This window comes from Paenibacillus sp. FSL W8-0194 (assembly GCF_037969745.1).
Lineage (GTDB): Bacteria > Bacillota > Bacilli > Paenibacillales > Paenibacillaceae > Paenibacillus_AQ > Paenibacillus_AQ cookii.
In genome coordinates, this window is record NZ_CP150205.1 from 461,372 (window position 1) to 518,073 (window position 56,702).

Sequence of the window (56,702 nt, forward strand, 5' to 3'; positions counted from 1 at the left end):
GGAACGGGGAATACTTCCATGATATGGAGCGAATTTCTGGAGGTGGAGGCATTTTGAGCGAAAGCAGCATTACGATTCATTTTGTCGGCGGGGAGTCATTGAATATCATTTCGGGCGACGTTCCGGGAATCATTGCACGGCTGAAAAGCGAGGAATGGGTTGTCCTGAACGAACATCACGTCAAAACATCGAGCATTTCCTTTTTCAGCGTATACGAGCCGGGGTTCGAGAGAAAAAGCGACAAGACGATTCCGGGGAGCGGCTGATCCTTTTATAGGGTCGAAGAAGCGTTCTACGCACGGCTCAACCCGGGCAAAGCGCGGTTCACGAAAGTGGGCTCAGCGCTTTTTTTGTTGCTGTCGGTCCGAGCCTGCCTGGTGCGCTCAGAAAGCAATTTGTTGAACCTGACCATTGAGGCCATTCGTCTTGTATAATGAAGTTAAGGAGTGATTGGTATGATCGTGGTCAGTTCCTGCCTGGCAGGATTGAAAGTGAGATATAACGGAACGGACTGCTTGGATGAAACGATTGGGCGTCTGGTCGAGGAAAAAAAGGCGGTCACGGTTTGCCCGGAGCTGATGGGCGGATTCGCGACGCCGCGGGAGCCGGCCGAAATTCAAGGCGGAACCGGTGCCGACGTGCTGGACGGACAAGCCCGGGTCATCGAAAAATCGGGCAGGGACGTCAGCGAGATGTACGTCAAGGGCGCTTATGCGGCGCTGGATGTGATACGCGGGTTGGGTGCCCGCCTGGTCGTGTTAAAAGAATACAGTCCTTCCTGCGGCAGCTTGATGATCTACGACGGCAAGTTTGAAAACCGCAAAGTGGCCGGAAGCGGAGTGACGGCCGCGCTGCTGCAGCGGGAAGGCATCGAGGTCATCTCGGAAGAGCAGTTTCTTGAACGCTTGCGGCTTCGCGGCGAATGACGCGAATGCATTTACGGCGGCGGAGTCAGACTTTGCCGGGAGTTATTTCACATTGCCAAAAGGGAATGATTTGGGGTATAATAAGAACATGTGTTCTTATTTGATTAACGGGAGATGATGATAGATGAACAAACCGCATCCATCCGCTTTGATGACACCGGAGCCGGAACGCAAGGAGGCATCCCGCCCGGAGAAGGAGCATCAGGATTGGGCAAGCATCGAACGCGAGCTTACGCATTCGCTCGAAGCGCACGTCAAAATCGGCATGACGGTCGACACGCCGAACGGAAGCCGCCAGCTGCGCGGTTTTGTGACCGTCGTCAATACATATTTGAAGGAAATCAAACTGCGCGAGGAAGATGACTGGCAGTGGATCCGATTCGAGGATATCCGGGCCGTGCACGTCTAAACTTTCATATCCAGACGGCCAGGTCGGCTCCCCTCCCAGACCAAAGTCCAGGGAGCGACTAGTCTCAGGCTCGGCGCGAGTGGCGCCTCCGACCCGTATAATGAGTACCAGATATAACCAGAGGGGTATCGGAGGGAACTCATAATGAAGAGATCATATCAGTGGGCAGCGGCCGGGGCGATCCTTTCAGGGCTGCTTTTGACGGGCTGCGCTTCCGTTAACGAAGCCGCGCAATCCGTTAAGGAGGACCTGCAGCAGGTTACGGCCGCCGCGGGGGATTCGATCGGCAACGCCGCTTCCGGGATGGCGGACCGAATCAAGCGGAGCGGTAAACCGCTCGAGTTAACGGCTCAGCATGAATCCGGCTCAGAGACGGTGCTGCGCATCGAGCATAAGGTCGGAAACATTCGCCTCGTGCCGGTGGCGGGGGACGCGGTCCAGGTGAAGACGACGATTTGGTTTTTGAAAGACAGGTCTTACGAAAACGTGGCGGAACAAGCGGAGACTTCGTTCCTTCCAGAGGGCGGCAACCTGAGGCTCGCAACCAGCCCGAAAGACGACCCGGAGCGGAATTTATGGGATTGGGCCGAATCCAAATACGGCTATTCCGACTTCGTCATCGACTATGAAATCGAAGTTCCCGGATCGGTGACGGGCATCGATATCGCGAGCGACGTCGGGGAAGTGAACGTGGAAGGGTTTAAAGGGAACTACCGAATCCGCAATAATGTGGGGAATATCGTCGTGCTAGACGGCCACGCGTTGGGTGCGTCCGAGATAGAAGCCGATGCCGGAAGCCTGCAGCTCCGAATGAACGGGATCGAGGAAGGCGGCAGTCTGACGGCCCGGACCGATGTGGGAAGCATCCGCGCCTCCTTTGCCGATACGATGAAATATACGCTTCAGGCGGAAAGCGACCTTGGGGCGATCACCGGCGTGCCGGACGGAAAACGGGAGTTCAACGGGGGAGGAGCGGAGATTTTGCTTCAGACCTCCGCCGGAGAAATTACCGTCGAGTAAGGGAATCATTCGTTTCGTTGATGCGTATGTACAGCGGTTTTGCGGCCAAGCCAAATCCATGCACCTCGCGAGAGAGGCAGGCTTTTTGCCAAGTAAGGGGAGTGATGGGTGAAGCATGAGGTTGGCGGAAAACGAAAATGTTTATAACATCTTCGTTTCTAGTAATATATTCAAAAGGTTTGAGATGTTTCGTGATAGAAACAGCAGGTAAAAAGCTCATTTATTGCCGGGGAGATGGCAGATAAGAATAAGGAATCGGGACGATGGGAGAGCAAACGCCGTATTTAATCGCTTACATAGCATTTTGGGATCGATTCGATTTATGTTTATAATAATGATCAGTGAAAATCGGACCCGGCGAACCTGAGAGTGGGGAGCTATCATCTTGTTTATATGCTTTCTTTCGGATTATGTACGGACGCTTCGGCACAAAAAATAGGATAGGAGGAATTATTTCTTTGTTTTTGAATGGCTTGAAACAAGGTTTCTTTAGTAATGTCAGAAAAGATATTTTATCCGGCTTGACGGTGGCGTTTGCGCTCATTCCGGAGGCGATCGCCTTTTCCCTGATGGCCGGCGTGGATCCGATGGTCGGATTATACGCGTCCTTCCTGATCGCCTTCACGATTTCGTTTGTCGGCGGAAGGCCGGGCATGATTTCGGCGGCGACGGGCGCCATGGCCTCCCTGATGGGGCCGATCGTAGCTAAATACGGCATCGAATATTTATTCGCGACGACCATATTGACGGGGATATTGCAGTGGGTGATGGGCGCGCTGAAATTCGGTCGTTTGATTACCTTCGTGCCGCAGCCGGTGATTGTCGGTTTCGTTAATGCGCTGGCCATCGTCATTTTTATGGCGCAGCTTCCCAACTTCGTCGGCGCGACCTGGGTCATGTATCTGATGGTTGCGGGCACGCTGCTCATCATTTATTTGTTCCCGTTCCTGACGAAGGCCGTTCCTTCGGCTTTGGTGGCGATCATCGTGATGACGGTGATTTCGGTATGGACTCATGCGGACGTCAGAACGGTGGGCGACATGGGGACGATCACGCAGACGCTGCCGTCCTTTCATATTCCGTCGGTCGCTATATCGTTCCATCTGTTCATAACCGTATTGCCGTACGCCTTGGCGCTAGCGGTGGTCGGAATGACGGAATCGCTGCTGACGGCGAATCTGGTGGATGAGCTGACCGAGACGGGAAGCGACAAAAACCGCGAGATCAAAGGGCAGGGCATTGCCAATATCGTTTCCGGCTTTTTCGGAGGCATGGCGGGCTGCGCAATGATCGGACAAACGGTGATCAACGTAAAATCCGGCGGCCGTTCCCGGCTGTCGACGTTGGTGGCCGGCGTGTTCCTGCTGTTTCTCATTATCGTCCTTGGCAGCGTGGTCAAGGTGATTCCGATGGCTGCGCTGGTTGGCGTGATGATCATGGTGTCCGTCGGAACGTTCGATTGGCATTCTTTGCGGACGCTGCATAAGGTGCCGATCGGCGACACGATCGTGATGGTCGTGACCGTGGCGATCGTAGTGGCGACTTCGAATCTGGCCCTTGGCGTCGTGGCGGGCGTGATCTTGAGCGCGCTGCGGTTCGGCTGGAAAATGGCGCGGATCCATGCCTCCACGGAACGAACCGGGCAGGGAGCCAAAATATATCGTATCCATGGGCAGCTGTTTTTCGGAACCATGTCGCATTTTACCCAGCTGTTTGCCTATCACGAGGATCCCGAGCATGTCGTCATCGACTTTACGGGGTCGCATCTGTGGGACCAATCGGCAACCAGCGCCCTCACCAAAGTGATCGATAAATACGAGGCGCTCGGCAAACGGGTTACCGTACAAGGACTCAATGAAGAAAGCCGGGTCATTCTGGATAAAATCGGCCGTACGCTGGATTCATCCGCATAGCGGCGAAATCAACGAAGAGGCGTTCTCCTTGGCAGGAGACCGCCTCTTTTTGCGTCCTTGAACGGCTTATTCCGCGCGTTAATCTGCGGCCGGTACCCGCTTTTCATAGAGATTGAACGAAGCTCCCGGGGCCGGTCCGCGATACTCGAACCCGGCCCCGCTATATAGGCGGTTGAGGGCGGGCACGGAGGCGATGCAGTCCAAACGGATCCGATCCTTGCGAGGAAAACGGATGCCGTTTACCGCCCAGTCCAAAATGGCGCTGCCAAGCTGCTCGCCGGCAAAGTCCCGGTTGATGCAAAGCCGGTGCAGGTAAACGGAGGATTCATGCCCCTCCTCCCCCCATAGCGAACGGTCCCACGCGCTGGCGTGCTGCTGAAGAATGACCATGCCGGCGAGCGCCTCGCCTTTTTTGAATATAAATACGTCGCCGCGGCCGATCGCTTCGGGCACGCCGTGGCGGTCCTCTCCCGCAAGCAGCTCATGCCATTGCTTGGAACCTTTGCTTTGCAGCCAGGCCGCGGCTTGTACCATCAGGCCGTTCACCGCTGCTTTATCTTCCGCTCCCGCCTGAACGGCGCGGATTCCGGGCTTGACTTCGTCGCGAATGATGCGGTATTTCATATCGTTCATATTCATCTCTCCCCTCCGTAACAAATAAGATGCGTATATAGAGCATACACGTTCGCCATTGGCTTGCATGCTCGTTTTCAGGATGATTGCTTCTGTTATCTTAAAAAAGTTCGCGGCTTTAAGCAATACATGCGCCGTATGCCCATCCTTGCCGGAAGAGGCCTATGGCTTGAAGCAAGCCGGGAGGGCGTACATTTCATCCGTCATGAAAAGGGCTTGTATAAGGTTCGGGCAAGGTATGGCCGTACAGGCCGCCTGAAGCCGGTCGGCATTGAATGGTATGAGGGAGGGTTTCAAATGTCGTATTTGCTAGAACGAAGAGGGGGTGTTTTTAGTGAAACAGGAGGAGTTCATCGCCAAATTAGCTCCGCTTGCGGTTGCGGACCAGGCGAAGACAGGAGTCCCCGCTTCCCTTACGATTGCCCAGGCGGCGCTGGAATCGGCATGGGGGGCAAGCAGCCTTGCGGCGCAAGCGAATAATTTGTTCGGCATCAAAGGCGAAGGACCCGCCGGGAGCATCCGTATGCCGACCTCGGAATATGTAAGGGGCGCTTGGGTGGAGATGTTTGCTTATTTCCGCAAGTACCATAGCTGGGAGGAGTCCATCCAAGACCATTCCCGCCTGATCCTGAACGGGGTTGCCGGGGACCGGCGGTACAGCGGGGCGTTGCATGCGGACGGCAAAACGGCGGCAAAAGCGGTGGCGAAAGCCGGTTATGCGACGGATCCGAACTATGCGGAAAAGCTGATGCAACTCATGGACCGGTACGATTTGTATCGTTATGATCGCAAAAAGGAGGAGGGCGGGCCCATGACCCCAGAAGAAAAGGCGGCGTTCGAAGCGCTGCAGGCAACGGCCGCGCAGCAAGCCGCCTGGATCAAGCAGCAGGAAATCCTGCTCAATATGCCCTGCCCGGTTTGGGCGCAGGATGCTTACGACTTTTACAAGCCGTATATCTCGGATGGAAAAGGAAGTTATGATTTTTGGCGGCAGCTCGTCATTCAATACCGGCACGAAAAGGGAATTCGGGTCAACCCCGACGGCCCGGACGCGGACGGCCCCCGGCAATAAAGAACCTGCAGCGCAAAGCGTTTTTCACGGAAAAAGGAAGGAATATCGGTTTCATCCGCAGAATGGGTAGAGCGAAAATGGAAATGGGTGTAATTTGACTGCCCAATACCTGATGAAAGCGGAGGAAACCATCATGCCCAAAGGCGAATTGCAGTGGATCATCCCGGACGGTTACATTCCGCCGGACAGCAGCGGACGACTGGAAAGCCATGAATCGATATGCGTGCTGAATTTGAACCGGGAGGATGTCATGGTTACCGTCAACGCTTTTTTTGAGGACCGCGAGCCGTTGCTCGGCATGGAGGCGACCGTTCCGGGCCAACGAACGAAGCATATCCGAACCGCGTCGCTGCAAGCGGAAGGACGGTTTATCCCCAAGGGCGTGCCTTATGCTATGGAAGTCGTCAGCAGCGGTCCCGTGTATGTGCAGTACAGCAGGCTGGATTCCACGCAAGCCGAAAACGCGCTGATGAGCGTCATGGCGTATCCGGTCAAAGCCTAGCTTATCGGCTCTAAAAACAAATCCCTGCTTGAAACGGCAGTTTCTTGCAGGGATTTGTTTATTTGGGCGGCATGATTCGGGACTTTAAGCTAGGGCCGGATCGTCACGCGCGTGCCGACGGGCACGTAAGAGGAAAGTTCGAGCACATCCTCGTTGTGCATCCGGATGCATCCATGCGACACTTCATGGCCGATCGAAGCCGGATCGTTGGTTCCGTGTATGCCGTAGTGCGGTTTGGACAAGCCCATCCATAACGCTCCGAACGGCCCGCCCGGGTTTTCCTGTTTGTTGATGATCGTAAATTCGCCCGTCGGGGTGCTGGTTACCATTCTGCCGATGCCGACGGGATAGGTTTTCACGACCCGGTTTTCGTCCAGCAAATGCAGCTTGCGGTCCGAAAGGTCAACGATGATCCGATAGTTGGGCATTTGCATCACTCCTTGTTTTCAGAGTATGTTTATTATGCAGGGAAGGTATCACCGGACAAGCGCGAAAATCATCCAAAAATAAAGCTTTTGCCATTATCGGTAACAAAGGAGTTCAAGCAAGCCATGCACCGGAAAAAAATATTATCGTACGGCACTTTCGGCATTTTATTGTTGATCGCTGTGTTGTTTTTATGGAGAGAGGGCCCGTACGTTTACCATCCGGCGCGGACCCCGCTTAAGGGAGGAGCCGGAGCGGCCCGCGTTCACGGCTTTTTCTCGACCCGGCCGACGCCAAACGCCATTTATTATAAAAATAAGGTGATCGTCCTGATGTATCACGACGTGCAGCCCCACCCCACCGACATCAAGAGCTTGGATACGGCCGTATTCAGGCAGCAGCTCGATGCGATGAAGGCGAACGGCTTTCATTGGATCACGATGGAGCAATACGCCGACTTCATCACGAAACGCCGCCCCGTGCCGGACAACGCGGTGCTGCTGACGTTTGACGACGGCTATGAGACGTTTTACAAACATGTTTTTCCCATCCTGCAGGAGTACCGCGCGCCAGCAACCAATTTCCTGATCGTCGCGACCATCGGCAATAACAAACATCCGGGACTGCCGAAGCTCAATTGGCAGCAAGTGCAGGAGATGCACCGCAAGGGAATCGATTTTTACAGCCACACCTACGACTCCCATGCTTACGGTTATATTCGGATTTTGGGCAAAAACAAGGACCGGGCCGAGCCGATGCTGATGGGGCCGGAAGTCAATAAAACGCTGCACCATGTCGAGACGTGGGAAGAATATACGCAGAGAGTCACGCGGGACCTGGACTTATCCAATCAAATTTTACGAGCCAAAATCGGAAATAACCGCGACATTCTGGCGTTTCCCTACGGCGGTTATTCCAAACCCGTGATCGACATTTGCCGCAAGCTCGGCGTTCAGGTGACGTTCTCCGTCAAACCGGGCATCAACAGCCCGGGCCAGTATATCGGCTACCGGGTCAACGCGGGAGGCATGGACAACAATCCGATCACCCTCCTTGAATACATGAAGCGAGGCGCTCCGGTCAAAACGCCGATCAAAGGCTATCGCCTCTAAAATGGACGAACCCCCGAAGACTGCGAAGGGCAGCTTCCGGGGGTTCTGTGTATTTTGTCAGGCGCAGCATGACGCCGTCTATTTAACCCCTGACAGCCCGAAAATGGCAGACTGCAGCCGGTTCCTTAAGTATTCTTGTCGGTAAACAGAATAATGACCTTTCCAAAACAACAAAAGCCCTACCTCTCTTTTGTCCTTGCGGCTCCGATGACCGCGCCAGTGTGAATCAGAATGCGTCTTTCATAAACTCTTACTTCGTTAGGGTCATTCAAAATAGGAATTTAATGCTTCGTCGATCCGAATGAAGGTTTCATGGATCTGAAGGGTTATTCTTCTTGCGAGGAACGTAAAAGGGGTTAAATGAAATTGTACATTCTTATACTATATCACAAAAACCAGGATTATGCAAAAGTATTCTGAATTGTAGGGGACAATGGTTGGTTGGGTATGGCAACACTTTAACGTTTCGATTATTATCGAAGTATGAATGTGTTTGAGGGAGGAACGGACATGAGCGCAAATCCTAAGCTTGCGGAACTGGTATCTCTTCTAGGGGATCCGTCCCGGGCGGCGATCCTGACGAGTTTGATGGACGGCCGTTTCCATACGGCCAGCGAATTGGCGCTTGCGGCAGGCATAACCCCGCAAACCGCCAGCTTTCACTTGGGGAAAATGGCTTCCGGCATGCTGGTCGCAGCCGAGAAGCACGGCCGGCATCGTTATTACAAACTGGCGAACGAAGAAATCGCGCGGGCGCTCGAGACGCTGCTATCGATTTCCCGGCCCGCCGAAATCAGGTCGCTGCGCCAATCCGAACAAATGAAAGCCCTATGCAAGGCCAGAACCTGTTACGACCATCTGGCGGGGAAGCTGGGCGTCGGGTTGACCCGGGCCATGGTCGAACAGGGGTGGATCGAAGAAGGCGACGGCGAATTTGTCGTGACGACGGCCGGTGAGAATTTTTTTGCCGACTTTGGGTTGGATCTGCCTGCGCTGCGCAAGGAGCGTCGGTCGTTCGGCCGAATTTGCCTGGATTGGAGCGAGCGGCAGCATCATCTTGCGGGCAGCCTGGGCCAAGCGATCGTCACCCGTTTGTTCGACATGAACTGGATTGAACGGGCGGCTTCCGGCCGAGCCGTCATCGTGACGGAACAGGGCAAGGAGGGAATCAAGAGATTTTTCAACCTGGAATGGAAATGATTTGAAACGGATCTATGAATAAATTCATAAGTTCTTATGCGTGCCCCGCCTTGGCGGGGCTTTTTTTGCCGTTGTCACAAAATGTTTCCGAAAGCGGGATGTTTCTTGCGATTATTGTCACATATTCCGTTCTTTCGTCCGATAATGATAGTAGTATTGGACTGGCCATTTTACGAATAAGGAAGGCTTTGCTGTATGAATACCGATTCTTCTTGCTTGGAGACGCGGAAGGTATACCGGTCGTTTCTGGGCAAATTGATGCGCAATTATTTGATCGGGTTGCTGCTTACGGTTCTCGTCGTCGGCAGCGCGATCGTGCCGGCGACGCTGAACATCGCCACAGAGGAGTATAAACGCCTTGCACTCGTCTTGCTCGTTTCGCTCGTTTCCATGGGGGCCGCCGAATGGATTTTTTTTAACCGCCATATCCGCTCCCTCCGGGAGGGGCTTGCCCCGGGCGCAAGCCTGGACGTGCTTCGCAACGCGTTCATCCAAACGCAGCGGCTGCCGCTGCTGACCGTCTTTCGGATTTTGGTGCCGCATCAGCTGAGCTTCTCGATACCGGCACTGCTGTTGACGGCATGGATGCTGCACGAAGGCCTGCTGACTTTTCCCGGATCTTATATCCTGGTGGCGGCTTTGGGGGCGCTGCTGGTGGCCGGGATGCATGCGATGCTGGATTTTTTCCTGACGACGGCCGCCATCCGCCCGATGCTGATCGAATTCAAAATGCTTGCCGAAAAAAAGTTCCGGGTGGAGCTGGATGCCGATGACCATATGTTGTTGTCGATCCGTCCCAAATTTTTGGTCAGCGGCATACTGATCGGCACCCTGCCGCTGCTGCTGTTCAGCCTTTCCGCGCATATCCGGCTGGAGCAGCTCGACGGCGGCATGTTCCAAAACTACTGGGGCTGGGCCGGACTGATCCTGCTCATCGATTCGGCTTTTGTTTACATGGGGGCAAGGCTGATCACCCAAGACATCGAGCGCCCGATTTCGCAGCTGTACGATGCAATGAACGAAATTAAGGAAGGACGGCTGACCAAGGTCCAGAACGTGTATTCCGATGAATTTTCCAAGCTGGTTACCGGCTTCAACATGATGGTCAATGCTTTGGAAATGCGGGAAAAGGAGAGCCAGGTCATGCTGGACAGTTATTTCGTCACGCTTGCCGTAGCGCTGGATGCGCGCGATCCGTACACCGCGGGCCACTCGCTGCGCGTCGCCGAATATTCGGAAAAAATCGGCCGGCTGTGCGGCATGTCCCCGGAGGAGCTGGCGATCGTCCGGAAGTCGGCGCTGCTGCACGATATCGGCAAAATCGGCATTCGCGATACCGTCCTGCTGAAGGAGGGACGACTGACCGATGAAGAATTTGATCAGATCAAAGCGCATCCGGAGCTTGGCGAAAACATCCTGCTCCAGATCGAACCGAAGGAAGTGATGGCGCCGCTGCTTCCGGGCGTCCGTTCGCATCATGAGCGTTACGACGGCAAAGGATACCCCGATGGGCTCGCCGGGGAAGAGATTCCGGTGCTCGGAAGGATCATCGCCGTGGCCGACGCCTATGACGCGATGACCTCCGACCGCCCTTACCGCAGAGGCATGGCGCCGTCCATCGCTTTGTCCATTCTGGATGAAGGACGGGGAAGCCAGTGGGACCCGGTGTTCGCCAAGGTTTTTGTGGACCATATGCGAAAACAGCTGCCCTCGATTCCCAAATGGGGGGCCTGAAACCGGAAAACGTCTGCCGGAACGGCAGGCGTTTTGTTGTGGAAGGGCCGGCTTCTTTGATACAATGTCAACAAAGAGGCGGCGCCATGACGGATCGGGTGCCGTTTGACATCCATGTGCGAAAACAAAACGGGCTGGTTTGAAAAATGATCAAGGCGGAGGCGGGCGATATGGGGATCGGAAAAGCTGCGGCGTGGACGATTGAAGCACTGCGCAGCATCATGTTTTTGGCCGTGGGATTGTTTGCTTTGGGGGCCGTCGAAAGGCCGCTGACGGACGGGAAGGAGCTGGGGCCGATCCAGATGCTGCTGTTTCTCGCCGCGAATTTGACGGTTCTTTATGTGCTGCACCGCAATTTGTTTGGGCAGCGCCGGTTTTACCGTTCCGCGGAAAAACCGAAACTGTCCGGGGCAAAGACGGCGGCGCTCATCGGGTTTGCGTGTTTTGCCATCTTCATCGTAAGCGTATTTTGACTCAAAGATCATGATAGGGATCAAGCGAAAGGGCTGTCCTGCCGGCAAATCGGCGGGACAGCCCTTCATTGTTGCAAGCTTCTTGCTTCTTGGGGAAACCTCAATCCTACGCGGCCCGTTTTCTTGGAAAGTGCGCTAGCCGCTGTCTTTTATCGGGGGCCCCGTTCGGCGACGCTAGTTGGCCGCCGACCGGAGAAAACCCGGCAGTCTGAGCATGGCCACGGTAAGTCCGGCCAAACCGAACGTGAGAAGAATGAGGGCTGCGCCCCATACGTCCCCTAGATGTGCGCCATGGGCGATAATATCCTGCAGCGAATGCTGCGCCCAAAATTGCGGCAGGAAATGGCCGACCGTCTGCACCGCCTTCGGCAGGAGATAAGAAGGGACCCACAAACCGCCCAGCATGGCGCCCCCCATGGAAATGACCTGCGTGATGACCATGGCCGCGCCTTCGCCCGGCACGAGGAAGGAGAGAGCGAGGCCGATGCCCGTGCCGGCAATGCTGAGGGATACCACGATGACGGCGAGTGCGGCGACGTCGCCCAGCGCCAGGCCGTATACGAAATGGCCGAAGGCGAACAAAATGACGCACTGCGCGATGACCGTCAAAACGAACGGGAACCACATGCCGAGCAAATAATGCAGCGGTTTGATGCGCGTCGTCCGGATACGCGACAGCAGTCCGGTTTTCTTTTCCTCGAAAAAGCGGCGGGCCATCGTGATCATGATGAAAAAGACGAACATGACCGTCATGCCGGGCACGACTTGATCAATCATGCTGAACTTATCCGAGGAGGCCGTCACGTTTTCGATCCGGATCGGGGAGGCGAGAGCCGCTTCGGCCTGCGCTTCGGACTCGCCTTTGGAGATCAGCAGGTCGGTCAGCTTTTGCTCGCGGTATTGGGTGGAAATGCTGCCGAGAATGGCCTGGATGGGGGCGACTTCCATCTGGGCGGACGGGTCCTGATACAGCTTGACGTCAGCCGCTTTCCCCGACTTCATTGCCTGCCCGAAACCGCTCGGGATGACGAGCATGGCCGAGAATTGCCCCTGCTTGATTTTGTCGAGCTGCCCGCTTACGTCATCCGCGGGAAGCTGCTCCACGTCCATGATGCCCTTCATTTGGCCGATCAGCGCCTTGGACGCGGCGGTCTGGTCCTGATCGATCGTACGCAGCGTCACGGAGGCCCCGCCTTCGCCCTGATTGAAGACGGAACCGAACATGACGATAAAAATAATCGGCATCAAGAGGAGAAAAAAGAAGCTTTTTTTATCCTTGCCTATGAGCCGCAGCTCTTTGATAATCATCGATTTCATCGTTGGAATCTCCTTTGTTCAAAGTTTGGAACCGAATGTTCGCTAGTCGCGAAGCGCCGTTCCGGTGACCTTCAAAAACACGCTTTCGAGCGAAGGGCGGACGATTTCCAGCTGCTTGACGTCCCATGCCTGCTGCGAAGCCTGGCGCAAAAGATGCTGCATGAGGACCGAAGGCTGTTCCGTTTCCAGCAGCCAGCCGGACCCCTCCTTGCGGGAGGAGGCGATATATGAATCTTGAGGCGGTTCGGTCAAGCCGGGAACTTCCAGATAAATCGCCTTTTGGCCGTATTGCTCGAGCAGTTGGCCCAGCGGGCCCATCGCTTTGACCGTGCCCTGATCCATGATCGCGATTTCGTCGCAAAGGGCTTCGACCTCTTCCATGTAGTGCGTGGAGTAGATGATGGTCACGCCTTCGCGGTTCAGCTCGCGGATCATCTCGAAGATATGGTTGCGCGACTGCGGATCGATCCCCACCGTCGGTTCGTCGAGAATGAGGAGCTTGGGCCGATGGAGCAGGGCGGCGGCGATGTTGATCCTTCTTTTCATGCCGCCCGAGAAGGTGCTGACCGCCTCGTTTGCCCGCTCGAGAAGGCCGGTCTTGGCAAGCACCTCATGAATCCTTTGCTTTAGCTCCTTGCCTTTGACCCCATAGGCTTCCCCGAAAAATTCAAGGTTCTGGTAAGCGGTCAGCTTTTCGTACAGCGTAATGTCCTGCGGAACGTAGCCGATATATTTGGCGACGGCATCCGTTTCGCTGGCGGCATCTTTGCCGAACAGCTTCGCGGTGCCGCTGTCGGCCTTTACGATGCCCGTCAATATTTTCATCGTCGTCGATTTGCCGGCGCCGTTCGGGCCAAGAAAACCAAACGAGGTGCCGGGCTTCAGCGAAAAAGTGACGTTTTCGAGCGCCTGCTTTTTGGCGTACGCTTTTCGCAGTCCTTTGACCTCTAGCATATATTCGTTGTTAGATGCAGTATAATCAGCCGCCTTTGGCGGATGGATCGTTTGAACCATGTTTTTTTCCTCCTATAAATCCAGTTTCTTTTCAAGCAAAAACGCCGTGATCCGAAGCACTGCAAAGGCCAGGATCCAGTCCAGCGCGACGATGGCCGGAAGCTCCAGCGGATAGGAAGCCCAAAGGCTTTGCTCCGGTGAAAAGCTTGATTCGGGAATGACGATGTCCGTCAAGGAATACGTCAGGCCGAGGGCCGCCATGAAACCAACCCACAGGATCGGCGCCAAAGGACGGATGACGGTGTGTTGAAGAATGCCCATTAGGATGCCGACCGCGATGATCAGCGGGCTCAACGTGACGATCAGCGACAGCCACTGGATTCCGGTCGCCATAAACTCCCGGGTCATTTCGAACGAATAGTAGGGGATGGTGAAGGAAAGAATCATGACGTATACAGACGTGATGACAAACAGCATGAGGATCGCTGCCCATACCTTCAGCCAGCTGCCCAGCCATTTGGCGGCAATGAGCCGCATGCGGGATGCGGGAATCGTGAGCCACCAGCCGTAGGTTTCGTTGCCCCATTCGTTTTTGACGGACCCGAATCCAAGGAAAAATACGATGTATGGAAAACCCAGGGTAATGGTCCAAATGGCATTAACCTGAAGATCGTTCCGCAGGGCAAAATAGGTAGCGGTACCGATCATGGCGGCCAGGATGCATAAAAAGTAGGCCCACCACCAACCTCGGGGAATGCGGGTCCGGTTTTGCTTTTTCCAGTTTCCTTTGCTTCTGAACTCGTGCCGTACCAAATCACGGAAAACTGCGGAAAACATTAATCGTTCCACTCCTTCGCGTACAATTTGCGGAAAACGTTCCGCAGCGAGCCGTATTCCGCCCGCAAATCCTCGGAATTGCCGGACCAGATGGCACGGCCTTCCTTCATCATGACCGTGTAGTCGAACAGCCCCTCCACTTCCTGGATGTCATGGGTGCTGATCAGGATGGACTGCTCGCTTTCTTCCAGGTAATCGATCAGACTGGCGACGATCGCTTCCCTGGACATGACGTCAATCCCTGTAAACGGCTCGTCGAGCACGACAAGATCCACGTCCCGCGCAAGGCATAAAATGAGCATAATCCGCGCTTCCTGGCCTTTGCTCATGCCGCCGACGCGCATGTCGAGGTCGATCTCCATTTCGTCCGCCAGCTGAATCGCGCGTTCCATGGAGAAGCCGGCAAGGAAAGAGTTTCCCCATTCGAGCGCTTGCCGGGCCGTATGATTCGGATACCATCGGGCGCGGTCGGGAAGATAGGCGATGCTTTCGTTCGTCCGCCAGCCCGGCGTTTTTCCCAGCACCTCGATCCGTCCTTCGTCAGGTTTCACCATGCCCGTCAACGTACGGAAAAAAGTCGATTTGCCGCAGCCGTTCGGGCCCAGTATGCCGGTGATCCTTCCTGCGGGAATCGCAAGTTCAAGCCGATCCAGCGCGATTTTTTTGCCGTAACGCTTCGTTACCTGATGGCATTCCACAATGTTTGGGGTCATAATCCGTATCCTCCCGTCCCCGAATCTTTTTTCCCCCGGACGTATTTCTCGATGTCTTCCCATGAAAGTCCGAGGCTTTCCATCTGCTCCATGAAACTGTCGATATATTTGGCGGCCAGAGCCGTTCGAAAGGAGGCCACGTTTTCGGCGGAGGAGGTCACGAACGTGCCTTGACCCCGGCGTTTCTCCGTCAATCCGTCCCGTTCCAGCTCCTGATAGGCCCGCATCACGGTATTCGGATTAATCCGCAGTTCCTGGGCGAGCTCTCTGACCGATGGCATTTTGTCTCCCAAAGCAATCTCTCCTTTTGCTATTGCGCTTCTGGCTTGGTCCAGTATCTGTTCATATAAAGGTTGACTGAAATCGATCTGAAAATGCAGCGAGCCAACCTGCTGTTCTTCCATAGAGGTTCCTCCCACCGTACCGAAGTACGATTAGTGATTTAAGTGTATTATATCACTTAATACACCTAATACAATAGGCAAGACCAAATTTTTTGAAGTGGAGAGTTTATCCAACGCAAAAAACCTGTCCCTTCCCGGATGGGAAAAGACAGGCGGTGCGCGTGCTCGCGTGCAAGGCATGCAAGCCAGGGAAGACGTATTGTTCTCGAACAGCTTGGGTCAAATGCGGTCCGCTTTCTTTGAAGTCATGGTGATCGACGCGCTTTTTTTGCCGTTTTGCAAAAATTTGACGTACAGGAAGATCGAAAGGGCGACGACGCATTCGGACAACGGGATGGACAGCCATACGCCGCTTGTGCCCAGCAGGTGAGGCAGCACCAGCAGGAAGATGACCATCAGAATGATTTCCCGCGACAACGTGATCCATACGGCTGCCTTGACCTGCTCGGTTGCCTGAAAATAAGTCATCATGACGAAGTTGACGCCCATGAACATATAGCCGATGAAAAACAACCGGATGCCGTTGACCGCCAGCGACCGGACCTCTGCGGAGAAATCGCCGAACAGCGACACGATGCCTCCCGCGGACACGAGGCCAAAAAGAAATACGGCAATGCCGGAGACGATGGCCGTAACGACGGCGATCCGGACGGTTTGCACTTCGCGCAGGCGCAGCTTGGCGCCGCGATAGTAGCTGATCAGCGGCTGAACCGCCGAGCCCATGCCGAGGAACAGCATCAGCATGACGCTGTGGGCGTAATTGAGCACCGAAAAAGCGGCGACGCCTGCCGTCCCGGCCCAACGCACCATCGCCACGTTGTATCCGATCGTGAATACGGATAATCCGACTTCGGATATAAAGCTTGGAAAGCCGATCGTCAGCGTCCGGATGGCCAGCCGGAGGGAGAAATACGGCTTGACGAAAGAAAGCGTCCGTTCCTTGCGGAAAAAATGGACGAATAGGACCAGCGCGCCGACCAGCGTGGCGGCGACGGTCGCCAATGCCGAACCTTTGACGCCCATATCCAGCACGTACAGGAATACATAGTTTAAAACAATGTTCAACACCGCCGAAACGACCATCGAGACCATGGACAGATTCGGGTTGCCGTCATTGCGGACGAACAGGCTGAACGTATTTTGGATCGTAATGATAAAGCCGTACGTGAGCAGCACCGTCATATATTCAAGCGCATACGGGAGCGTATCCCGGTTGGCCCCGAGCGCATAAGCCAACGGAATTCGCAGCAGATAGGCCGTGAGCGCGACGAGCATCGTCAAAACGAAAATAAGGATAAGCGAATGCGTGAATATCCGCTGCGCCTGCTTCGCGTTTTTCGCGCCTTTCGATTGGGAGAACAGGGTTGCGCCGCCGATCCCGAGCCATAGCGACATGGCGAAAAATACGGAGAAAACCGGGGATGCGATGTTGATGCCGGCCAGCGCCAGCGCGCCCAGGCGGTGACCGACGAAAATGCCGTCGGCCACGACGTTGATCGACATCATCAGCATCCCGACAAGGGAAGGAATGAGATAACGTACGAATACTTTGCCTACGGGGTCGGTTTCCATTGCGGGCAAAAGCTTTTTTTCTTGACTCATGAGAGTTCCTCCATAACTTGATCAAGCTTGTTTAAGATTGTTAAAGTTTCATTCGGTCGGCTTCCGTCGCCGACGGAGCGGCCGGCGGTTCCGTCAGGCCGGTAATGCCGTATAGGAAAACATGCATCGCTTTAAGGTACAGCGCGCGCGCCTCCTCAAAAGACATTTTGTTCGAAGAGAACTCCATGCCAGCAAGCATGCCTTCAAGGATAATGCTGAGCATGCGCGCGTCGTCCGGTTTGAATTCGCCCGTCCGCATGCCCTCTTCCAGCAGCTCTTCATAATTGCGGAGATACCCGTGCATCATCGCTTCGATCCGGTCCTGATTCGGAGACGTAATCAGCTCGGTCGCGTAAAACTCGTTCATCGCCTTGGTGAGCGGATGCTGGAATCCGTCCATCAGAAAATGCTCGACCAGCGCGATCATCTGCTCCTTGACGGTATGGTATTTGGCCTTTTTCGCCTGGAACTGCTCGGCCCATTCCCGGTTCCATTCGTCAAGCAGGTGCAGCAGCAGCCCTTCCTTGTTTTTGAAATGGTAATAGATATTGCCTTTGCTGATTTGCGTGGCGGCGACGATATCCTCGATCGAGGTGGAGGCATATCCTTTTTGCCCGAACAAGGCGCGGGCGGCATCGGCGATTTTCTGTTTCGTCTGCTGGCTGGAAAGCTGTTTTTTGTTCATGAACCTCACCTCACCTTGGCTCCAATATTTATACTGAACGTTCATTCTAAAATAATTCTATTTCAGTATATCCGCACGACATTCGAATTTCAAATCTACGGAAAAACGATAAACGCAAAAGGGAGGGGGAAGCATGACGGGATGTGGGGATGCTTGGCCCCTGAGAACGCGGCTGCTAAGGAAGAAGAAGCGGATGGCTCCGGGGGGAAGGGGCCTGTTGAAACCGGATACGTGGAACAGGTAGAATGAGGAAAAAAGGATGACTTAGAAAGCGGGGTGGGGAAGATCGGATTGCAGGCATTGGTGCTTGGCGCCACGGGGCTTGTGGGCGGAGAGTTGGTTGCGGAACTGCTGCGCAGCGAAGCCTATGATGCCGTCGTCGTGCTGACGAGGCGTCCATTGGCGGTTCGCCATCCGAAGCTGCGGGAAACGATCATCGACTTAGAGGCGCTGGAGGATCATGCGGAAACGTTCCGGGGCGTCAGGGATGTGTTTTGCTGTCTTGGCACGACGATCCGAAAAGCGGGATCGCAGGCGAAATTCCGCAAGGTCGACCTTGAATATCCGCTGCGGGCGGCGAAAATAGCGAAACGTCAAGGCGCCGGGCAGTTTTTGGCCGTTACCGCGATGGGGGCCGATCCCAATTCCAAAATCTTCTACAACCGGGTCAAGGGCGAGGCCGAAAAAGCCATGGCTTCCGTGGGCATCCAAGGCGTGCATTTGTTTCGGCCGTCGCTGCTGCTCGGCGAGCGAAACGAATTCCGCTTCGGCGAGGCGGCAGGGGCCTGGGTCATGAAAAGCCTGGACCCCCTCATGCGGGGCAAAGCGGCCAAATACCGGGCCATGCCGGCTAGGACCCTTGCGCGAGCCATGGTGAACATCGCTTTAACGGGGACGGCCGGCGTCCATATATACCCGAACGACGTGATTCGCGTGCTTGGCACGGAGGCGGAAGATGGCTGCGTGAATGCTTGAAGCGTCTCGCGCTCTTTCGATGGCGATAGCATAAAAACAGACAAGCGTCCCGGGATCCGTCATGGATCCGAGGGACGCTTATTTTTTCGCCGATCAGCAAGCGGAACGCGGGGGAAGCCTCAGCGCACGGCCTGCTCCTTCCGGTACTCGTTAGGGGTTTGGCCTTCCTGCTTTTTGAAGACCTTGCTGAAATATTTTTCGTCCTGGTAGCCGACCATTTCGGCGACCTGCGCGATGCGCAGCTGCGGGTTCAGCAGCAGCAGCTTCGCTTTTTCGATGCGCACGCCCGCAAGGAAATCCGATATGTTCACGCCGAATTCCTGCTTGAAGCGGCGGGAGATGTATTCGCGGCTCAGGAAAAAGCGGGCGGCCATGTCCTGCAGCGAGATATCCTCGGCATAATGGTTCTCCAAATACGAAGCGATGTCGTAAATGATGTGGTTTTCCCGGGAATGCCGCTGCGTGAGAATCCGGCTGGCCGCCGTCAGCCGGCCTTCGTATTGGGCTTTCCAGAGCGGGAAGGAAAGCCTTCCCTGCGGGTCGAGCGGAAGCGACCGCGGGAGTTCGAGCAGCGCGTCCTTTTCGGGTCCGTCCTGGGACGGGCTATCGTTGTGGTCCATCCACTGCTTCAGCATCCAGTCCCATTCGGCATTCCACTGCTCGAGCTGCTCCGGCGTTACCGCGCCGAGCTCCCCGACCCGGCTCATCCAGGCGTCCACCGCGGCTCCGATTTTTTCCGCGCTGCCGCTGAGCGCGGCCAGCCGGAAGCTCTCTTCGTGCGAGCTTAGACGAAGCGGTTTCGGGGGCTGCGGCGCGTCGCCGTGAAGCCAGCCGGAACCGCTTAACGCGTTCCGCCGCCACAGGGCCAGGCGGGCCTCCTGATAGGAAGCGGCTATCCCTTGCGGAAAAGGCAGGCACGATCCGGCCCCGATATGCACCTGCCGGCGCAGCGTCAGGTCGATTCCCTGCCGGATGTTTTCAAGGACGGCCTGATGCGGCATCGTTTCGTCCCATAGCAGCATGACGATTTCCTCGGGGCGTCCCAAATGGTGAAAGGCGATGCCTTTTTGTCCGGACATCAGCACTTCATTGCAGATATTGATCAGCGTAAAGTACAGCAGCTCCGGCATCTGCCCGAATTTATCCAGCACCTCGTGATCGAGCTGGGCGGTGCTGATGACGGCGGCACGGCAGGAGGCTGCGGAATCCGGCAGGCCGAACTCGTCCCGGAGCTGCCGGGCCAGTTCCTCTTTGCCGCCGGGGCCGCCGATGAGGTCGGTCAGCAGCTTGTCCGCGTAATGCGGCCGCATCCGGTTCAGCTCCATGTTTTGGCGCGTGCTGAGCCGGTCCTGCAGCGCTTCTTTCCGTACGGCCTCCACGGCTTTTTCCAATGCTTCGTTCAGCGCATCCGGATCGACCGGCTTCAAAATATAATCGAGGCCGCCGCTCCGGATCGTGTGCCGCACCAGCTCGAAATCGTCGTATCCGCTGATGACGATCGTTTTGACATCGGGGCGGTTGTCCTTGATCCATTCGAGCAGTTTGGTGCCGTCCATCCTTGGCATGCGCATGTCGGTCATCACGATTTGCGGGGATTCCTCCGCGATGAGCTCCACGGCCGCTTGCCCGTCGGATGCTTCAAGAATGCCCGTCACTCCATGCCCGTCCCAATCGGCCAGCATTTTGATCGCATCCCTCACGTGCTTTTCGTCATCCGCTATCAAAACCTTCATCATTCGTTCGTCTCCTTCGTATATTTCGCTTTGGTGTGTATTCGGGCGGTGATCCGGACGCCTTGCGGCTCGATGTTTTCGATGTGCAGCGCCGATCCGTGCTCGTTGTACAGCTGAAGGCGCATCATGACGTTGTGCAGCCCGATTCCATACTCCCCGTTTCCGTCAGCCTGCGTCCCGCTTTGCTGGCGTTCGAGCCCGGCGGCGAGGCGGCTTAGCACGTCCGGCGGAATCGACTCCCCGTTATTTTCGATCGTAACCGTGAGGACGCCTTCCGGCTCCATCCGGCTTATGATGGCGAGTTTTCCTTTCCCGCCTTCCGGATTGTCCATCCCGTGCTTGAAAAAGTTCTCGACGAGCGGCTGCAAAATCATTTTCGGCACCTGCACCCCCAGCGTGTCCGGCTCCAGAAGGAGCGAAAATTCCAGCTGATCGCCAAACCTCTCCTTTTGCAAATCCAGATACAGCTTCACGTGTTCCGCTTCATCCTGAATCGTGACGAGCGCGTCGTTGTTGTTCATGCTGTAGCGCATGATTTTCGCGAGGGATGAGAGCAGGGCATAAATCCGGGGCGCGTTGTGATGAAGCGCCAGCGTGCCGATCGACTGCAGCGTGTTGTATAGGAAATGCGGATTGATCTGGGCCTGCAGCGCCTTGAGCTGATTGGTTTTGTTGGCCAATTCCAGCTTGTATTCGCGCAAAATGAGGTTGTTGATCGTATCCATCATCTGCCTGAACCTGGCGAACATGATGCCCGTTTCGTCGCGGCTGCTCCAATCGATATCGACGTTCAGCTGGCCGGATTGGATCCGGTTCATGTAGCTGGTCAAACGTTTGATCGGCTCGGTGATGCGCACCGAAATGAACAGCGTGCCGAAGATGATCACGAGCAGGGCGATGACGGCGATGACCGTATTGATTTTCGTGAGCTCGGTGGCCCGCTCATACAGCGTCGCGTTCGGGATTCGCTTGATAATCGTCCAGTCCGTATAAGGCGTTTGCATCTTTTCGTACACATGCATCGCGCCGTTCATTTCAAAATAGCCGGTGACGTTTTGGCCGATATGGTCAAGCACGGCTTGATCCTGCAGCTTTTGGCCGATTTGCTCGTCGTTGCCGGAATAAATGACGCTGCCGCCCTGGTCGACGATGACCAACTGCTCGTTCTTTTTATTAAACAGCTGTTCGCAAATGGCTGCAACCGAATCGAGCCTGACGTCGATGGCCAGCACCCCCAGCACCTTTTCCGAAGGGATGTTGGTGATCGTCCGGTGGAAGGTGAACACCTGGCGCTTCGTATACGAGGTCGGCGACGGGGGAAAACCATAATCATGGCTGTTATGGGTCGGCTCGACGGCGGTCGTGAATCTTTCGTACGGCACGGTGCTGACGTAAGGCACGGGACGGAACTCCCGTTTCGGAAAGGTGGCCGGCGTCACGAGCGTCGATTGGTTGGACTGCGAAGCATGCAGGTAGATCCGCTCGATGCCGCTCACCGTGTTTTGTATGTTTTGCAGCAGCGTAAACACCTCGGCCACGGCGCGGTAATCGTCGGGAATTTTGCGCAGGTTCCGCAAAAAATTGGCGTCGTTATACACGACGAGCGAAGCCTTGTTGATATTGTCCAAATAATTGCTCAGATTCGTTTTCCCCTGAAAAATCAAATGCCGGTTTTCCTCCAGCGCCTGCTCCTTAATCGTCTCCTTCGTATGGATATACGTGATGCTGATGGACAGCAGCAGCGGTATCGTCGTCGCCAGCAGCATGAACTGGATCAGCCGCGAGCGGATGCTGCGAAACTTCATCGGTTTGTCCCTTTCGTTCAAATAATGGCCTCTTTTCGGCATATCAATATTTTCCCCCTAACGGTTCACGATCCTCCGTTTTTTTTGTAAACGCATTCCTCCATACTTAACCTACAGACAGTCAGAGTATTTTTTGCAAAGGGGAGAATCGGGATGAATCGCAAAAAAACGTCCGGGCTGCTTCAGCAGCTGGTGTTCGTGGGGCCGTCCACGCTCTTTTTTACCGTCATTATTGTGATTCCGTTCCTGCTGGGCCTCTATTACTCCTTCACGAGCTGGAATGGAGTATCCGGCGAGGTCACCTGGGTCGGCATCGACAATTTCAAACAAATATTAACGAAAGATCCCGACTTTGGGAAGGCTTTCTGGTTTACGGTCCGCTTTACGGTGATCGGCATTATTTTAACCAATCTGCTCGGATTTTTCCTGGCGTATTTCCTGACGAAGCCGCTGAAGACGCGCAACGTGCTGCGCACCGTCTTTTTCATGCCGAACGTGATCGGCGGCCTGCTGCTGGGTTTCATCTGGCAGTTCATTTTCGTCAAAGGGTTCTCTGCGGTGGGCGATGCCACCGGCTGGCATTTCTTCAACCTGCCTTGGCTCGGCGACGCGACGACAGCGTTTTGGGGCATCGTGATCGTGTTCGTTTGGCAAACCGCGGGTTATTTGATGGTCATCTACATTTCGTCGATCAACAATATTCCGAAGGACATTATCGAAGCGGCGGAAATCGACGGGGCCAGCAGGCTGCAAATTTTGAAAACGGTCATTATGCCGCTGGTCATGCCGGCCGTTACCGTCTGCTTGTTCCTGGCGATCTCCTGGTCCTTCAAAATGTTCGACCTGAACCTGTCGCTGACGAAAGGCGGGCCGTTCCGCTCGACCGAATCCGTGGCGCTGAACATTTACAACGAGGCGTTCCAGAACAACCGTTACGGGCTGGGCACCGCCAAAGCGATCATATTCTTCGTCGTCGTGGCGGTCATTACGAGCCTGCAGGTGAAATTGACGAAATCGAAGGAGGTTGAATCCTGATGGAAGTATCCAAAAAATACCGCTTCGGAACGCTTGCGACCGAAATCGTCATGGTCGTCATCGCGCTGCTCTTCCTGATTCCGTTCTACTTCCTGTTCGTGAATTCGGTCAAAACGTTCGGCGATCTACTCACGAATGCCGCCAGCTGGCCGAAAAGCTTCGAATGGCACAACTACAGCAAGGCGTGGGACATGACGAATTTCCCGTCGGCCTTCAAAAACTCGCTGATCGTCACCGTATTCAGCAACGTGCTGCTCGCGTTGTTCAGCGCGATGGCGGCATACCGGATGGTGCGCCACAACAGCCGTTTCAACCGGTTTTTGTTCGCCATTTTCGTCGCGGCCATGGTCATTCCGTTCCAGTCGATCATGATTCCGCTCGTGAAAGTGATGAGCTCGCTTAGCTTGATGAACAGCATACCGGGATTGATCGTGAGCTACCTCGGTTTCGGCGTGCCGCTTAGCGTATTCCTGTTCCACGGGTTCGTCAAGTCGATTCCGCTGGAGATCGAGGAGGCCGCGCGGGTAGACGGCACCAACACCTACGGCACCTTCTTCCGGATCGTGCTGCCGCTTTTGAAACCGATGTTCGTTACGGTTATCATTTTAAATACGCTGTGGATCTGGAACGATTACCTGCTGCCGTCCCTGGTGCTGCAAAGCGCCGATCTGCGGACGATACCGATCGCGACGTTCGCGTTTTTCGGGCAGTTCACGAAGCAGTGGGACTTGGCGCTGCCGGCGCTTGTGCTCGGCATCTTGCCGGTCATCATATTTTTCCTGGCGATGCAGAGATATATCGTGGAGGGCATTACGCAGGGCGCGGTCAAGGGCTGATGAATGCATGAAACGGGGCGGGGCTTCACAGGTCAATCCGCTCCCCCTGTTTGATCAATATCGTAAGTGCTCATTGGCGACGCCGGTTTTTATAATGAAGAAGTAAACGATTACAAAGATAAAAAACATGGCAGGATTCGGTTCACACCGCAAAAAGGGAGGACTCATTCATGAAAAAACGTTCTAAAATCACGCTTGCTTCGATGCTCGCGCTTTCCGTTGTTCTGGCGGGCTGCGGCTCGAAAACGGACAAAACGGCCGACGGCGGAAGCGAAGGGCAAGGCGGCACCAAAACGATTCATATTTTCCAGTTCAAAGTCGAAATCGCGGAAGCGCTCAATAAACTAAAAGCCGATTACGAGGCAAGCCATCCCGGCATCAAGCTGGATATCCAAACGGTCGGCGGCGGTTCCGACTACGGCGCGGCCCTGAAAGCGAAATTCGCGTCCGGCGAAGAACCCGACATTTTCAACGTCGGCGGGTATACGGATCTGAACACCTGGGCGGACAAGCTTGAGGATCTGTCGGGCGAAAAATGGGTTAGCGACATGGTGGACGTGTCCAAAGACCAAATCACGAAAGACGGCAAAATTTACGGCATGCCGATGAACCTTGAGGGCTACGGCTTCGTCTACAACAAGGACCTGTTCAAAAAAGCGGGCATCACCGAAACGCCGAAAACGCTGACGGAGCTGGACGCAGCCGCCAAAAAGCTGCAGGATGCCGGCATCACGCCGTTCGTCAACGGCTACCAGGAGGGCTGGATTTTGGGACAACATACGCTGAACGTAGCGTTTTCCCATCAGAAGGACCCCGGCGCTTATATCGAAGGCCTGAACAAGGGTACGGAAAAATTCGCGGGCAACCCGCAGATGGACGGGCTGATGAAGCTGTTTGACCTGACGCTGAAATACGGCAACAAAAACCCGCTGACGACCGACTACAACACGGAAATGACCATGTTCGCAAACGGCCAGGCCGCGATGACGCAGCAGGGCAACTGGACGCAGGTGCAAATCGACGGCATTACGCCGAACATGAACATCGGACTCCTGCCGATGCCGATCAGCGATAACGCGGAAGAAAACGACAAGCTGCTCGTCGGCGTGCCGAACAACTGGGTCGTCAACAAAAACTCCAAAGTTAAAGACGACGCGAAGGAATTTTTGAACTGGCTCGTGACGTCCGATCAAGGCAAAAACTACATCACGAAGGAATTCAAGTTCATCCCGGCGTTCAAGAGCATCGACGCGACGGAACAGGATCTCGGCGCGCTGGGCGCGGAAATCCTGAAATACAGCAAAGAAAACAAAGTGCTCAGCTGGCAGTTCGCCCGATTCCCTGAAGGCGCTTGGAATGAATTCGGTTCGAGCATGCAAAGCTATATTGCAGGCAAATCGGACAAAGACCAGCTGCTGGCGGATTTCCAAAAAACATGGGATAACCTGAAAAAATAAAAAGAACGAAGCGGCATCGGCCGATAAGAGGAGGCTCCCTTTGAACATTCGAAAGGAGCCTCTTTCCATCCCGGACATCCGTACAAAGGCGTCACAACTACGGAAAACGCAAGGAATCGGCATCATGTGCACCAAGAAGAAGGAGCGAGAGACATGGAAGGAAGCGAAGCAATCCGCCCGGACAAATACACGGAGGCGGGTCACACGGAAACAGGAAGATACTTGGGTGCGTTCCAAAAGCTGGAGCGGCGCGGGGATGCGTTTGTTTTGCGGGCCGAACGCGGCGGAGCGGCGGTATTGTTCCCGGCGGACGGAATATTCCGGATCAAATTTTTTTGGCAGGGAGAACCGGACTTGTCGTCGACGGTGGCGATCGACCCGGCGTTCAGGCAAAAAAGCGAAAGCGAGATCGGGCTGGAGGAAACCGGCGACCGGGTGATCCTTCGTACTTCCCTGATCGCGCTTGAAATCGACAAAACCACGTTTGCGTTCACGGTCCGCGACAAGGAAGGGAAGGTTCTCTGCCGGCAGACCCGCCTTGTGTGCCAACCGCGGAGCGGCGTGCACGCGGTATATGACATGCCGCAGGACTCGCATTTTTACGGCCTCGGAGAGAAATCCAGCTTCCTCGACAAACGCGGCGAGCGTTACACGAACTGGAACACCGACGTTTATGCGCCCCATGTGCCGGAAATCGAGGCGCTGTACCAATCGATCCCGTTCGTGATCCACATGGCCGGGGGAACGAGCTGCGGCCTCTTCTTGGATAACCCGGGCCGGACCGAGGTGGATATGAGAACGCATGCCGAAGCGTTTACGATGGGCTGCAGCACCGGGGATTATGATCTCTACTTCATCGCGGGGCCGTCTGTGAAGGACGTGGTCACGCGCTATACGGCGCTGACCGGACGCATCGAGCTGCCGCCGAAATGGGCGCTCGGGTACCATCAATCCCGTTACAGCTACATGGATCAGGAGGAGGTATTGGAGCTCGCGCGCACCTTCCGCGAAAAAAACATACCGTGCGACGTCATTTATTTGGATATCCATTATATGGACGGGTACCGGGTGTTTACGTTCGATCCGCTGCGTTTCCCCGATCCGGAAGCGATGATCAAGGAGCTGCGCGGCATGGGCATCCGCATCGTGCCGATCGTCGATCCGGGCGTCAAAAAGGATCCGAAATACGACGTGTACAGGGAAGGCGTGCAGCAGGGGCATTTTTGCACCAAGCTCGAAGGCGACATTTATTTCGACGAGGTATGGCCCGGAACAAGCGCGTTCCCGGATTTCACCGATGACCGGACGTCGAAGTGGTGGGGGGATCTTCATTCCTTTTACACGGAGAACGGAATCGAAGGCATCTGGAACGACATGAACGAACCGGCCGTGTTCAATGAGAGCAAAACGATGGACCTGGACGTCATGCACCGGAACAACGGCCATTTGAAGACGCATGAGGAGCTGCATAACCTTTACGGGCTGCTGATGTCCAAGGCGACGGCGGAGGGGCTGAAGCGGCAGCTGGACAACCGCCGCCCGTTCGTGCTGACCCGCGCGGGGTATGCCGGCATTCAGCGTTACGCGGCGGTATGGACGGGAGACAACCGCAGCTTCTGGGAGCATATGGCGCTGGCGATGCCGATGGTGCTGAACATGGGCCTGTCGGGTTTGCCTTTCGCCGGTCCCGATATCGGCGGCTTTGCCCACCATACGTCGGGACAGCTGCTTGTGCGGTGGACGCAAATGGGCGCGTTTTTCCCGTATTTCCGCAACCATTCCGCAATCGATACGCTGCGACAGGAGCCTTGGGCGTTCGGCGCGGAGACGGAGGAGATCATCCGGAAGTACATCGGTCTTCGCTACCGCTGGCTGCCGCATATCTACAACCTCTTCCAGGAAGCGGCGGCCACAGGCCTGCCGGTGATCCGCCCGCTTGTGCTGGAATATCCGAATGACCCGAACGTGACCAACCTATGCGACCAATTCCTGCTCGGCGATGCCGTGCTGATCGCGCCGGTTTATCGCCCCGATACGGATCACCGCGCCGTTTATTTGCCGGAAGGCCGATGGTTCGATTATTGGACGGGCGAAAAGCTCGAAGGGGGACGGCATATTCTGGCCGCCTGCCCGCTGGATACGATGCCGATGTACGTCAAATCCGGGGCGATCGTGCCCGAGGGCGCGCTTGCGCAGCATGCGGACGACCAGACGAACGGGAACCTGACGTTCCATATCTACGGCGCGGAAGCCCAAAGCGGATTCCAGGCGGAGTACAGCCTTTACGAGGATGACGGCGCCACCTACGATTACCGCGATCAAACCTACTCCCGTTTGAATGTACGCCTTGAAGGCCAAGAGGGAGGCCTCAAGCTGTCGTATGCCTATGCGCATCGACAATACGAGGCGAACCGGAGCCTGCTGCGGTTTAAGCTTTGCCGTCCGGAATTCGCTCCGAGCGGGGTGCAGGGGCTGGATGCCATTACGGCCGAGCAGCTCGGCGAAGGAGCCGAAGGCTGGCATGTGGACGGAGAAGGCAGCCTGATCATCCAGGCGGCGGACCGGCCGTCCGGAGCAAGCTGGATGATCACAGCCGCAAATTAACGCATGAGCCAAGCCTGTTTTGAACCGGAATCCCGGGGAAAAACAGGCTTGTTTTTTTAGGCGAAACCGTTTCCCCCTTTGCGTTCGAAGCCGTTTGCAGAGGCAGAGTCCCGCGCGCCGCCGCTCCCGAACAAAACTTCGTCATGTGCCGAAAAATAACGATTGAGGTTTTTAAATTCGGCGGTTTTCGTATAAGATGAAGATATTATGTTTAATCACGGAAACGACAGGAGACAACCATGAATCAACCGCTATATGGCGTATGGCTAGGAGACGTGTTTTTTTGTTTTTCGGGAGAAATGTCCGAACCGAAGGTAGACGCGTGGAGCAAGGTCGTCAGATCGCTCCAGCTTCCGGACGGGTCGAAGCCGTTTAAGCAGGCGGTTCTCCGGCTGGCGGAGCTTCGGTACCCTTCGCCGTCCGCCGGCCAGCGAACGGCCCGGCGCGGCGAAAAGCGGCAGCTGATGGGCAGAACGCTGGAGGGGCTGGCCCTTTCGCCGGCCGATGCCTTTCACATGCTGCTCGCTTTGGATGAAGCCGCCTGCTCGCGCCTCGGCCTTCGGCCGGGAGCGGAGATGGGCTATTGGGCCAAGGCTGCGCGTTTTGCGCTGGAGCTGCTGATTCGCGGCCAAATCGCGCCGGGAACGGCCGAGGTATCCGCGGGAGGCACCCGGCGGCGCGCGGGCGTGCTTGCGCTGACGGGCAGCTGGAAGCCAAGGCTGCGCGAGCCGCATGACGTGGAGCGTTTCAGGCAGCTTGCCGGCGCCATGCCGCCGGTCGGGCTTGGCGTGCCCGCGCTTCTTGGAAGCGAGCCGATGACGAAACATGAGGCGGGGGCAGCGGTGCTGCATTCGTTTCTCAGCGCGATGATCCATGCCAGCGTGCAGGAGATCGTGCGGGCGCAGGAAGGCAAGCTGTCGCGGTATCAGGCCGACTACCGGCGCGGAACGTCGCCGCTGGCCGAGCTTTGGTGGAACAGCCTGCTGACGGCGAGCCGGACGATTTCCGTTCAGGGAACGACGGAAGAGATCACGGGTTTGGCCGAGGACGTGGCGGCCGCGGGGTTTACTTCGGTTCCCGAAGGCCCGCAGGACGAGGAGCGTTCCAGGTCCGGCCGGCTGCGGCTCGGATTTCGCCTTGCTCCGAACCATACGGAGGAGCAGGAGCGCTGGAAGGTAACCTTTTGGGCGGAATTTCAGGACGAATTCGGCGCCTGGCTGCCGGCCGCGGCGATCTGGGGATACAAGGAACGCGACATTGAGCGGCGCGGGAAAACCTATATGAACGTGCAGGAGCAAATGCTGACCCTGCTGGGGGAAGCGGCCGAACTCTCCCCTGAAATCGCCGCGGCGCTTACCGTGCCTGCGCCCCAGGGGTTGGAGCTGTCGAGCGAAGAAATGGTGGCGTTCGTAAGGCATTCGGTTCCGCGGCTGAACAAGGCGGGAATGGCCGTGCAGATGCCGTCCAAATGGAGCCGGAAGGGCCGGCGGCGGGTCGGGTTGTCTTTAAAAATGCAAACCGACGACCATAAACCGGGCCTCCCCGTGGTCGGCATGGAGCAGCTGGTCTCCTTCCGCGTGGAGGCGGCGCTTGACGGGCTAACGCTGTCGCGCGAGGAGCTGGCCGAGCTGGCCGAAGCTTCCTTGCCTTACGTCAAATTCCGCGGGGAATGGATCGAGCTGGATTTGAAGGAAATCCGCCAGGTTCTCCGCTATTTGAAAAAACATGACGAAGGCGAAATGGACCTTTCGGAATGGCTTCATTTATCGGCGGAAGAAGGCGGGGAGCGGTTCTGGAAAGGCATTCCGGTGCTCGGGCTTGAAACGGCCGGGTACCTTGAGTCGCTGCTGGGCGAAGACGGCCCGCGCAAAGTGCCGGTCAGACCGGTGCCGGCATCGCTGCACGGCGTGCTGCGCCCGTATCAGGAGCGGGGATTTCAATGGCTGTCCGCCATGAGGGACATGGGCTTCGGCGTCTGCCTGGCGGATGACATGGGTTTGGGCAAAACGATTCAGGTCATTACTTGCCTGCTGGAACAGCACCGGAAGGGCATGAATCCGGTCCTGATCGTATGCCCGACGTCGCTGCTCGGCAACTGGCAGCGCGAGCTGCAGCGGTTTGCCCCGGATTTGAACCTGTATATCCACCACGGCAACCGCCGGCTGCACGGCGAACAGTTTTTGCAGGAAGCCGGCAAACATGACCTGGTGTTGACCACGTACCACTTGGCGGGAAGGGACGGAGCAGACCTGGCCGCCATGGCCTGGACGTCCGTCGTGTTGGATGAAGCCCAATACATTAAAAACCACCGCACCAAACAGGCGCAGAGCGTGATGAAGCTGTCGGCCCCCCACCGCATCGCGATGACGGGAACGCCGGTGGAGAACCGCCTGGGCGAGCTTTGGTCGATTTTTCACTTTTTGAATCCGGGATACCTCGGCACCGCGACATCGTTCCGGCAGCGTTATACGGCCAGCGATGCAGGGACGGAAAAACTGCAGGAGCTTCATAAGCTGGTCGCTCCCTTTATGCTGCGGCGCCTCAAAAGCGACCCGGATATCCGCAAGGATTTGCCGGAGAAGCTGGAAATCAAGTCGTATTGCGCGCTCACGCCGGTTCAGGGTGCCATGTACCAGGCCGTCGTCGAGCAGGTGATGGAGCAAATCGGGAACGAAACCGGCATTGCCCGCAAAGGGCTCGTGTTGTCCTCGCTGACCAAGCTGAAGCAGATTTGCGATTCGCCGCAGCTGCTCGGCAGGGAAGAAAAAGGGTCCAAGGGCGAATCCTCCGGCAAAATGGAGCGGCTCTGCGAGCTGCTTGACCAGATTCAGGAATCGGGGGAAGCCGCTTTGATTTTTACGCAATACGTGGCGATGGGGCATCTGATCGTGGCGCGCCTGGAGCAGCGGTACGGCGTCAAACCGTTCTTTTTGCACGGGGGCGTCTCCAAGCAGGAACGGGACCAGATGGTCAGCGCGTTCCAGAACGGGAAGGGTTCGCCGTTTTTCGTGCTTTCGCTGAAAGCGGGGGGAGTCGGCTTGAACCTGACCCGGGCGAACCATGTGCTGCATTACGACCGGTGGTGGAACCCGGCGGTGGAGAACCAGGCGACGGACCGCGTATTCCGCATCGGCCAGCAGAAAAACGTCCAGGTCCACAAGCTGATCTGCCAAGGAACGCTGGAAGAGCGGATCGACGAGCTGATCGAACATAAAAAGGCGTTGTCCGAGCAGGTCGTCGGCTCCGGGGAAACGTGGCTGACGGAAATGTCCGACAGCGAGCTCAGGGAACTGATTACGCTTCAGGGAGAAGATTGGATGTAACCTTCAAGAAGTAAGAACACAGCAGACCGGGAGGGGTACGATGACGAATTACATGGATACGTTCGAGCTGAGCATTGTCCCCGGCTGGATTCATGCCACAGCGGCGCCGGTCAAGGAGATCAGGCAAGGTGCGCCCTGGGAGGCCCATATACCGGCGGCTCCTTTTGCCGCGGAGGAAACCGCGGACATTCTCAGGGAGCTTGCCGGACATCCGCTTGAACTGCATGCTTTGCTGAAAGGGCAAATGCCTTTATGGCTCGAGGAGGACGTCATGTCGCAGTATGCGCCGGATTTGGACCAGGCAACATGCGCATGCGGGCAGGATGGCTGCGATCATATCCGGCTGGTTTTGGAAGAAGCGGAGCGAAAGTTTCGGGCGGAGCCGCTGCTCCGTTTGGCGCTGCTGGGGCTGCCGAGGGACCAGCTGCTGAACGCCGTCTTCCGGGATTGGGCCGAGCGGGTGCCTCCGGCCGCCGAATCCTCGGACGGTGATGCCTTGGGCAAACTTGAGGAAAAAGGAAAAGGCGGTCCGCTGGCGGGAGAATGGCTGGCCGAGGCTGCGGAGCAGGGTAAACTGCATGAGCCGGGAGCGGGGTTTCGCGACGTGGCTGTTTCATTGCGGACGGAGCCGGTTGACGAATTCGAGGTCGACGATTGGGCGGCGCTGCTGCCCCGGGTGAAGAACGTGCAGCAGATCATTCGCCAAATCGCGTCCGATGCAGCCGATAAAGCGCGGGAACGCGCGGACAAAATAAACAATCCGGCTCCATGACCCGCTGAAGGGTTCCGCAGTCTGCTTTTGGGGCTGCCGAACGGTCCCGTGACGATCCGTGACGTTCCATGCGCGATGCGCTTATTCCCAAAATTCGACTTGTTTTGCCGCAACTCCAAGAATCAAGTACAATGGACATAAATGACTGGCGAGGCAGAGTTAGGAGAATGGACATGAGCATGCAAACATGGAAAAAGGGATTATGGACGTGCCTGCTGGTAACCGCGCTTGTGCTTCCGACGGCCGTGCTGAGCGGCTGCGAGAAGACGGGCGGTTCCGGCAGCGAGCAGGGACAAGCCCTGAAAGGGGCGGGAAGCAGCGAACAGGAAAATCAGGTTCCGGCGGATCCGGTCATGCAAAAACGCAGCGAAAGCTCGCTGCAGGCGACGATCAAGGAAGAGGACGGAAAAGAAGTGGTCACGAATCCGGAGGCGATGACGGTCATCGTCAACAAGCAGCGGAGCCTGCCGGAAGGATACGAACCGTCCGACCTCGTGGAGCCGAACGTGCCGTTTTCCTTCGACGGGCCGCACGAGAAACGGCATATGCGCAAAGAGGCGGCTGAGGCCCTCGAAAAGCTGTTTGCGGGCGCGAAAGAGGACGGCATCGAGCTTCGGGCGGTCTCGGGGTACCGCTCGTACAAGCGTCAAAAATCCATTTACGAAAACAACGTACGGACCAAAGGCGAAGAATATGCTTCCCGCGTAAGCGCGGTGCCGGGAACGAGCGAGCATCAGACCGGCCTGACGATCGACGTATCCAGCCCGAGCGTCAACAATGAGCTGGAGGAAACGTTCGGCGACTCGCCGGAAGGCAAGTGGCTTGCCGAGCATGCGCCGGAATACGGCTTCGTGATCCGGTATCCTAAAGGCCGCGAGGACATTACGGGGTATGTGTACGAGCCGTGGCATATCCGCTACATCGGCGTGGACTTGGCGGAAGACGTGGCGAAAAGCGGCCTGACGCTGGAGGAGTATTTCGACGAGGCGAATATCAAGCTGTAGGCAAGGGAATAGAAGGTATCGCTTCCTTGGACAAAGATAAAGGACGGACAGGCATGTTAGCCTGATCCGTCCTTTTTTTGTGCAACGATGACTTGTCGTCCCGCTGTCGTTCATGGAGCACACGGGAAATTTCTGCCCTACTCCTCCTGGACTTCCTGCAATTCCTGCGGGTAATACTCCCCGGCCGACGCCAGGATTTCGTCGCGCAAGCGAAGCATTTGATGATCCAGCTTATCCGCGGCCACGGCCGCTTCCTTCAATTCGGTCACGACGTGGCGCGGAACCTGTTTATCGTATTTGTAAAAGATGATATGTTCCATGCTGGCCCAGAAATCCATCGCTAACGTCCGCATTTGAATTTCGACCTTCATCCAGCGCGTGCCTTCGAACAAAATGAGCGGGACCTCGACGATGACATGCAGGCTCTGGTAACCGTTAGGTTTTGGATTGGCGATGTAATCCTTGATTTCGATGATGCGAATATCGTCCCGATGCGAAAAATGATCGAGCAGACGGTAAATGTCCTGCACGAAAGCGCACACGATCCGCATGCCGGCAATATCGTGAATATGGTTCAAAATATTGTCCAGCGTAAACTCGATGCCCTTGCGCTCCAGTTTATTGATAATGCTTTTGGGTTCCTTGATCCGGACCTTGATATGTTCGATCGGGCTGTAGCCGTCTTGAAGCTTCAGCTCGGTCTTGATAAGTTTGATCTTATTTTGGAGCTCCTCCAGGGCAAGCTTATAAAGCATCGGAAGCCTTTTCCATTCATTGAATTGGTTCAGCAAATTGTTCTCGATATCAAGCTTTTCCAAATCCTTCAGGGTGACAGAGCCCACTGCAAGCTGATGATTCGATTCTTCTTTCAATGGTCGGTTCTCCTATATCTGCTTTTTTTGATGTGCCTTGCGACCGGATGCATGCTCCGATCCTCTACACTTATTTTACCTGAAAAGACGGACCCATGGCAAAAGCGTCATATGGGAATTGCGGATCGTTGTCATGTACCAAAAGATATCTGAAAGCAGCGGTCATATTCGAAATATCGGCTCATGAGGTTGATAAACCTCAACGAATGAAAACCCTTAAGCATCCCGTTTTTTTGGGAAAGCTTAAGGGTTTTTGCTGTACAGTACGGGCGGCGCTTTTAAGGTTGATTCTTCATTTTTTCCATTTCAGCCAACGTCATGTCATTGCATAGCCGGATGAATTCAAGGATCAAACGCGTTTGTTCCTCATCGTACCGCGAAAGGATCTGAAGCGTCGACTGCATGATCGACTCGAACTGGGGAGAGATTCGGGACGAGCTGCCTTCGGCAGGTTTGACTACTACGCGCCGCCGATCTTTCGGGTCCTTATCCCTAACGACATAACCGGCCTGCTCCAATCGGTCGATCACGTTGGTCACAGCGCCTGTGGTTAGTCCGGTTAATTCAGCCAGCTGACCGGCGGTAACGGGTCCGGTGCGATTCAAAAAATCCAGGCACTTGTGGTCGGTTGCATTCAACCCCAATTTTTCGGAAACGAGTTGGTGCAGCATCACCGCCCGCGCGCTGTTTTGGCGTAATTCGTAAACCAGATCCTGTTGCAGCGGAGTAAGGTCTGAAAAAAGATGGGAATGATCTCTTGACATTATCTAACCTCCAAGTTATTATGAATTTATCTTAATCAGTTAAGATAAATAATCGATAAAGATAAATGATTCATTAAGAAACTTTATTTACCAAGATAATATGCCACAAGTATACCATAACGCTGCATGATCGCCAAATTTTATCCGCGTAAGAGCCAATGAGGGCGAAATGATGAAAAAAGTAAAATATTTTAATTGATGGAGGGTACTGAGGATGGATTACGGTTTACGTGGAAAAGTGGTTTTGATTACCGGGGGTTCACGGGGAATTGGCAGAGCGGCCGCCCGGAAGTTCGCTGCAGAAGGCGCTCACGTATACATTACCTATTTGAGGAATCGAAGCGAGGCGGACCGAACGATCGACGATATTCACATGTCCGGAGGTTCCGCCCAGGCGGTCCAGCTATCCTTGAATGACGAGCAAAGCATCCAAGGGGTCATCAATCAAGTGAAGGAAGAGAGGGGCCGATTGGATGTGCTCGTGAATAATGCCGTGTATTGGGGGCAAGAGGCCCCGATCGAGGATCCTGCGAACGAGGCGTGGTTTTCCGTCATCGATCAGACCGTCAAGGGGACGTACCTCATTACGAAAGCGGCCGTTCCGCTTATGAAGCAGGGGGGATGGGGGCGACTGATTCATGTTTCCTCCAGCCTGGTTTACAGCGGCAAACCTAATGAATCCGCCAACGTAACCGCTAAAGCAGCTTTGCACGGATTCAGCCGCACCTTGGCGGTAGAGCTGGCTTCAGATGGGATCTTTTCCAATGTGGTTATTCCCGAATTAACGTTATCCGAATGGGTGTCGCACGCGTTCCCGCAACAGATGCTCGAAGAATACGCTCAATCGTTTCCGACCCAAAGAATGGGGACCCCGGAAGATGTCGCTAATTTGATCGTTTATTTGGGATCAACGGCAAACAGTTTTGTAAATGGCGAAGAAATCCGCGTTACAGGCGGCAAATAACAAAGGGAGAGTGAATGAACATGGAAAATCGCAACCAAATGAAAGAAATTGAAAGCTTGTTTGAGAAGATGAAGCTGGCTTGGGGCAAAGGCGATGGAGAGGCTTACGGCGCATGTTTCACGGAGGATGCCGACTATGTCACGTTTCAGGGGGAGCATCTGCAAGGCAGAAAAGCGATTGCCGATACGCATCAAGAACTTTGGAACAGCGTATTAAAGGGATCGACTCTGGAAGGCGAGATCAAGAAGATCCGCTTCGTGACACCGGACATCGCGATTTTTCATGGACTCGGCGTCGTCAAACTCAAGTGGCAAAAAACAGCCCCGAAGAAAAGGGATTCGATAAATACGAATGTTGCCGTCAAACAAAACGGCGAGTGGAAGATAGCCGCTTTCCAGAATAGCCGGATCTCGGGCCCGAGCCTCATGCAAAAAATATTTACGAAGCTTAGCAAATAACAATTTTTATTTAAGAGATACCCGGCTATTTTAACGGTGGAAAGGAAAACGCAATGTTCGAAACGATTGCAAGTATGATGTTAACCTATGCGATGACGGCACTATGGTTTATCGTCGGTACGGGAGCCGCGGGGCTCCCGTACGTTCAAAGTCATCGCCGGCTGAAAGTCTGGGGAATGCTATTGCGCTGCATAAGTTATATCGGTCTTGCACTGGCCTTGTTATGGTGCATCCTGATCGTCAGCCTATACGTTAGGTGCGGCTGGTTGTTCGTTGAGGGCATCGTCAAATCGATTTTTCCCATCATGTTGATCGGTTATATCCCCGTGGTTTTGTACACGCTCCCCCGCTTAAGAAGCTTTCGAGCATCCAGTCCCGACAAACGGCCTTCAGATACGCTGATCAAAACAAGCCATCCCATGCTCGTAATCCCGCCTTATGCGGCTGCTTTCGCTTCAGGCATTGCGGCTTTTCATACGATCTTTTCGCAACCGACCCTTCCGAGCCTGCTCGAAACGGCACAGATGATCGTTCTGTTTCTCTTCGTTCAGGTTGTCCCTTCCCTTTTCGTCATCAGGAGACATCAGGCGATTCTGAAGGGGGCATTCACTGCGGCTCCTTTTTGGAAAAGGCTGTTGAAGTTCTCCGTGTCGGGTGCGGCGACGGCGATCGTAACCATTGCGGTCGTGGTCGTTCAGGCTTGGGCAGACTTTAACGCGTCGAAACTGCCGGAGGCTTCGGATATGATGAATCATCAATGGATGGACGAAGGGGACGGTACGCCAACCATGATGATGTCCGGACATCATAACCATGCAAATATGGTGGAAGTATCGGCGCTTACGGGAGACATTTCTATTCCTGCGGATATTACGTATCTGCTCGTCGCGCAGAAGCGGGAAATTACGCTTGCATCGGGTGCCGTGGTCGAAGCCTGGATATATAACGGGGAGGTGGCTCCCGAGCTAAGAGCGCAGCAAGGAGATATGGTAGAGGTAAAGCTGATCAACAAGAATATCGATAAAGGAGTCACGATCCATTGGCATGGATACGATGTGCCGAACGCCATGGACGGCGTGCCTGGCATGACCCAAAACGTTGTCAATCCCGAGGAATCCTTCACTTATAAGTTTCGCGCCGAACAAGCAGGGACGTATTGGTTCCACTCCCACCAGCAGGCGGCAGAGCAAGTACGCAACGGTCTGTTCGGATCATTTGTCGTTGAACCCCAAAAGGAGACGATCCGCTACGATGAAGAGGTCACGCTCATCAATCATAACTGGAATACCGATCAAGGGGAGCGGACGGCTTTTGGGGATCAGGATCGTATGCAGAGGAAGCAGGTGAAGCCGGGGAAGATCATAAAGCTGAGGCTCATCAATGCCAATAATCAATCCCAGAAGTATTTGCTGCAAGGGAGCGATTATAAAATCACGAGTATTGACGGTACTCCCATTCAGCAGCCGGAGTCTTTATCGGATCAAACCGCATTCAGACTGGCGGCCGGCGGAAGATACGACGTCTCTTTTACGATGCCGGATCATCCGGTGCTCTTGAAATTAGGCGAATCTACGGATGCTGACGGACCGGGTATCCTTTTTTACGGCGATTCTCCGCCGGACACCATCCGGTTTCAAACGGAATCCAGCCTGTTTGATCCGTCCCGGTACGGGAAGCCTGCCGTGAATGAATGGACTGCTGCGACTGAGTTCGATAGGGAATTTACGATGATATTGGGAAACAGGATGGGATTCTACAACGGAAAATTCAACTATCTTTGGACCATTAACGGAGAAGTTTATCCTCATACGCCTACTCTTGTCGTCAAGGAAGGCGAGAAAATCAAAACGACCTTTATCAATAAAAGCCTCTCCGAGCATCCGATGCATCTTCACGGACATCATATGACGGTATTGAAGAAAAACGGGAAAAGCGTCGAGACGCCTTGGGTAACCGATACATTAAACGTCAATCCGGACGAAACGTATGAGGTGGCATTTACTGCCGACAACCCGGGTATGTGGATGGACCACTGTCATATACTCGACCATGCTTCGGTCGGCATGATGCTGCATCTGATGTATGACAATGTGATCCCCTCTTTTGAAGCGGGAACGAGATCGGGAAACATGCCCGAATAGCGTCAAGACCTATATAGAAGTAAAAGATATTTGCGAACTTTAGCAAATATGTACGCCCATATAAAAAGGCAGCCGACTTCTTTCAGTCAGCTGCCTTTTTTTTAACCAACCGCCAGATTTCTGGTCATTCCCCCGCGACCGGCAGCGGGCATTCCCGACAGCTATTGCCGGGTACGCTGCCTGGAACCCGCAGCAGGGCGGGTCGAAGCGGATTTGGATTCCTTGGCGGGTTTGATGCCGTAGGCCTCCAGCAAAAACCGCGACGGTGCGGCAGGCTTGCTGTGGTAATAGGCCGGCGAACTGATGTACAGCCGCTCCTTGGCCCGGGTCACGGCCACATAAGCGAGCCTTCGCTCCTCTTCCAGGGCCGCCTCATAAATTTGTTCCTCCGCCGCTTCGGGACGGACGGCTTTGAGCTCCTCCGGCGGTTTGTCTTTCAGGGCCGTGCTGTGCGGGAGAATGCCTTCGCTGGCCCCGATCAAATAAACGTACGGAAATTCAAGCCCTTTGGCCCGGTGGATGGTCATGAGTTGGACGGCATCGCCTTCGTTTTTGTCCTTCAGCGCCTCCATTCGGGCATGGCGCAAGGACAGCTCGTCCGCATAAGCGACAAACCGCTCCACCGAATCAAAACGCGCCGCGGCGCTTTCGAGTTCCTCGAGCGAATCGAGAACCATGTCCCTGTATTGCGTATATACAAGGGGATCGCCCGCCTGCACGTATTTATCGTAAAAAAGGCGGCGCATTTCCTGAAGCGCATAGGCGGGCTTCATCGCTTTCAATGATTTGATCAGCCGGATCCGCTCTTTCACGGCGTCCTGCTGAAACGATTGCAGCCTGCTCCAGCGCGTCAGATGGATAAGAGGGTATTTCTTCCGGGTTTCCTTTTCCTGCGCCAGAATGAAGGCATGGCCTTCTTCCTTGGGCACGTAAAGCGGGCCGAGCGCGCCCGGCAAAGCCTCCATTCGGCGCGGATTCAGGCTGAGCCGCAAATGGTCCATCAGCGGCTTGATCAGCGGCTGGTCGTAAAACACGGCCTGGCTGCCGTATTGCACGAACGGAATGTCGCGCATGAGCAGCTGCTCCAGAACGGCGCGGCTGCTGCCCGCGGTCCGGTGCAAAATGGCGATGTCCTTATACGCGGCTTTACCGCTCCGCACCTGGCGGGCGAGATGATCCACGACCCATGCGGCTTCCTCCTCGGGATGGGAAGGCCGGACATATTGCGGCATCCGCCCGGACGGGCCTGCAGCCTTGAGATCCTTCGGGCGGCGGGCCCGGTTGTGGCGCACGATGGCGCCGCCGAGTCCCAGGATCCGGCTGTCGCTCCGGTAATTGATATCGAGCGTGACGATTTTGCTTTCGGGATACAGCTTGTCGAATTCCAAAATCGACTCCTGGCGCGCTCCGTTAAACGTATATATGGTCTGGTCGTCGTCGCCGACCACGGCGAGGTTGCGGTGCGCCGCAGCGAGATATTGCACCAGCTCGTATTGAATCAGGTTCGTGTCCTGGAACTCGTCGACCATAATCCAAGCGTACCGGCTTTGCAGCCGTTTAAGGAACAGGCGGTCATCCATGCGCCGCCGCAGCTGCAGCAGGATGTCGTCGAAATCCCATAGGTTCCGCTCCTGCTTCCAGTCTTCATAGGCTGTCAGAATATTCTTGACCGCCACTTCATCGTCCGTTCGGTCCGGGAGCTCGTCGGCGCCTTTCCCCTGCATTTTCCATGCGGACAAAGCGGCAAGCAGCGTTTCGGGCTGGAAGGTCTGGGCGGAACCCAGCCGCCTTAGAACCATTTTCATAATGGTGTGCTGGGCGCCGAATTCGCCCAAAATCTGCTCCTTGTATCCATTCCGCCGCAGCATCAGAAGGGCGAAAGAGTGGAACGTCCTGGCCTCGACGGCATGGGCGGCGGCCGGACCGACGCCGGGCATGCGGGCGATTCGCTCCTTGATTTCGCGCGCCGCTTTGCTCGTGAACGTCACGAGCAAAATGCCGGAAGCCGGTACGCGCCGGACCGCAAGCAGGTAAGCGGTTCGCGCCGCGAGCACCGTCGTTTTGCCGCAGCCGGCCCCGGCAAGGATCAGCATCGGGCCTTCCCCGTGCCGTACGGCCTTGATTTGCGGCGCATTCAGCAGGATGCCGCTATTCTCCAGCTCGCGGAAGAAGAAGGCGTCCGGTTCATCGTTTTTGACCAGCTCGCGGCTGGTCAGCGTAGGTGCGGTTTTGGCCTGCGGAGGCGCGGCCGAAGCCGGCACTTGGGCTGGAACGCCTGTCGGCGTCAGCTGCGTGTTTACCATGGCTGCACCCTCCTTATGTCTGAAAATATTGAAGTTATCGATTGCTTTTTTAGCAGTGGCACATGAAATTTGGTATGATATAAGCACCCTAAACCGCATGCAGTCCATTATAACCCGAGCGGCGGCGGGCAGAGAAGGCCAAAGAAGAGTCTTTTCGCACATTTCACAGCAAAGCCAAGGCATGGTATCTTTGTAGCATGAGGTTTTGATGTCATCCAACAAAAAACGACGCTATTAAACATAGGCTTGCACCAATGGACAAGCGCTGCATGGCTTGCCGGGCCTAATATGGATTCATACACGAGATGATCAATTGGGGAACTGGAGGAGAAATCAATGAAAATTTTGCAAAGGCTTAAGGACGGAGCGAACCGGGCGACGGAAAAGGCGCAGGGCGCCGTGGAAATCAGCAAGCTGAACAACCAGATTGCCGACGTCCAAAAAGAAATGGAATTTCATTTTATCGAAATGGGACGCGTTTTTTATGAAGGGTACAGCCAGGAGGACATGACGCTGGCCGAAAAAGAGATGCTCAAACATTGCAAAACCTGCGACGGGCTGCAGGAGGAGATCGAGCAGCTGCGCCGCCGGATCGCGGAGCTGAAAAACGAAAAGCTGTGCAAATGCGGGCGCACAGTCGAACTGGACGCCAATTTCTGTCCTTCCTGCGGCAGAAGCCTGAAAGGCGAAGCGCCGGCAAGTGCGGGCGACGAAGGGCGCAAATCGCCCGCAGCTGCCAAATTCGAGGACGAGGACTTCGGCGAAACCAAAATTTACAGGGAACCGATCGTCCAGGACGACGACGATTTCGAATTCGAGCTGGCATTTGACAAGGAAGAAACCGGAGCCGCCGCGGAAAGCTTGTACGATTTTCCGGGGGGCAACGACTGGAAGGAGCCGCAAGAAGAAGAATTCGCCGATGAACGGGAACGCCGCCAGGCGGAGGAACGGGAACGCGAACGTCAGCTGGAGTTGGATGAACGAATCCGGTTCTGGAAAGAAAACAACGACGGTAAGACCGAGGCGGCTGGTGCATCCCAGCGCGATTCGGTGAAGTGCCAAATCTGCCGCGCCGATCTGCCGAAGGGATCGAAATGGTGCCCTCGATGCGGAGCGGAACAGATCTAGACGGCATAATGCCTATCGGGCACGATATCAATCATTTAACGACTAACGCAAGGGTTTGGCAGCTTGGGAGGACAGAAGAATGGAACAATTGCTACAGCATCTGCGGAATTTGAAATTCACCGAGATGGAAGCAAAAATAATGGTGGAGTTGGCCGGCAAGGGCCCTTCCTCGGGTTACGAGGTGGCAAAAGGGCTCGGCGTTTCCAGATCCAACGTATACGCCGCCCTGCAGCGCCTCGCGCAGCATGGATTTTTGCGCCGGAGCGCGGGGGAGCCGGTCCGCTACAGTATGCTGAAGCCAGAGGAACTGACGCGGATGATCTCCGGCCAGGTCAAGGAATCGCTCGCGTTTATCGAGACCAGAATGCCGAGAGTGGAATCGGAGCAGCAGCCGTTCTACAGCGTGGAGGGCGAGCGCAACGTGCTGGAGACGCTCTCCCGGGAGATGGAGCGGGCCGAACATGAAATCGTCGTCGACGTCTGGCGCGAGGAAGCGGCGCTGCTCAGGCAGGGCCTGGAAGAAGCGGAGGGACGCGGCGTCAAGCTGCTGTGGTCCTGCATGAGCGAGGAGGCCGGCAGCCGTTTCCTTCCTTGGCTTTCGTTCGGGCAGCAGAAGGACGGGGCGGCCTCGGGACGACGATTTTCGTTTGTCATCGACCGCCGCTGGTGCATGCTGGGCATGCGGGGGGACGACTGCACGACGCAAGGGCTGGTGACGGAGCATCCGGTCATGGTCGAGCTGCTGCTGCATCATTTTACGCAGGAAATGGTGCTTTACGAGCTGGAGCAGGATATCGGCGAGGAGCTGACGGAACGATACGGCCCGCGATATGAGCGGATCTACAGCAAATACATCGGGCCGGACCAACCGAAGGATTCCGGTCAGGACTAGGCGGGCTGCGGGCACAAGACGCGTCCGCCGGCCGTCCCAAGCAAGTTGTCGGAGAGGGCTCCCCCTCGGCGCTTGAAGCCGGGACGCCTGTCATTGAAGTTCATAGGTTTCGGGGATTGAAAAAGGACGCCGGGGGCGCCCTTTTGTTTTTAGCGTGTTATTTTTCATCCGGCCGCAGATGCTTTAACTTTTGGAACACATGGAGATAATCGTCATATTTATGCGGCACGAATTGGTGTATGCTTAGCGTAGCGGGGAACGTTTCCGGAGCGGCCTGCCCTTCCCGGACCGACGGGATTCCCGTCGCCGGAATGGCGTCCCTGCGGCCTTCGAACAGCGCGATGGCGTCGTCCAGCCGGGCTTCGTACAATCCCGCGACCTCTTCTTCCTGCAAGCGGTAAGCGGTGAGCGGAACATCGTGCAGCAGCCCGAACACGTAACATTTTTCCCTGTCGATAAACGATTTGCCGCCCGCCGTGCCTTCCGCGTAATGGCAGATCGTCCCGAGGGAGGTCAGCTGGTCCATCCGGACCGGGACGCCAAGCTCTTCCTCGACTTCCCGAATGGCGTCCTCAACGGTTTCTCCCGCGGAAAGATGCCCGGCAGCCGTAATGTCGAAATGCCCGGGAAAGGTATCCTTGCTGTCCTGCCGTTTCTGGAACAAAATGTGCCGGCCCTCCGGCGTATCCCTGACGATCCAGCAGTGGAAGGAATGGTGGAGATAGCCTTTGGCATGCACCTCGTCCCGGGGCGCGGTACCGATTTTGCGATCGTGTTCATCATATATATCGAATAATTCCTGACTCATGGATGCACCTCCGGGGTTATTATGAACATCGATTCCGGCTCAACGTCCGCATCTGTACGATATCTTATAAAAAAAGGAGAGAACGAGCATGGAATGCATCGTCCGCTTTGAAGTGAAATCCAAACAGGAGACCAAACGCCTGCGCGGTTTGCTTTTCGTCGAAAAGGGCAAAAAACCGGATACCGGGCAGCTCATCGACATGTTTAAGGACATGAATTACCACGTGGCGCTGGCGGATCCCGATAAACTGCTGTTTACGCCCACGGCGGCCGGCCAGACGTTCGACCACATTCGGGTCCTTGAGCTGGATACCGGGGAAGCCAAATACACCGAAGACCGGGATTTGAAAAAGGTCGTCACCACGCTGCTGCCGCAAAGGCCGCTGGGCCTGTAGCCTAACGGCCTTTGCAACCTGATATTCGGCTTTGGTCTTATTAGCCGGGAGCCGTAACGGGCGGCTTTTAGCCGTGCTCCGGCGCGCCTTCAAGCATCGAAGTGCAGTGTCCGCAGCGGGTAGCGGCCAAAGGGATCTCGGAAAGGCAGTACGGACATTCCTTCGTCGTTTTTTCCGGCTCCGGCTGCTCCTCTTTTTTCTCCCGTTTCAGCCAGTTGATGCCTTTAACGAGCAAGAAAATACAGAAAGCCACGATCAGGAAATCGATCACGACATTGATGAACTGGCCGATCGCGATGACCGGGGCGCCGATATCTTGGGCTTCCTTTAACGTGTGGATGGGATGTCCGTCCAGCGTTAGATTTGGTTTAAGCGGAATGATCAGTTGACCGAAATTCACGCCCCCCAAAAGCAGTCCGATCGGCGGCATTACGATATCGTTGACGACCGACGTGACGATTTTGCCGAATGCGCCCCCGATGATGACGCCGACCGCCAGGTCAACCACGTTGCCGCGGACGGCAAATTCCTTGAATTCTCTTAAAAAGCCTCTCAAAGCGTTTTCCCTCCCGATGATTTCGAATCTATCTGCTGACCAGTATGAAACATTGCCACTAAAGTATAAACGAGATTCGCGCCGAAATCAGCAGAAACGGTCGATTTTTTGCGTTTTTTGCGTCCTCCATCAAATACCTCTTTATTTTTGGCCCGGTTTTGCGGTATACTTCATGCATTGTCTCATATGTTTTTGCAAATTTTCATAGGTTTCTCGTATATGTGCAGGAATGGGCCTGCATGTCTCTACCCGATCACCGGAAATGATCGGACTACGGGAATAACAAGCAACCCGGGCCAACGTCCCGGCGTCTTTTCGTTTGTTACCGTAAGTCCGCTCGGTTTCGTGTCCTGCCAGCAAGGCAGTTCCCGGAAGAGGCGGGCTTTTTTTGTCATGACATTGCAGGAAGGATATGGCCGAATCGCGACGGATCGTCTTTTGCCGGGTTCCCGGGGAAGCCGCCGACGGAGATTGCAATGCCTTGAAAGAAAGAACTTTGGAGGGAGAAAAAACAATGCAGCTGCTGAAGGAGAAAGTCATGAAGGAAGGGATCGTGCTTAGCGATCAGGTGCTGAAGGTCGATTCGTTCCTGAACCACCAAATGGATCCGGTGTTGATGAAAGAGGTGGGCAAGGAGTTTAAACGGCTGTTTGCGGGACAAAAAATCGACCGCGTGCTGACGATCGAATCCTCGGGCATCGCGCCAGGCATCATGACGGCGCTTGAGCTGGAGGTTCCGCTCATTTTCGCCCGCAAGCAAAAGTCCCTGACGCTTCGCGAGGACATTTACGTGGAAAAGGTATATTCGTTCACGAAGCAGGAAACGAACGAAATCACCGTCTCCCGCAAGTTCATTCAGCCAGGGGAGCGCGTGCTGATCATCGACGACTTCCTGGCCAACGGGGAAGCGGCCTTCGGCCTTGCGCGCATCGTGGAGCAGGCGGGAGCGGAAGTGGCCGGCATCGGCATCGTCATCGAAAAAGCGTTCCAACCGGGCGGCCGTTTGCTGAAGGAAGCGGGCTACCATGTGGAGTCGCTCGTCCGAATCGCTGCGCTCGACAACGGCACCGTTACGTTTGCATAGAATCCAATCCAAAACTTCGGGAGGAATGAAATCCGTATGGAACCGACGAAGACAAGAAATCCATTCAAAACCTTTTCGTTAGGCATTCAGCACGTGCTTGCCATGTACGCGGGCGCGGTTATCGTGCCGCTGATCGTCGGGGGAGCGCTCAATTTTACGACGGAGCAGCTGACTTACCTGATTTCGATCGATTTGATGGCCTGCGGTTTGGCGACGCTGCTTCAAGTATGGGGCAACAAGTTTTTCGGCATCGGGCTTCCGGTCATGCTCGGCTGCGCGTTCCAGGCGGTATCGCCGATGATCGCCATCGGCATGAAAGACGGAGTATCAGCCATTTACGGCGCGATCATCGCTTCAGGTCTTTTCGTCGTTTTGTTTTCGGGGCTGTTCGGCAAATTGATCGCCTTTTTCCCGCCGGTCGTTACCGGGTCCGTCGTTACGGTCATCGGGGTCACGCTCATTCCGGTGGCGCTGAACGATCTCGGCGGCGGGGACGGCGCGAAGGCGGCAGGGGAGTTCGGAAGCCTGCTGAACCTCGGGCTCGGTTTCGGGGTGCTGCTGTTCATCGTTTTGATGAACCGGTTTGCCAAAGGTTTTATCCGCTCCATTTCGGTACTGATCGGACTTATTATCGGCACGCTCGTCGCCGCGCTGGCCGGGCATGTGGACTTGACGCCGCTCAAGGAAGCAAGCTGGTTCCATGCCGTCAGACCGTTTTATTTCGGAACGCCGACGTTCCATGCTTCCGCGATTATCACGATGATTCTGGTTTCGATCGTCAGCATCGCCGAGTCGACGGGCGTATTTATGGCTCTCGGCAAAATCGTCGACAAGGACGTTTCCTCCAAGGACCTGGCACGGGGTTACCGGGCCGAAGGCCTGGCGATCGTGCTTGGCGGATTGTTTAACTCCTTCCCGTACACGACGTACTCGCAAAACGTCGGCCTCGTTCAAATGAGCCGGGTGAAAACGAGGGACGTCATCGTCGTGGCCGGAGGGATTCTGATCGTCATCGGATTCGTTCCGAAAATCGCGGCCTTGACGCAGCTGGTTCCGACATCGGTGCTCGGCGGCGCGATGGTCGCCCTGTTCGGCATGGTCGTGTCTTCCGGCATCCGCATGCTGGGAGGCCAGGTCGACCTGAACAAGTTCGAAAACCTCTTTATCATCGCCTGCTCGGTCGGAATGGGACTGGGCGTGAGCGTTCATCCCGAATTGTTTGCGGCGCTGCCGGATTGGGCCCGCATTCTCGTCGATAACGGCATCGTGGCCGGAAGCGTCACGGCGATCGTTCTCAACTTGCTGTTTAACGGTCTTAAGGGCGGCGCGCTCTCCGGATCGAAGGACGCAGCCATGAAAGAAGGGCAAGCCGCGTAAGCGGGCTTGCCCTTTTTTTATGAAAAAAACGATGATGGCTTAAGTTATGCGGCATATACCCGTAAAGCGTTCGGCTCCACGGTGATATCCAGCGGCCCCGCGGACAGGTTTTCCCCGTCCCCGAGCGCAAGCCTGTGCTGATCAAATTCGACGGAAATGGCTTGGCCGCGCAAAAACGTCACGAACGGTAGGTTGACGTGCTTTCCGGTGAGCACCGTCGGGAACAGGCGCAGAAGCTGCAGCCGCGAGCAGCCGTGCACGATGCAAATATCGAGCTGGCCGTCCCCCGGGTGGGCATCCGGACAGATATGCAGTCCGCCTCCGTAGCTGCTGACGTTGGAAATGGCGGTAAGCCACGCATTCGGATAAGTGTTCGTCATCCCGTCGCAGGCGACGGTAACGCGGCACGGCCTGAATGTCAGCAGCGTATGCAGGATGCCCACGATGTAGGCGGCCCGACCGACCCTGAAAAAGTTGCATACCTTTTTATAGAGGCTGGCATTGACGTTTTCGGCTACTTGCGCGTCGAAACCGATGGCCAGTGCCGTCAATGTCAGCCCGTTTGCCGTCGCGATCAAATCCGCGGCCCGGGTCCGGCCTGCAAGCATGATATCGAGGGCGGACAACGGATCATGCGGGATGCCGAAGCCGCGCGCCGTGTCGTTGCCCGAGCCGGCGGGAATGACGGCAAGCGGGATCCCGAACTCCTTCAGGGCCGGCAGCACGCTGTGAATCGTGCCGTCGCCGCCGATGACGGCAACCCCAAGCCAATGTTCCGGCTCGGACAGCGTGGCGGCGATCACGTCCTCCGCCTGGCCGGCGCTTTCGGTGAATACGTGCCGGTAGCGGATCAGGCGCGCGTCGAGAGCAGCCCTGATTTTGATCCAGGTCCGGTAGCCGTTGCCGTTGCCGGACTTTTTATTGATCACGAACAAATACATTTTCTGTCTCCCCCATCGTCTCAATGAAACCCATGCTTTCATTGTAAGAACTCGGGAGGCAAAAGGGAATCACGAAATGCAGGGGAGAAGGATTTCATAGATGATGCAGCTGTTTCTCGGCCAAATCGCCGATCCAAGGCAGCTTCAGCCATTTTCCTTGCAGGGAAGCGAATAAAAGGACGATCCACATCACCAGCGTCAAGATGGAAAGAAGTCCGGCGATGAACGGACCGATCAAGGGGATGAACCCGCACAGCACATGGGCGATCATGACCGCGCCGAAGGCAAGGACGGATTGCAGCGCATGGAACATGACGAAGCGGCTGCGCTTCTCCAGCGCGAGAAACACGATGCCGCCGATAAAAGCGAACAAATAGCAGAGGGAGGCGGAGATATTTTCGGGCAGGCCCGTCGACGATTTGAAAAAAGGGGACATGGTATGCACACTCCTTGTCTTGCGCGGGATTGTTGTATAAACATATGTCCGGCTGAGACAAGTTATGAAAGGTATGCCAACAGAAAAGCATCCCGGAAGTCGGGATGCTTTTTCGCTATATTGATTATTGTGCGTCCCCGCCTTGCTGCTGTCTGCGCGGATGCGTAATTTTCCCGATTTTATCGGTATCGTTTTCTTTAGGCACCAGGCGCTCGTCCGTCCGGCCTTCGTGATGGTTATCGAACAGAAACTCGCTGAGCTGCCATTCGGTCGTTCCCATGATCGGATCGGCAGGGAAGTTTTCTCCCCGGTGCAGCACCTCTTCGCGGCCCCATTCGTTGGTATAAACGCCGTCCACTTCGACCTCCTCGCGGGAAATCGGCAGCATGGCTTTGTTTTTATCGCCCATTGATTAGTCCTCCTTCATCGCTGTGTAAAAAAGCATCCTTGTCGTCGCATGCATACTTAAGTTTCCCTGGCATGCCGGGGATTATCCGGCTGCGGGGCCTGGGCGACGGCTTCCAGGACGAATTCCTGCAACAGCGGGCGCGGATTTTTCCACCGGCTGACCTTGCTGTCGGCCGTAAACACGACCACGGTTTCTTTTTCGGGAAAAAGGTAAATTTGCTGGCCCCCATGGCCATGCGCGCAGCTGAACGTTTGGCCGTTCATTTTGCCGCACCACCAGCTGAACCCGTAATCCCCAAAGGCGGGATATCCTTCCGCATGGGGGCGAAGGGCCTCCGAAAGCCAGGAGGCAGGGATGACTTGCTCGCCGTTCCAGCGGCCGCCTTGAAGGCAGCACATTCCGAATTTGGCCATATCCCGCGATGCGAGGAACAAACCGACATGTCCCATGCTGTGGTTTTCGGGACTGGCGAGCCACTCCGATGGTCCGATGCCCAGCGGTCCGAACAGGTTCCTTTTTGCAAAAGCATGCGCATCCATGCCCGTGCATTCGCTGAGAATGACGGACAGCAGATGCGTGTCGACGCTGCGGTATTGAAAACGGCCGACCATATCGGGAAGCACCGGCAGGGAAAGGGCAAAAGCGGTCCAGCGTTTGCTGCGGTGCAGGCGGCCGATCATCGGCTCCCCCAGCTTTTTGCCGGTCTGCCACGCAAAGCCGGTGGTCATCGTGAGGAGCCTGCGCAAGGTCAAAGACCGATGCAGGGCGGGGTCGACGTCTTTTGCGGCATAATGCCGAAGCAGCCCGAGCAGCGGCTCGTCCAATGCGGGAAGCAAACCTTGCCCGGATGCGATTCCGATCAGGACGGAGATGAAGCTTTTGGTTGCGGAGCGCAGGTCGTTAAGCGATCCGGCATCATGGCCCCCGTAATATTTTTCGTAAATGAGCTTGCCGCTCCGGGCAACCAGGAAGCTTCGCATCTTCGGGAAGGTTTCGTTGATTTTGGCATGGGTCTGGTCCAGCAAACGAACATCGCAGCCGGCTTCCTCCGGTAACGAAACGGGCAGCACGCGAAGACCACCTCCTCAAGCTGAAATGATGCCCTGAAAAATCATTCTTATTATGGATTTAATCCTATCGGATGATGATAAATACAGGGAGTTCTTTTTGCCCGGAAGGTATCGCCGAAACCCGGCTTATTATCGTTCTTTAGTCATGTAAAAAAAGTTAATCTATTCATTTTTTTGGAAAGCTGTATTCCTTGCAAGAATATGATACAATGAAAGGAGTGATTCAGTTTTTACGCTTTTAGGTTAAGTACCATTACAGAACCTTGAAGCGAGCAGCCGGGAGCGTTCAGCCCAAACCTAATAACTGCATATGACTACTTCTTGGTGTCAGGTAAGGTCTTTTCGGCATTCTCTTAATTGGAGCAATCCATTCAAGTGTCTTGGGAGGGAACTATCATGGCAACGAAAGGTCACAACGAAGTCAAAGAAAGTCTGCGGGAAATGACACGGATTTTCCGGCCTAAGGATCCGAAGAAGTTTGTGAAGGAATATGTCCGGAAGTATCATATCATGGGAGGATACGAAGAGGAACTCACCTCGGTTGTAGAACATGAACTGGGAAGAATGAATTCTTCCGTTTCTTAATCACTTTGAATATAACGTAAAATATTTGAACCGTATTCTGTGAACGAGCTTCACGCCGAATACGGTTTTTTTTGTAGACCTGCTGCAGGATGCCCGCGTCGATGCATATAGTGTACCATCCGCTTCCGGATAGCAGTATGCTAGGCGAAAGGAGCAGCAGCATGGAGATCCGCTTGAAAAGCAAGGAAGAAATCGGGTATATGCGCGAAGCGGGGCGCATTCTATCGGCGTGTCACCGCGAAATTTCGCGGAGGATCGCTCCGGGAGTCACACCGCTTCAAATTGACGCTTTCGTCGAAGAATATCTGGCGAAACACGGCGCCGTTCCGGAACAAAAGGGGTACCGCGGTTTTCCGTTTGCCACTTGTTCTTCCGTCAATGACGTCGTCTGCCACGGCTTTCCGAACGACGTTCCGTTGTCCGAAGGGGATCTGGTCACAATCGACATCGTCGTGAACAAAGACGGCTGGCTGGCCGATTCGGGCTGGAGTTATGGCGTCGGGAAGCTGGGCAGGCCGCAGCAGAGGCTGATGCTTCGAACGGAGCAGGCGCTTTATGCCGGGATCGACCAGGCCCGGATCGGCCATACCACCGGAGACATCGGGCACGCGATCGAAAAAGCGGCGAAAAAAGGCCGATTCGGCGTCGTCAAGCCGCTTGTCGGCCATGGCATCGGAAGCCGGCTTCACGAACCGCCGGATGTGCCGAGCTATGGACGGCGCGGGGAGGGCGTCCGGCTCGTCGAAGGCATGGTCATTACCGTTGAACCGATCTTTACGTTGGGATCGACGGGAGCCGTATTGTGGGATGACGACGGTTGGACCATCCGGACGGCGGACGGCACCTGCGGCGTGCAGTTCGAGCACACGGTCGCGATCACGCCGGAAGGCCCCTTCATCATTACCGCTTAAAAACCAAGAAGCCGGAAGGCTTCTTTTTTGTTGCCGCCAAAAGCCCGAAGCTCGGCTTATCAAAGCCTGAAATAACGGCAACGCATTCGACGCGGATGTTGAATTTTGACGATTTGGTGACGTTTTGATGGACGAATCCGGAGGGAAAGTGAATGAAAAGAGGGAAAAATGGGTATACGAAAAGGGAATAACATGGTTGCAAACGGAAGGTAGAAAGGGGCCGCGCAGCGTGTCCGAAAACGATTGCAAATGCTTGCGTGGCGCGACTTTCAGCACTTTTCGAACAATTTGTGAACTAGGTCAGAATCATTGACAAAATATTACCTTAAACTTATATTAAATAGGTGATTGTTTTAGTTGACAGTAGCAATACATCCGTTATAGCGCAGGTATGAGACCGCCTAGTGCCTCTTTGGCGGCGCCTGTGAAAATGTAAAAAGTGGGGTAGATCAATGATGAAACGGTGGCAGGCTGTAAAGCGACTTCTTCCCTTGCTCGCAGTGTTTTCTCTGCTTTTAGCCGGGTGCGGCCGCGAGGACTTGTCGGCATTACGACCACAGGGGCCTGTGGCGGAAGGACAGTACGATTTGATGAAGCTTTCAATCACGATCATGATCGTCGTCCTGATCGTCGTATTTGCAATTGCGGTGTACGTTTTGATTAAGTTCCGCAGGAAAAAGGGACAAACGGAAGTGCCGAAACAAGTGGAAGGCAACTTCAAGCTGGAGGTCATTTGGACCGTTATTCCGCTCGTTCTGGTATTCATTCTTGCCGTACCGACCGTGCAAAAGATTTTTGCTTTTGGCGACGATCATTACAATGAGAAGGGTTCCGTGCAGGTAAAAGTAACCGGCCACCAGTACTGGTGGGAGTTCGAATACCCGCAATACGGCGTGAAAACCGCTCAGGAACTGATGATCCCGACGGGCAAAAACATTGCCTTCGAACTGAAGACGGCGGACGTTCTCCACTCCTTCTGGGTACCGTCCTTGTCCGGTAAAATGGACACCAACCCGGATGGAACGATTAACAGATTCAGCTTCAAGACCGACAAAGAAGGCGTTTACCGCGGTAAATGCGCCGAGCTTTGCGGGGCTTCGCACGCGCTGATGGAATTCAAGGTCAAGGCGGTAAGCCCGGATGCGTTTGATAAATGGGTAGCCGCAATGAAAGCGCCTGCGGTTCTGCCTAAAGATCAGGCACTGGCCGAAACGTTCAAAAAATCTTGCTTGTCTTGCCATGCTGTAGGTGACCAAGGCGGTCCTGTGGGCCCGAACCTTACCGGCATCGGTTCGCGTGAATCTGTTGCGGGTATCTTGCTGAACGAGGGTCAAGACGGAGGCAAACCGGTGAAGGAAAACCTTAAGGAATGGCTTGAAGATCCGCAAGCCGTCAAACCGGGCAACAAAATGCCAGCTCCAAAAGATTTGGGTCTGACAGACGAACAAATCGATGGCATTGCCGATTACTTGGCTAACTACAAATTGAACTACTAAGGCGCCGATTCGCATTTTTTGAACGCGCCAATCGTTATCAACAGCAAGATTTTTTATAAGGGGGTACCAACCTTGGCTCATGCTCATAGTGTCAAGCGCCACAAGGGCTTGATGGATTGGCTGACGACAGTCGACCATAAGAAAATAGCCATTCTTTATTTGCTGGCCGGCGGTTTGTTTTTCGCGATCGGCGGCATCGAAGCGATTCTGATCCGGCTGCAGCTGATTAAGCCGATGAATGATTTCGTCTCGGCGCAAACCTTTAACGAATTGATTACGATGCACGGAACGACGATGATCTTCCTGGGCGTCATGCCTGTCATCTTCGCGCTGATGAACGCGGTGATCCCGCTGCAGATCGGCGCGCGCGACGTCGCGTTTCCGTTTTTGAACTCTCTGGGCTTCTGGACATTCCTGTTCGGCGGCTTGCTCCTTAACCTGAGCTGGATTATGGGTGGAGCTCCAGACGCGGGCTGGACATCATATACCCCGCTTTCGACAAATACTTACAGCACCTCGCATGGCGTCGACTTTTACACCGTCGGCCTTCAGATTGCCGGTCTCGGTACGCTGATCGGGGGCATCAACTTCCTGGCGACCATCATCACGATGCGCGCCCCAGGCATGTCTTTCATGAGAATGCCGATGTTTACATGGACGTCTTTCATCACGTCCGCCATGATCCTGTTTGCATTCCCTGCCATTACGGTAGGTTTGGTATTGCTGTCGTTCGACCGGATTTTGGGAGCGAATTTCTTCGAAGTCGCCAATGGCGGTAACCCCGTTCTTTGGCAGCATATCTTCTGGATCTTTGGCCACCCTGAAGTGTATATCCTCATCCTGCCGGCATTCGGCGTCATTTCCGAGGTTATACCAACATTCTCGCGCAAACGTCTTTTCGGTTACAGCTCGATGGTATTCGCTACGATCCTGATCGCCTTCCTGGGCTTCATGGTTTGGGCGCACCACATGTTTACGACGGGTCTCGGACCGGTTGCGAACGCGCTGTTCTCGATTGCGACGATGCTCATCGCGGTGCCTACGGGCATCAAAATCTTTAACTGGCTGTTCACGATGTGGGGCGGGCAGATCCGTTTCACGAGTCCAAACTTGTTTGCGATCGGATTTATCCCGACATTCGTTATGGGTGGGGTAACAGGCGTGATGCTGGCTTCGGCTCCTGCCGACTTCCAGTTCCATGACACGTATTTCGTCGTCGCTCACTTCCACTACGTTATCGTGGGCGGTCTCGTATCGGGCCTCTTGGCAGGCTTGCACTACTGGTGGCCGAAAATGTTCGGCCGCATGCTGAACGAAACGCTCGGCAAAATTTCTTTCTGGTTCTTTATCATCGGTTTCCATCTGACGTTCTTCGTGCAGCACTTCCTGGGTCTGATGGGGATGCAGCGTCGCGTATTTACGTACCTGCCTAACCAGAATTTCGACACGCTGAACTTGGTAAGTACGATCGGCGCCATCCTGATGGGCATCGGCATTTTGGTCTTCCTGATCAATGCGTTTGCGACTTGGGCAAAACCGAAAGGCGTTGCCAACGATCCTTGGGAAGACGGACGTACGCTGGAATGGACCATCGCGTCTCCGCCTGCGGAATACAACTTCAAGCAAATTCCGCTCGTACGCGGCATCGATGCTTTCTGGAAAGAAAAAATGGCCGGCAACAAGGAAATGACTCCTGCGGAACCGCTGGGTCCGATCCACATGCCGTCGCCAACCATTTTGCCTTTCGTCATGTCCGTCGGCATTTTCATTGCCGGTCTCGGATTCATGTTCAGCAAAGAGCAATTCTCGAATTCCTTTATGAGCATGATTTTCAACAACTGGATCGTTGTCATCATCGGTCTGGTCATCACGTTCGGTTCCATGCTGCTTCGTTCCTTGTATGACGATCACGGCTGGCATATCGAAGTAGAAGAGCTGGAGGAAGAGGGGGTAAAAGCATGAGTGCAACGCACACAGAAGGCGCTTTGCCGCACGAACCGGAAAAGGCGACGTTAGAAGGCCGCAATAAAGTACTCGGCTTCTGGCTCTTCCTTGGCGGAGAGGCCGTATTGTTCGGTACCCTGTTCGCGACGTTCCTGGCGCTTCGCAATCAAACGAATGAAGGTCCTACCGCGAGCGAACTTTTCCAACTGCCGATGACGGCGATCACGACGTTGATCCTGCTCGTCAGCAGCTTGACCAGCGTGTTCGCCGTTCAGGCGATGCACCGCCACAAGGTCGGCGCGCTGCGCGGCTGGCTTGCGATTACGGTCCTTTTGGGTCTGGCCTTCCTTTGCCTTGAAATTTACGAATTTGCCGAATACGTCCATGCCGAAAAATTCGGCATGACGACCAGTGCATTCAGTTCGGCGTTTTATACGCTGGTCGGCTTCCACGGCGCACACGTTGCGTTCGGGGTCGTCTGGATTTCCATCCTGATTGGACAGCTCTTTAAAAAAGGTTTGACGGTCGTAACGGCGCCTAAGATTTACGTGTCGGCCATTTACTGGCACTTTATCGACGTCGTTTGGGTATTCATCTTTACGGTCGTTTACCTGCTCGGGAAGGTGGGCTAAGATATGACGACAGAACATCAGGCGAATCGTGGCATCGTGAAACATAGCGAGCGCCACGAGGGGCCTCAAAAGCATATCATCGTTTTCATTTTCTCCATCATTCTGACAGCCATTGCCTTTGCGGCCGTTATGGCGGGCGGAGTGAACGCCGCGTTTACCGTGCTGCTGCTCCTGGTGATGGCCATACTTCAGGTTCTCGTCCAAATGGGTTATTGGATGCACTTGAAGGATCGCGGTCATTTGATTCCGATTATCTTCATGATCGGCGGATTTTTCGTAGCCGGTACGGCGATTGTCACAGCATTGTACTGGGTATGGTGGTAAAATAGATAAAGAGGCGGGCTTTGTTGCCCCCTCTTTTTTTCAATGGAAGGCCATTGTCACAAATTCGACAGAACTGATACCGCTTGAGAGGAGGTTTTCACATGCTGGGGTTAGAATATTTTAGCTTTAGCGAATTGTTTAGTCCGCTGTTTCTGGCGTTTATGCTGCTTGTAACGGCTGCATATTTCGTCGTGATCGGTCCGCTTAGCGAGAGGTTTGCGGGGAGCGAACCCGTCCCTGTAAGCAAAAAAATCAGCTTCGTCTGCGGTATGCTGGTGTTATACCTTGCTCAAGGCGGCCCAATCAGTCTGCTCGGACATATGATGTTTACGTTCCACATGACGACGATGGCATTATCCTATCTGGTGGCGCCGCCGCTGCTAATGATGGGGATACCGGCGTGGTTGTGGAGAGCGATTTTAAAGGTGAATCCGTTCAAAAAGCTGGGGTTTTTATCCCGTCCGATCGTCGCTGCGCTCGTATTTAACGGCTTGTTTTCGTTTTACCATTTTCCGGCGGTACATGACTACGTCATGCTGCATTTTGCCGTGCACCGTCTATATTATCTGGTGCTGTTCATTGCGGCTATTTTGATGTGGTGGACGCTGATCAATCCGCTCCCGGAAAAAGACAAAGCTTCGGGGCTGGCCAAAATCGGTTATATTTTCTTGAACATGGTGCTCCTGACGCCGGCTTGCGGCCTGATCATTTTTTCGGCCAAGCCGATGTACGCCACA

54 protein-coding genes and 1 riboswitch (1 of these 55 cut by a window edge) are annotated in these 56,702 nt (G+C 55.1%); of the genes, 34 read left to right on the forward strand and 20 right to left on the reverse strand.

What is annotated here, in order from left to right:
- The first annotated feature begins 53 nt into the window (after positions 1-53).
- The 5 genes from MKY58_RS01960 to MKY58_RS01980 all read left to right on the forward strand — a co-directional run bounded on the left by MKY58_RS01960 (position 54) and on the right by MKY58_RS01980 (position 4,268).
- Entirely contained in the window at positions 54-266 is a 213-nt protein-coding gene (locus MKY58_RS01960; protein WP_036708697.1) for a hypothetical protein, read from the forward strand.
- 189 nt (positions 267-455) lie between these two features.
- Positions 456-926 carry a DUF523 domain-containing protein gene (locus MKY58_RS01965; protein WP_339323236.1) on the forward strand — a complete coding sequence of 157 codons (471 nt, stop codon included), beginning with the start codon at positions 456-458 and terminating at the stop codon, positions 924-926.
- Between the two features lie 124 nt (positions 927-1,050).
- Positions 1,051-1,335 carry a YolD-like family protein gene (locus MKY58_RS01970; protein WP_212948815.1) on the forward strand — a complete coding sequence of 95 codons (285 nt, stop codon included), beginning with the start codon at positions 1,051-1,053 and terminating at the stop codon, positions 1,333-1,335.
- Positions 1,336-1,479: 144 nt separating this feature from the next.
- Positions 1,480-2,355 (forward strand): hypothetical protein, encoded by an 876-nt coding sequence (locus tag MKY58_RS01975; RefSeq protein WP_339323237.1) that lies wholly within the window; start codon positions 1,480-1,482, stop codon positions 2,353-2,355.
- A 458-nt stretch (positions 2,356-2,813) separates the two neighbouring features.
- A complete protein-coding gene (locus tag MKY58_RS01980; protein ID WP_339323238.1) occupies positions 2,814-4,268 on the forward strand; it encodes a SulP family inorganic anion transporter in 1,455 nt (484 codons plus the stop codon).
- A gap of 78 nt (positions 4,269-4,346) precedes the next feature.
- On the opposite strand, the gene MKY58_RS01985 is transcribed toward MKY58_RS01980, so the two are convergent.
- Positions 4,347-4,901 carry a GNAT family N-acetyltransferase gene (locus MKY58_RS01985; RefSeq protein ID WP_339323239.1) on the reverse strand — a complete coding sequence of 185 codons (555 nt, stop codon included), beginning with the start codon at positions 4,899-4,901 and terminating at the stop codon, positions 4,347-4,349.
- A 334-nt stretch (positions 4,902-5,235) separates the two neighbouring features.
- Between MKY58_RS01985 and MKY58_RS01990 the strand changes: the two genes are divergently transcribed.
- Together MKY58_RS01990 and MKY58_RS01995 are read left to right on the forward strand one after the other, a co-directional pair.
- Positions 5,236-5,973 (forward strand): glucosaminidase domain-containing protein, encoded by a 738-nt coding sequence (locus MKY58_RS01990; protein ID WP_339323240.1) that lies wholly within the window; start codon positions 5,236-5,238, stop codon positions 5,971-5,973.
- 133 nt (positions 5,974-6,106) lie between these two features.
- On the forward strand, positions 6,107-6,475 hold the full coding sequence (locus MKY58_RS01995) for a sensory rhodopsin transducer (RefSeq protein ID WP_339323241.1): 369 nt from the start codon (positions 6,107-6,109) through the stop codon (positions 6,473-6,475).
- 89 nt (positions 6,476-6,564) lie between these two features.
- Here the strand turns inward: MKY58_RS01995 and MKY58_RS02000 are convergent, their stop codons facing one another.
- Complete coding sequence (locus MKY58_RS02000; protein WP_212948822.1) at positions 6,565-6,903, reverse strand: L,D-transpeptidase; 339 nt, start codon at positions 6,901-6,903, stop codon at positions 6,565-6,567.
- A 123-nt stretch (positions 6,904-7,026) separates the two neighbouring features.
- Here MKY58_RS02000 and MKY58_RS02005 point away from each other — a divergent pair, with 123 nt between their 5' ends.
- The 4 genes from MKY58_RS02005 (at position 7,027) to MKY58_RS02020 (ending at position 11,420) form a co-directional block, all read left to right on the forward strand.
- Positions 7,027-8,013 carry a polysaccharide deacetylase family protein gene (locus MKY58_RS02005; protein WP_339323242.1) on the forward strand — a complete coding sequence of 329 codons (987 nt, stop codon included), beginning with the start codon at positions 7,027-7,029 and terminating at the stop codon, positions 8,011-8,013.
- A gap of 510 nt (positions 8,014-8,523) precedes the next feature.
- Entirely contained in the window at positions 8,524-9,213 is a 690-nt protein-coding gene (locus MKY58_RS02010) for a winged helix-turn-helix domain-containing protein (protein WP_339323243.1), read from the forward strand.
- A 195-nt stretch (positions 9,214-9,408) separates the two neighbouring features.
- The gene (locus MKY58_RS02015) at positions 9,409-10,947 is read left to right on the forward strand and encodes an HD domain-containing phosphohydrolase (protein WP_339323244.1); all 1,539 of its coding nucleotides are present in this window, start codon (positions 9,409-9,411) and stop codon (positions 10,945-10,947) included.
- A gap of 170 nt (positions 10,948-11,117) precedes the next feature.
- Positions 11,118-11,420 carry a hypothetical protein gene (locus tag MKY58_RS02020; RefSeq protein ID WP_339323245.1) on the forward strand — a complete coding sequence of 101 codons (303 nt, stop codon included), beginning with the start codon at positions 11,118-11,120 and terminating at the stop codon, positions 11,418-11,420.
- A 174-nt stretch (positions 11,421-11,594) separates the two neighbouring features.
- Here the strand turns inward: MKY58_RS02020 and MKY58_RS02025 are convergent, their stop codons facing one another.
- The 7 genes from MKY58_RS02025 to MKY58_RS02055 all read right to left on the reverse strand — a co-directional run bounded on the left by MKY58_RS02025 (position 11,595) and on the right by MKY58_RS02055 (position 17,932).
- Positions 11,595-12,737 (reverse strand): ABC transporter permease, encoded by a 1,143-nt coding sequence (locus tag MKY58_RS02025; protein WP_339323246.1) that lies wholly within the window; start codon positions 12,735-12,737, stop codon positions 11,595-11,597.
- A gap of 42 nt (positions 12,738-12,779) precedes the next feature.
- Positions 12,780-13,751: an ABC transporter ATP-binding protein gene (locus MKY58_RS02030; RefSeq protein ID WP_339323247.1), complete on the reverse strand. Its 972-nt coding sequence runs from the start codon at positions 13,749-13,751 to the stop codon at positions 12,780-12,782.
- 12 nt (positions 13,752-13,763) lie between these two features.
- On the reverse strand, positions 13,764-14,528 hold the full coding sequence (locus MKY58_RS02035) for an ABC transporter permease (RefSeq protein ID WP_339323248.1): 765 nt from the start codon (positions 14,526-14,528) through the stop codon (positions 13,764-13,766).
- Positions 14,528-15,241 carry an ABC transporter ATP-binding protein gene (locus tag MKY58_RS02040; RefSeq protein ID WP_339323249.1) on the reverse strand — a complete coding sequence of 238 codons (714 nt, stop codon included), beginning with the start codon at positions 15,239-15,241 and terminating at the stop codon, positions 14,528-14,530. The genes MKY58_RS02035 and MKY58_RS02040 overlap by 1 nt, the downstream gene beginning before the upstream one ends.
- A complete protein-coding gene (locus tag MKY58_RS02045; protein WP_339323250.1) occupies positions 15,238-15,645 on the reverse strand; it encodes a GntR family transcriptional regulator in 408 nt (135 codons plus the stop codon). The genes MKY58_RS02040 and MKY58_RS02045 overlap by 4 nt, the downstream gene beginning before the upstream one ends.
- A 219-nt stretch (positions 15,646-15,864) precedes the next feature.
- Positions 15,865-17,247: an MATE family efflux transporter gene (locus tag MKY58_RS02050; protein ID WP_339323251.1), complete on the reverse strand. Its 1,383-nt coding sequence runs from the start codon at positions 17,245-17,247 to the stop codon at positions 15,865-15,867.
- Positions 17,248-17,287: 40 nt separating this feature from the next.
- Positions 17,288-17,932 carry a TetR/AcrR family transcriptional regulator gene (locus MKY58_RS02055; protein ID WP_339323252.1) on the reverse strand — a complete coding sequence of 215 codons (645 nt, stop codon included), beginning with the start codon at positions 17,930-17,932 and terminating at the stop codon, positions 17,288-17,290.
- A gap of 285 nt (positions 17,933-18,217) precedes the next feature.
- Here MKY58_RS02055 and MKY58_RS02060 point away from each other — a divergent pair, with 285 nt between their 5' ends.
- Positions 18,218-18,907: an oxidoreductase gene (locus tag MKY58_RS02060; RefSeq protein WP_339325019.1), complete on the forward strand. Its 690-nt coding sequence runs from the start codon at positions 18,218-18,220 to the stop codon at positions 18,905-18,907.
- A 119-nt stretch (positions 18,908-19,026) separates the two neighbouring features.
- Here the strand turns inward: MKY58_RS02060 and MKY58_RS02065 are convergent, their stop codons facing one another.
- On the reverse strand, positions 19,027-20,643 hold the full coding sequence (locus MKY58_RS02065; RefSeq protein WP_339323253.1) for a response regulator: 1,617 nt from the start codon (positions 20,641-20,643) through the stop codon (positions 19,027-19,029).
- The gene (locus MKY58_RS02070) at positions 20,640-22,445 is read right to left on the reverse strand and encodes a sensor histidine kinase (RefSeq protein WP_339325020.1); all 1,806 of its coding nucleotides are present in this window, start codon (positions 22,443-22,445) and stop codon (positions 20,640-20,642) included. The genes MKY58_RS02065 and MKY58_RS02070 overlap by 4 nt, the downstream gene beginning before the upstream one ends.
- Before the next feature lie 153 nt (positions 22,446-22,598).
- Between MKY58_RS02070 and MKY58_RS02075 the strand changes: the two genes are divergently transcribed.
- From MKY58_RS02075 to MKY58_RS02105, 7 genes are all read left to right on the forward strand, one after another.
- A complete protein-coding gene (locus MKY58_RS02075; RefSeq protein ID WP_339323254.1) occupies positions 22,599-23,480 on the forward strand; it encodes a sugar ABC transporter permease in 882 nt (293 codons plus the stop codon).
- Entirely contained in the window at positions 23,480-24,316 is an 837-nt protein-coding gene (locus MKY58_RS02080) for a carbohydrate ABC transporter permease (protein WP_339323255.1), read from the forward strand. The genes MKY58_RS02075 and MKY58_RS02080 overlap by 1 nt, the downstream gene beginning before the upstream one ends.
- Positions 24,317-24,486: 170 nt before the next feature.
- Positions 24,487-25,773, forward strand: a complete 1,287-nt coding sequence (locus MKY58_RS02085; protein ID WP_339323256.1) for an ABC transporter substrate-binding protein — start codon at positions 24,487-24,489, stop codon at positions 25,771-25,773.
- 153 nt (positions 25,774-25,926) lie between these two features.
- On the forward strand, positions 25,927-28,377 hold the full coding sequence (locus tag MKY58_RS02090) for a TIM-barrel domain-containing protein (protein ID WP_339323257.1): 2,451 nt from the start codon (positions 25,927-25,929) through the stop codon (positions 28,375-28,377).
- A 239-nt stretch (positions 28,378-28,616) separates the two neighbouring features.
- The gene (locus MKY58_RS02095; protein ID WP_339323258.1) at positions 28,617-31,700 is read left to right on the forward strand and encodes a DEAD/DEAH box helicase; all 3,084 of its coding nucleotides are present in this window, start codon (positions 28,617-28,619) and stop codon (positions 31,698-31,700) included.
- A gap of 40 nt (positions 31,701-31,740) precedes the next feature.
- Entirely contained in the window at positions 31,741-32,472 is a 732-nt protein-coding gene (locus MKY58_RS02100; RefSeq protein WP_339323259.1) for a hypothetical protein, read from the forward strand.
- A gap of 173 nt (positions 32,473-32,645) precedes the next feature.
- Positions 32,646-33,476 carry a M15 family metallopeptidase gene (locus tag MKY58_RS02105; protein WP_036708743.1) on the forward strand — a complete coding sequence of 277 codons (831 nt, stop codon included), beginning with the start codon at positions 32,646-32,648 and terminating at the stop codon, positions 33,474-33,476.
- A 137-nt stretch (positions 33,477-33,613) separates the two neighbouring features.
- Here MKY58_RS02105 and MKY58_RS02110 read toward each other — a convergent pair whose 3' ends face one another.
- The gene (locus tag MKY58_RS02110; protein ID WP_052146902.1) at positions 33,614-34,348 is read right to left on the reverse strand and encodes a GTP pyrophosphokinase family protein; all 735 of its coding nucleotides are present in this window, start codon (positions 34,346-34,348) and stop codon (positions 33,614-33,616) included.
- Positions 34,349-34,626: 278 nt separating this feature from the next.
- On the reverse strand, positions 34,627-35,112 hold the full coding sequence (locus MKY58_RS02115) for a MarR family transcriptional regulator (RefSeq protein WP_339323260.1): 486 nt from the start codon (positions 35,110-35,112) through the stop codon (positions 34,627-34,629).
- A 214-nt stretch (positions 35,113-35,326) separates the two neighbouring features.
- On the opposite strand from MKY58_RS02115, the gene MKY58_RS02120 reads away from it, so the two are divergent.
- Genes MKY58_RS02120 through MKY58_RS02130 form a run of 3 tightly spaced genes read left to right on the forward strand, consistent with a single transcriptional unit; the run spans position 35,327 to position 38,675 of the window.
- Complete coding sequence (locus MKY58_RS02120; protein ID WP_339323261.1) at positions 35,327-36,076, forward strand: SDR family oxidoreductase; 750 nt, start codon at positions 35,327-35,329, stop codon at positions 36,074-36,076.
- A 20-nt stretch (positions 36,077-36,096) separates the two neighbouring features.
- On the forward strand, positions 36,097-36,534 hold the full coding sequence (locus MKY58_RS02125) for an SgcJ/EcaC family oxidoreductase (protein ID WP_052146911.1): 438 nt from the start codon (positions 36,097-36,099) through the stop codon (positions 36,532-36,534).
- A gap of 53 nt (positions 36,535-36,587) precedes the next feature.
- Entirely contained in the window at positions 36,588-38,675 is a 2,088-nt protein-coding gene (locus tag MKY58_RS02130; RefSeq protein WP_339323262.1) for a multicopper oxidase family protein, read from the forward strand.
- 161 nt (positions 38,676-38,836) lie between these two features.
- Here the strand turns inward: MKY58_RS02130 and MKY58_RS02135 are convergent, their stop codons facing one another.
- Entirely contained in the window at positions 38,837-40,978 is a 2,142-nt protein-coding gene (locus tag MKY58_RS02135) for an ATP-dependent helicase (protein ID WP_339323263.1), read from the reverse strand.
- 336 nt (positions 40,979-41,314) lie between these two features.
- Between MKY58_RS02135 and MKY58_RS02140 the strand changes: the two genes are divergently transcribed.
- The gene (locus MKY58_RS02140) at positions 41,315-42,106 is read left to right on the forward strand and encodes a zinc ribbon domain-containing protein (RefSeq protein ID WP_339323264.1); all 792 of its coding nucleotides are present in this window, start codon (positions 41,315-41,317) and stop codon (positions 42,104-42,106) included.
- Between the two features lie 79 nt (positions 42,107-42,185).
- Complete coding sequence (locus MKY58_RS02145; protein WP_339323265.1) at positions 42,186-42,998, forward strand: helix-turn-helix domain-containing protein; 813 nt, start codon at positions 42,186-42,188, stop codon at positions 42,996-42,998.
- Between the two features lie 157 nt (positions 42,999-43,155).
- Here MKY58_RS02145 and MKY58_RS02150 read toward each other — a convergent pair whose 3' ends face one another.
- Positions 43,156-43,806, reverse strand: a complete 651-nt coding sequence (locus MKY58_RS02150) for an NUDIX domain-containing protein (RefSeq protein ID WP_339323266.1) — start codon at positions 43,804-43,806, stop codon at positions 43,156-43,158.
- 88 nt (positions 43,807-43,894) lie between these two features.
- Between MKY58_RS02150 and MKY58_RS02155 the strand changes: the two genes are divergently transcribed.
- On the forward strand, positions 43,895-44,200 hold the full coding sequence (locus MKY58_RS02155) for a hypothetical protein (RefSeq protein WP_339323267.1): 306 nt from the start codon (positions 43,895-43,897) through the stop codon (positions 44,198-44,200).
- A gap of 67 nt (positions 44,201-44,267) precedes the next feature.
- Here MKY58_RS02155 and mscL read toward each other — a convergent pair whose 3' ends face one another.
- Positions 44,268-44,756: a large-conductance mechanosensitive channel protein MscL gene (mscL, locus tag MKY58_RS02160; protein ID WP_339323268.1), complete on the reverse strand. Its 489-nt coding sequence runs from the start codon at positions 44,754-44,756 to the stop codon at positions 44,268-44,270.
- A 193-nt stretch (positions 44,757-44,949) separates the two neighbouring features.
- A riboswitch (purine riboswitch) is annotated at positions 44,950-45,050 on the forward strand.
- A gap of 220 nt (positions 45,051-45,270) precedes the next feature.
- On the opposite strand from mscL, the gene MKY58_RS02165 reads away from it, so the two are divergent.
- Positions 45,271-45,840: a xanthine phosphoribosyltransferase gene (locus MKY58_RS02165; RefSeq protein WP_036708925.1), complete on the forward strand. Its 570-nt coding sequence runs from the start codon at positions 45,271-45,273 to the stop codon at positions 45,838-45,840.
- A 36-nt stretch (positions 45,841-45,876) separates the two neighbouring features.
- On the forward strand, positions 45,877-47,217 hold the full coding sequence (locus tag MKY58_RS02170; RefSeq protein ID WP_036708772.1) for a nucleobase:cation symporter-2 family protein: 1,341 nt from the start codon (positions 45,877-45,879) through the stop codon (positions 47,215-47,217).
- Positions 47,218-47,261: 44 nt separating this feature from the next.
- Here the strand turns inward: MKY58_RS02170 and MKY58_RS02175 are convergent, their stop codons facing one another.
- The 4 genes from MKY58_RS02175 to MKY58_RS02190 form a co-directional block, all read right to left on the reverse strand.
- Entirely contained in the window at positions 47,262-48,158 is an 897-nt protein-coding gene (locus MKY58_RS02175; RefSeq protein ID WP_339323269.1) for a diacylglycerol kinase family protein, read from the reverse strand.
- A 94-nt stretch (positions 48,159-48,252) separates the two neighbouring features.
- The gene (locus tag MKY58_RS02180; protein ID WP_339323270.1) at positions 48,253-48,594 is read right to left on the reverse strand and encodes a hypothetical protein; all 342 of its coding nucleotides are present in this window, start codon (positions 48,592-48,594) and stop codon (positions 48,253-48,255) included.
- 124 nt (positions 48,595-48,718) lie between these two features.
- Entirely contained in the window at positions 48,719-49,003 is a 285-nt protein-coding gene (locus tag MKY58_RS02185; protein WP_036708775.1) for a hypothetical protein, read from the reverse strand.
- A gap of 56 nt (positions 49,004-49,059) precedes the next feature.
- The gene (locus MKY58_RS02190) at positions 49,060-50,073 is read right to left on the reverse strand and encodes a serine hydrolase (protein ID WP_339323271.1); all 1,014 of its coding nucleotides are present in this window, start codon (positions 50,071-50,073) and stop codon (positions 49,060-49,062) included.
- Positions 50,074-50,469: 396 nt separating this feature from the next.
- On the opposite strand from MKY58_RS02190, the gene MKY58_RS02195 reads away from it, so the two are divergent.
- The 7 genes from MKY58_RS02195 to ctaG form a co-directional block, all read left to right on the forward strand.
- Positions 50,470-50,658, forward strand: coding sequence for a hypothetical protein (locus MKY58_RS02195; protein ID WP_036651115.1), 189 nt, complete (start codon positions 50,470-50,472; stop codon positions 50,656-50,658).
- A 161-nt stretch (positions 50,659-50,819) separates the two neighbouring features.
- Positions 50,820-51,569: a type I methionyl aminopeptidase gene (gene map / locus MKY58_RS02200; protein WP_339323273.1), complete on the forward strand. Its 750-nt coding sequence runs from the start codon at positions 50,820-50,822 to the stop codon at positions 51,567-51,569.
- A 452-nt stretch (positions 51,570-52,021) separates the two neighbouring features.
- Positions 52,022-53,065, forward strand: a complete 1,044-nt coding sequence (gene coxB, locus MKY58_RS02205; protein WP_036708780.1) for a cytochrome c oxidase subunit II — start codon at positions 52,022-52,024, stop codon at positions 53,063-53,065.
- Between the two features lie 111 nt (positions 53,066-53,176).
- Complete coding sequence (gene ctaD / locus MKY58_RS02210) at positions 53,177-55,027, forward strand: cytochrome c oxidase subunit I (RefSeq protein WP_052146912.1); 1,851 nt, start codon at positions 53,177-53,179, stop codon at positions 55,025-55,027.
- Complete coding sequence (locus MKY58_RS02215) at positions 55,024-55,641, forward strand: cytochrome (ubi)quinol oxidase subunit III (RefSeq protein ID WP_036708785.1); 618 nt, start codon at positions 55,024-55,026, stop codon at positions 55,639-55,641. Before ctaD ends, MKY58_RS02215 begins: the two co-directional genes overlap by 4 nt.
- 3 nt (positions 55,642-55,644) lie before the next feature.
- Complete coding sequence (locus MKY58_RS02220; protein WP_212952253.1) at positions 55,645-55,965, forward strand: cytochrome C oxidase subunit IV family protein; 321 nt, start codon at positions 55,645-55,647, stop codon at positions 55,963-55,965.
- 101 nt (positions 55,966-56,066) lie between these two features.
- Positions 56,067-56,702: the 5' portion of a cytochrome c oxidase assembly factor CtaG gene (gene ctaG / locus MKY58_RS02225; protein ID WP_339323274.1), read on the forward strand. Its footprint extends 273 nt past the window's final position; the window shows 636 of its 909 coding nt (coding positions 1-636); it begins with the start codon at positions 56,067-56,069; the stop codon falls past the right edge of the window.

What these genes read in the sequence shown, in the direction of transcription:
- MKY58_RS02120 (WP_339323261.1), top strand. Translation starts at nt 35,327, where the DNA reads ATGGATTACGGTTTACGTGGAAAAGTGGTTTTGATTACCGGGGGTTCA.
- MKY58_RS02045 (WP_339323250.1), bottom strand. Translation starts at nt 15,645, where the DNA reads ATGGAAGAACAGCAGGTTGGCTCGCTGCATTTTCAGATCGATTTCAGT.
- MKY58_RS02165 (WP_036708925.1), top strand. Translation starts at nt 45,271, where the DNA reads ATGCAGCTGCTGAAGGAGAAAGTCATGAAGGAAGGGATCGTGCTTAGC.
- MKY58_RS02105 (WP_036708743.1), top strand. Translation starts at nt 32,646, where the DNA reads ATGAGCATGCAAACATGGAAAAAGGGATTATGGACGTGCCTGCTGGTA.
- MKY58_RS02075 (WP_339323254.1), top strand. Translation starts at nt 22,599, where the DNA reads ATGAATCGCAAAAAAACGTCCGGGCTGCTTCAGCAGCTGGTGTTCGTG.
- MKY58_RS02170 (WP_036708772.1), top strand. Translation starts at nt 45,877, where the DNA reads ATGGAACCGACGAAGACAAGAAATCCATTCAAAACCTTTTCGTTAGGC.
- MKY58_RS02015 (WP_339323244.1), top strand. Translation starts at nt 9,409, where the DNA reads ATGAATACCGATTCTTCTTGCTTGGAGACGCGGAAGGTATACCGGTCG.
- MKY58_RS02130 (WP_339323262.1), top strand. Translation starts at nt 36,588, where the DNA reads ATGTTCGAAACGATTGCAAGTATGATGTTAACCTATGCGATGACGGCA.
- MKY58_RS02005 (WP_339323242.1), top strand. Translation starts at nt 7,027, where the DNA reads ATGCACCGGAAAAAAATATTATCGTACGGCACTTTCGGCATTTTATTG.
- MKY58_RS02135 (WP_339323263.1), bottom strand. Translation starts at nt 40,978, where the DNA reads ATGGTAAACACGCAGCTGACGCCGACAGGCGTTCCAGCCCAAGTGCCG.
- MKY58_RS02050 (WP_339323251.1), bottom strand. Translation starts at nt 17,247, where the DNA reads ATGAGTCAAGAAAAAAAGCTTTTGCCCGCAATGGAAACCGACCCCGTA.
- MKY58_RS02010 (WP_339323243.1), top strand. Translation starts at nt 8,524, where the DNA reads ATGAGCGCAAATCCTAAGCTTGCGGAACTGGTATCTCTTCTAGGGGAT.
- MKY58_RS02215 (WP_036708785.1), top strand. Translation starts at nt 55,024, where the DNA reads ATGAGTGCAACGCACACAGAAGGCGCTTTGCCGCACGAACCGGAAAAG.
- MKY58_RS02175 (WP_339323269.1), bottom strand. Translation starts at nt 48,158, where the DNA reads ATGTATTTGTTCGTGATCAATAAAAAGTCCGGCAACGGCAACGGCTAC.
- MKY58_RS02100 (WP_339323259.1), top strand. Translation starts at nt 31,741, where the DNA reads ATGACGAATTACATGGATACGTTCGAGCTGAGCATTGTCCCCGGCTGG.
- MKY58_RS02030 (WP_339323247.1), bottom strand. Translation starts at nt 13,751, where the DNA reads ATGGTTCAAACGATCCATCCGCCAAAGGCGGCTGATTATACTGCATCT.
- MKY58_RS01965 (WP_339323236.1), top strand. Translation starts at nt 456, where the DNA reads ATGATCGTGGTCAGTTCCTGCCTGGCAGGATTGAAAGTGAGATATAAC.
- MKY58_RS01975 (WP_339323237.1), top strand. Translation starts at nt 1,480, where the DNA reads ATGAAGAGATCATATCAGTGGGCAGCGGCCGGGGCGATCCTTTCAGGG.
- MKY58_RS02025 (WP_339323246.1), bottom strand. Translation starts at nt 12,737, where the DNA reads ATGAAATCGATGATTATCAAAGAGCTGCGGCTCATAGGCAAGGATAAA.
- MKY58_RS02115 (WP_339323260.1), bottom strand. Translation starts at nt 35,112, where the DNA reads ATGTCAAGAGATCATTCCCATCTTTTTTCAGACCTTACTCCGCTGCAA.
- MKY58_RS02070 (WP_339325020.1), bottom strand. Translation starts at nt 22,445, where the DNA reads ATGAAGTTTCGCAGCATCCGCTCGCGGCTGATCCAGTTCATGCTGCTG.
- MKY58_RS02220 (WP_212952253.1), top strand. Translation starts at nt 55,645, where the DNA reads ATGACGACAGAACATCAGGCGAATCGTGGCATCGTGAAACATAGCGAG.
- map (WP_339323273.1), top strand. Translation starts at nt 50,820, where the DNA reads ATGGAGATCCGCTTGAAAAGCAAGGAAGAAATCGGGTATATGCGCGAA.
- MKY58_RS02145 (WP_339323265.1), top strand. Translation starts at nt 42,186, where the DNA reads ATGGAACAATTGCTACAGCATCTGCGGAATTTGAAATTCACCGAGATG.
- coxB (WP_036708780.1), top strand. Translation starts at nt 52,022, where the DNA reads ATGATGAAACGGTGGCAGGCTGTAAAGCGACTTCTTCCCTTGCTCGCA.
- ctaD (WP_052146912.1), top strand. Translation starts at nt 53,177, where the DNA reads ATGGATTGGCTGACGACAGTCGACCATAAGAAAATAGCCATTCTTTAT.
- MKY58_RS02055 (WP_339323252.1), bottom strand. Translation starts at nt 17,932, where the DNA reads ATGAACAAAAAACAGCTTTCCAGCCAGCAGACGAAACAGAAAATCGCC.
- MKY58_RS01970 (WP_212948815.1), top strand. Translation starts at nt 1,051, where the DNA reads ATGAACAAACCGCATCCATCCGCTTTGATGACACCGGAGCCGGAACGC.
- MKY58_RS02155 (WP_339323267.1), top strand. Translation starts at nt 43,895, where the DNA reads ATGGAATGCATCGTCCGCTTTGAAGTGAAATCCAAACAGGAGACCAAA.
- MKY58_RS02140 (WP_339323264.1), top strand. Translation starts at nt 41,315, where the DNA reads ATGAAAATTTTGCAAAGGCTTAAGGACGGAGCGAACCGGGCGACGGAA.
- MKY58_RS02185 (WP_036708775.1), bottom strand. Translation starts at nt 49,003, where the DNA reads ATGGGCGATAAAAACAAAGCCATGCTGCCGATTTCCCGCGAGGAGGTC.
- MKY58_RS02150 (WP_339323266.1), bottom strand. Translation starts at nt 43,806, where the DNA reads ATGAGTCAGGAATTATTCGATATATATGATGAACACGATCGCAAAATC.
- MKY58_RS02035 (WP_339323248.1), bottom strand. Translation starts at nt 14,528, where the DNA reads ATGTTTTCCGCAGTTTTCCGTGATTTGGTACGGCACGAGTTCAGAAGC.
- MKY58_RS02090 (WP_339323257.1), top strand. Translation starts at nt 25,927, where the DNA reads ATGGAAGGAAGCGAAGCAATCCGCCCGGACAAATACACGGAGGCGGGT.
- MKY58_RS02125 (WP_052146911.1), top strand. Translation starts at nt 36,097, where the DNA reads ATGGAAAATCGCAACCAAATGAAAGAAATTGAAAGCTTGTTTGAGAAG.
- MKY58_RS01985 (WP_339323239.1), bottom strand. Translation starts at nt 4,901, where the DNA reads ATGAACGATATGAAATACCGCATCATTCGCGACGAAGTCAAGCCCGGA.
- MKY58_RS02000 (WP_212948822.1), bottom strand. Translation starts at nt 6,903, where the DNA reads ATGCCCAACTATCGGATCATCGTTGACCTTTCGGACCGCAAGCTGCAT.
- MKY58_RS02180 (WP_339323270.1), bottom strand. Translation starts at nt 48,594, where the DNA reads ATGTCCCCTTTTTTCAAATCGTCGACGGGCCTGCCCGAAAATATCTCC.
- MKY58_RS02040 (WP_339323249.1), bottom strand. Translation starts at nt 15,241, where the DNA reads ATGACCCCAAACATTGTGGAATGCCATCAGGTAACGAAGCGTTACGGC.
- MKY58_RS02095 (WP_339323258.1), top strand. Translation starts at nt 28,617, where the DNA reads ATGAATCAACCGCTATATGGCGTATGGCTAGGAGACGTGTTTTTTTGT.
- MKY58_RS02020 (WP_339323245.1), top strand. Translation starts at nt 11,118, where the DNA reads ATGGGGATCGGAAAAGCTGCGGCGTGGACGATTGAAGCACTGCGCAGC.
- MKY58_RS02080 (WP_339323255.1), top strand. Translation starts at nt 23,480, where the DNA reads ATGGAAGTATCCAAAAAATACCGCTTCGGAACGCTTGCGACCGAAATC.
- MKY58_RS02085 (WP_339323256.1), top strand. Translation starts at nt 24,487, where the DNA reads ATGAAAAAACGTTCTAAAATCACGCTTGCTTCGATGCTCGCGCTTTCC.
- MKY58_RS02195 (WP_036651115.1), top strand. Translation starts at nt 50,470, where the DNA reads ATGGCAACGAAAGGTCACAACGAAGTCAAAGAAAGTCTGCGGGAAATG.
- MKY58_RS01995 (WP_339323241.1), top strand. Translation starts at nt 6,107, where the DNA reads ATGCCCAAAGGCGAATTGCAGTGGATCATCCCGGACGGTTACATTCCG.
- MKY58_RS02065 (WP_339323253.1), bottom strand. Translation starts at nt 20,643, where the DNA reads ATGATGAAGGTTTTGATAGCGGATGACGAAAAGCACGTGAGGGATGCG.